The sequence below is a fragment of the Mycolicibacterium sp. TUM20985 genome (assembly GCF_030295745.1).
Lineage (GTDB): Bacteria > Actinomycetota > Actinomycetes > Mycobacteriales > Mycobacteriaceae > Mycobacterium.
Map to the genome: position 1 here is coordinate 4432009 of NZ_AP027291.1, position 56005 is coordinate 4488013.

Annotated in this window: 59 protein-coding genes (1 of these 59 cut by a window edge); 19 read left to right on the top strand and 40 right to left on the bottom strand. The window is 67.8% G+C overall.

Translation table 11 applies throughout. The features are described from left to right. Positions 1-24, top strand: partial view of an isochorismate synthase gene (locus tag QUE68_RS21760; RefSeq protein WP_286274435.1) — the 3' portion only. Its footprint begins 1071 nt before the window's first position; only the last 24 of its 1095 coding nucleotides appear in the window; its start codon lies beyond the left edge, outside the window; it ends in the stop codon at positions 22-24. Continuing rightward, complete coding sequence (locus tag QUE68_RS21765) at positions 21-503, top strand: GNAT family N-acetyltransferase (protein WP_286274436.1); 483 nt, start codon at positions 21-23, stop codon at positions 501-503. The genes QUE68_RS21760 and QUE68_RS21765 overlap by 4 nt, the downstream gene beginning before the upstream one ends. Here QUE68_RS21765 and QUE68_RS21770 read toward each other — a convergent pair. After that, positions 455-919 (bottom strand): hypothetical protein, encoded by a 465-nt coding sequence (locus QUE68_RS21770; protein WP_455012382.1) that lies wholly within the window; start codon positions 917-919, stop codon positions 455-457. The genes QUE68_RS21765 and QUE68_RS21770 overlap by 49 nt on opposite strands. 19 nt (positions 920-938) lie before the next feature. On the opposite strand from QUE68_RS21770, the gene QUE68_RS21775 reads away from it, so the two are divergent. Continuing rightward, a complete protein-coding gene (locus tag QUE68_RS21775; RefSeq protein ID WP_284228359.1) occupies positions 939-1898 on the top strand; it encodes a diacylglycerol/lipid kinase family protein in 960 nt (319 codons plus the stop codon). A gap of 246 nt (positions 1899-2144) precedes the next feature. Next, entirely contained in the window at positions 2145-2399 is a 255-nt protein-coding gene (whiB1, locus tag QUE68_RS21780; RefSeq protein WP_079923542.1) for a transcriptional regulator WhiB1, read from the top strand. A 101-nt stretch (positions 2400-2500) separates the two neighbouring features. Here whiB1 and QUE68_RS21785 read toward each other — a convergent pair whose 3' ends face one another. Together QUE68_RS21785 and QUE68_RS21790 are read right to left on the bottom strand one after the other, a co-directional pair. Next, on the bottom strand, positions 2501-4000 hold the full coding sequence (locus QUE68_RS21785; RefSeq protein ID WP_284228360.1) for a sensor histidine kinase: 1500 nt from the start codon (positions 3998-4000) through the stop codon (positions 2501-2503). A 23-nt stretch (positions 4001-4023) separates the two neighbouring features. Further along, positions 4024-4239, bottom strand: coding sequence for a biotin/lipoyl-binding carrier protein (locus QUE68_RS21790; protein WP_284228361.1), 216 nt, complete (start codon positions 4237-4239; stop codon positions 4024-4026). A 148-nt stretch (positions 4240-4387) separates the two neighbouring features. Here QUE68_RS21790 and QUE68_RS29680 point away from each other — a divergent pair, with 148 nt between their 5' ends. Next, positions 4388-4480: a 50S ribosomal protein bL37 gene (locus QUE68_RS29680; protein WP_372510120.1), complete on the top strand. Its 93-nt coding sequence runs from the start codon at positions 4388-4390 to the stop codon at positions 4478-4480. On the opposite strand, the gene rsrA is transcribed toward QUE68_RS29680, so the two are convergent. Both rsrA and QUE68_RS21800 read right to left on the bottom strand, forming a co-directional pair. Further along, a complete protein-coding gene (gene rsrA / locus QUE68_RS21795) occupies positions 4477-4788 on the bottom strand; it encodes a mycothiol system anti-sigma-R factor (RefSeq protein ID WP_284228362.1) in 312 nt (103 codons plus the stop codon). The genes QUE68_RS29680 and rsrA overlap by 4 nt on opposite strands. Next, positions 4785-5414, bottom strand: coding sequence for a sigma-70 family RNA polymerase sigma factor (locus QUE68_RS21800; protein WP_284228363.1), 630 nt, complete (start codon positions 5412-5414; stop codon positions 4785-4787). The genes rsrA and QUE68_RS21800 overlap by 4 nt, the downstream gene beginning before the upstream one ends. 210 nt (positions 5415-5624) lie before the next feature. Between QUE68_RS21800 and QUE68_RS21805 the strand changes: the two genes are divergently transcribed. Genes QUE68_RS21805 through QUE68_RS21815 form a run of 3 tightly spaced genes read left to right on the top strand, consistent with a single transcriptional unit; the run spans position 5625 to position 7769 of the window. Next, entirely contained in the window at positions 5625-6116 is a 492-nt protein-coding gene (locus tag QUE68_RS21805; protein ID WP_284228364.1) for an aminoacyl-tRNA deacylase, read from the top strand. A gap of 19 nt (positions 6117-6135) precedes the next feature. Further along, positions 6136-6984, top strand: a complete 849-nt coding sequence (locus QUE68_RS21810; RefSeq protein WP_284228365.1) for an SDR family oxidoreductase — start codon at positions 6136-6138, stop codon at positions 6982-6984. A gap of 8 nt (positions 6985-6992) precedes the next feature. Next, the gene (locus QUE68_RS21815) at positions 6993-7769 is read left to right on the top strand and encodes a class I SAM-dependent methyltransferase (protein WP_284235267.1); all 777 of its coding nucleotides are present in this window, start codon (positions 6993-6995) and stop codon (positions 7767-7769) included. Here the strand turns inward: QUE68_RS21815 and QUE68_RS21820 are convergent. After that, positions 7766-8554, bottom strand: a complete 789-nt coding sequence (locus QUE68_RS21820) for an SOS response-associated peptidase (RefSeq protein WP_284228367.1) — start codon at positions 8552-8554, stop codon at positions 7766-7768. The two genes, QUE68_RS21815 and QUE68_RS21820, sit on opposite strands and share 4 nt — an antisense overlap. A gap of 45 nt (positions 8555-8599) precedes the next feature. Here QUE68_RS21820 and aroA point away from each other — a divergent pair, with 45 nt between their 5' ends. Then, entirely contained in the window at positions 8600-9901 is a 1302-nt protein-coding gene (gene aroA, locus QUE68_RS21825) for a 3-phosphoshikimate 1-carboxyvinyltransferase (protein ID WP_284228368.1), read from the top strand. After that, on the top strand, positions 9898-10878 hold the full coding sequence (gene rsgA, locus QUE68_RS21830; protein WP_284228369.1) for a ribosome small subunit-dependent GTPase A: 981 nt from the start codon (positions 9898-9900) through the stop codon (positions 10876-10878). The genes aroA and rsgA overlap by 4 nt, the downstream gene beginning before the upstream one ends. A gap of 28 nt (positions 10879-10906) precedes the next feature. On the opposite strand, the gene QUE68_RS21835 is transcribed toward rsgA, so the two are convergent. Continuing rightward, positions 10907-12124 carry a cytochrome P450 gene (locus QUE68_RS21835; protein WP_286274437.1) on the bottom strand — a complete coding sequence of 406 codons (1218 nt, stop codon included), beginning with the start codon at positions 12122-12124 and terminating at the stop codon, positions 10907-10909. Continuing rightward, positions 12125-12580, bottom strand: coding sequence for a 2,4'-dihydroxyacetophenone dioxygenase family protein (locus QUE68_RS21840; protein ID WP_284235263.1), 456 nt, complete (start codon positions 12578-12580; stop codon positions 12125-12127). Between the two features lie 199 nt (positions 12581-12779). On the opposite strand from QUE68_RS21840, the gene QUE68_RS21845 reads away from it, so the two are divergent. Beyond that, entirely contained in the window at positions 12780-13628 is an 849-nt protein-coding gene (locus QUE68_RS21845) for an aldo/keto reductase (protein WP_286274438.1), read from the top strand. A 69-nt stretch (positions 13629-13697) separates the two neighbouring features. Here the strand turns inward: QUE68_RS21845 and QUE68_RS21850 are convergent, their stop codons facing one another. The 5 genes from QUE68_RS21850 to QUE68_RS21870 all read right to left on the bottom strand — a co-directional run bounded on the left by QUE68_RS21850 (position 13698) and on the right by QUE68_RS21870 (position 19039). Then, positions 13698-14930, bottom strand: a complete 1233-nt coding sequence (locus tag QUE68_RS21850; protein WP_286274439.1) for a fatty acid desaturase family protein — start codon at positions 14928-14930, stop codon at positions 13698-13700. 66 nt (positions 14931-14996) lie between these two features. Beyond that, positions 14997-16142, bottom strand: a complete 1146-nt coding sequence (locus tag QUE68_RS21855) for a ferredoxin reductase (RefSeq protein ID WP_284235260.1) — start codon at positions 16140-16142, stop codon at positions 14997-14999. Between the two features lie 89 nt (positions 16143-16231). Then, positions 16232-16744, bottom strand: a complete 513-nt coding sequence (locus QUE68_RS21860) for a DUF6912 family protein (protein WP_284231210.1) — start codon at positions 16742-16744, stop codon at positions 16232-16234. A 6-nt stretch (positions 16745-16750) separates the two neighbouring features. Next, positions 16751-17605, bottom strand: a complete 855-nt coding sequence (gene ppk2 / locus QUE68_RS21865; protein ID WP_284228375.1) for a polyphosphate kinase 2 — start codon at positions 17603-17605, stop codon at positions 16751-16753. 24 nt (positions 17606-17629) lie between these two features. Continuing rightward, the gene (locus tag QUE68_RS21870) at positions 17630-19039 is read right to left on the bottom strand and encodes a WS/DGAT/MGAT family O-acyltransferase (protein WP_284235259.1); all 1410 of its coding nucleotides are present in this window, start codon (positions 19037-19039) and stop codon (positions 17630-17632) included. 134 nt (positions 19040-19173) lie between these two features. Between QUE68_RS21870 and QUE68_RS21875 the strand changes: the two genes are divergently transcribed. Beyond that, positions 19174-19710 carry an Rv3235 family protein gene (locus QUE68_RS21875; RefSeq protein WP_454786380.1) on the top strand — a complete coding sequence of 179 codons (537 nt, stop codon included), beginning with the start codon at positions 19174-19176 and terminating at the stop codon, positions 19708-19710. An 87-nt stretch (positions 19711-19797) separates the two neighbouring features. Here QUE68_RS21875 and secA read toward each other — a convergent pair whose 3' ends face one another. The 16 genes from secA to QUE68_RS21955 form a co-directional block, all read right to left on the bottom strand. Further along, on the bottom strand, positions 19798-22668 hold the full coding sequence (secA, locus tag QUE68_RS21880) for a preprotein translocase subunit SecA (RefSeq protein WP_284228378.1): 2871 nt from the start codon (positions 22666-22668) through the stop codon (positions 19798-19800). 126 nt (positions 22669-22794) lie between these two features. Continuing rightward, on the bottom strand, positions 22795-23463 hold the full coding sequence (hpf, locus tag QUE68_RS21885; RefSeq protein WP_284228379.1) for a ribosome hibernation-promoting factor, HPF/YfiA family: 669 nt from the start codon (positions 23461-23463) through the stop codon (positions 22795-22797). A gap of 310 nt (positions 23464-23773) precedes the next feature. Beyond that, a complete protein-coding gene (locus QUE68_RS21890; RefSeq protein WP_286275904.1) occupies positions 23774-24397 on the bottom strand; it encodes a ComF family protein in 624 nt (207 codons plus the stop codon). 170 nt (positions 24398-24567) lie between these two features. Further along, positions 24568-25872, bottom strand: a complete 1305-nt coding sequence (locus QUE68_RS21895) for an HNH endonuclease signature motif containing protein (protein WP_286274440.1) — start codon at positions 25870-25872, stop codon at positions 24568-24570. A gap of 51 nt (positions 25873-25923) precedes the next feature. Beyond that, on the bottom strand, positions 25924-27693 hold the full coding sequence (lpqB, locus tag QUE68_RS21900) for an MtrAB system accessory lipoprotein LpqB (RefSeq protein ID WP_284228381.1): 1770 nt from the start codon (positions 27691-27693) through the stop codon (positions 25924-25926). Continuing rightward, positions 27690-29339, bottom strand: a complete 1650-nt coding sequence (gene mtrB / locus QUE68_RS21905; RefSeq protein WP_286274441.1) for an MtrAB system histidine kinase MtrB — start codon at positions 29337-29339, stop codon at positions 27690-27692. Before mtrB ends, lpqB begins: the two co-directional genes overlap by 4 nt. A gap of 7 nt (positions 29340-29346) precedes the next feature. Then, complete coding sequence (gene mtrA / locus QUE68_RS21910) at positions 29347-30033, bottom strand: two-component system response regulator MtrA (RefSeq protein ID WP_284228383.1); 687 nt, start codon at positions 30031-30033, stop codon at positions 29347-29349. Between the two features lie 56 nt (positions 30034-30089). Then, positions 30090-30719, bottom strand: coding sequence for a dTMP kinase (locus QUE68_RS21915; protein WP_286274442.1), 630 nt, complete (start codon positions 30717-30719; stop codon positions 30090-30092). Between the two features lie 56 nt (positions 30720-30775). After that, positions 30776-32092 (bottom strand): lipase family protein, encoded by a 1317-nt coding sequence (locus QUE68_RS21920; protein WP_286274443.1) that lies wholly within the window; start codon positions 32090-32092, stop codon positions 30776-30778. A gap of 133 nt (positions 32093-32225) precedes the next feature. Beyond that, positions 32226-32705, bottom strand: a complete 480-nt coding sequence (locus QUE68_RS21925; protein WP_284228386.1) for a hypothetical protein — start codon at positions 32703-32705, stop codon at positions 32226-32228. Between the two features lie 45 nt (positions 32706-32750). Then, positions 32751-34220, bottom strand: a complete 1470-nt coding sequence (ahcY, locus tag QUE68_RS21930; RefSeq protein WP_284228387.1) for an adenosylhomocysteinase — start codon at positions 34218-34220, stop codon at positions 32751-32753. A 144-nt stretch (positions 34221-34364) separates the two neighbouring features. Further along, complete coding sequence (gene alkX / locus QUE68_RS21935) at positions 34365-34997, bottom strand: TetR family transcriptional regulator AlkX (RefSeq protein WP_284228388.1); 633 nt, start codon at positions 34995-34997, stop codon at positions 34365-34367. Positions 34998-35014: 17 nt separating this feature from the next. Further along, entirely contained in the window at positions 35015-35197 is a 183-nt protein-coding gene (locus QUE68_RS21940; RefSeq protein WP_284228389.1) for a rubredoxin, read from the bottom strand. Further along, complete coding sequence (locus QUE68_RS21945) at positions 35194-35367, bottom strand: rubredoxin (RefSeq protein ID WP_284228390.1); 174 nt, start codon at positions 35365-35367, stop codon at positions 35194-35196. Before QUE68_RS21945 ends, QUE68_RS21940 begins: the two co-directional genes overlap by 4 nt. Continuing rightward, on the bottom strand, positions 35364-36578 hold the full coding sequence (locus tag QUE68_RS21950) for an alkane 1-monooxygenase (protein WP_286275905.1): 1215 nt from the start codon (positions 36576-36578) through the stop codon (positions 35364-35366). The genes QUE68_RS21945 and QUE68_RS21950 overlap by 4 nt, the downstream gene beginning before the upstream one ends. 188 nt (positions 36579-36766) lie before the next feature. Further along, positions 36767-37471: a class I SAM-dependent methyltransferase gene (locus tag QUE68_RS21955; protein ID WP_286274444.1), complete on the bottom strand. Its 705-nt coding sequence runs from the start codon at positions 37469-37471 to the stop codon at positions 36767-36769. Positions 37472-37758: 287 nt separating this feature from the next. Here QUE68_RS21955 and QUE68_RS21960 point away from each other — a divergent pair, with 287 nt between their 5' ends. Further along, positions 37759-39156, top strand: coding sequence for an FAD-dependent oxidoreductase (locus QUE68_RS21960; protein ID WP_286274445.1), 1398 nt, complete (start codon positions 37759-37761; stop codon positions 39154-39156). On the opposite strand, the gene QUE68_RS21965 is transcribed toward QUE68_RS21960, so the two are convergent. The 5 genes from QUE68_RS21965 to QUE68_RS21985 form a co-directional block, all read right to left on the bottom strand. Then, positions 39113-40033, bottom strand: coding sequence for a cation diffusion facilitator family transporter (locus tag QUE68_RS21965; protein ID WP_284228393.1), 921 nt, complete (start codon positions 40031-40033; stop codon positions 39113-39115). The two genes, QUE68_RS21960 and QUE68_RS21965, sit on opposite strands and share 44 nt — an antisense overlap. A 14-nt stretch (positions 40034-40047) precedes the next feature. Beyond that, positions 40048-41274, bottom strand: a complete 1227-nt coding sequence (gene manA / locus QUE68_RS21970; RefSeq protein ID WP_284228394.1) for a mannose-6-phosphate isomerase, class I — start codon at positions 41272-41274, stop codon at positions 40048-40050. A 4-nt stretch (positions 41275-41278) separates the two neighbouring features. Next, positions 41279-42352, bottom strand: a complete 1074-nt coding sequence (locus QUE68_RS21975; RefSeq protein ID WP_284228395.1) for a TobH protein — start codon at positions 42350-42352, stop codon at positions 41279-41281. Then, positions 42349-43749 (bottom strand): phosphomannomutase/phosphoglucomutase, encoded by a 1401-nt coding sequence (locus QUE68_RS21980; protein WP_284228396.1) that lies wholly within the window; start codon positions 43747-43749, stop codon positions 42349-42351. The genes QUE68_RS21975 and QUE68_RS21980 overlap by 4 nt, the downstream gene beginning before the upstream one ends. An 89-nt stretch (positions 43750-43838) precedes the next feature. Then, positions 43839-44252: a DUF3499 domain-containing protein gene (locus QUE68_RS21985; protein WP_284228397.1), complete on the bottom strand. Its 414-nt coding sequence runs from the start codon at positions 44250-44252 to the stop codon at positions 43839-43841. Between the two features lie 132 nt (positions 44253-44384). Here QUE68_RS21985 and QUE68_RS21990 point away from each other — a divergent pair, with 132 nt between their 5' ends. Further along, the gene (locus QUE68_RS21990; RefSeq protein WP_284231217.1) at positions 44385-44807 is read left to right on the top strand and encodes a metallopeptidase family protein; all 423 of its coding nucleotides are present in this window, start codon (positions 44385-44387) and stop codon (positions 44805-44807) included. A 22-nt stretch (positions 44808-44829) separates the two neighbouring features. On the opposite strand, the gene QUE68_RS21995 is transcribed toward QUE68_RS21990, so the two are convergent. Next, entirely contained in the window at positions 44830-45093 is a 264-nt protein-coding gene (locus QUE68_RS21995; RefSeq protein WP_284231220.1) for a WhiB family transcriptional regulator, read from the bottom strand. Between the two features lie 428 nt (positions 45094-45521). Between QUE68_RS21995 and cofD the strand changes: the two genes are divergently transcribed. From cofD to QUE68_RS22010, 3 genes are read left to right on the top strand one after another with little or no spacing between them, the layout of a single operon-like run. Beyond that, positions 45522-46538, top strand: a complete 1017-nt coding sequence (cofD, locus tag QUE68_RS22000) for a 2-phospho-L-lactate transferase (protein WP_284235250.1) — start codon at positions 45522-45524, stop codon at positions 46536-46538. A gap of 50 nt (positions 46539-46588) precedes the next feature. Continuing rightward, positions 46589-47893 carry a coenzyme F420-0:L-glutamate ligase gene (locus QUE68_RS22005; protein WP_286274447.1) on the top strand — a complete coding sequence of 435 codons (1305 nt, stop codon included), beginning with the start codon at positions 46589-46591 and terminating at the stop codon, positions 47891-47893. Then, positions 47890-48432, top strand: a complete 543-nt coding sequence (locus tag QUE68_RS22010; protein ID WP_284228400.1) for an NUDIX hydrolase — start codon at positions 47890-47892, stop codon at positions 48430-48432. The genes QUE68_RS22005 and QUE68_RS22010 overlap by 4 nt, the downstream gene beginning before the upstream one ends. Here the strand turns inward: QUE68_RS22010 and manB are convergent. Genes manB through rfbD form a run of 3 tightly spaced genes read right to left on the bottom strand, consistent with a single transcriptional unit; the run spans position 48414 to position 51288 of the window. Continuing rightward, entirely contained in the window at positions 48414-49502 is a 1089-nt protein-coding gene (manB, locus tag QUE68_RS22015) for a mannose-1-phosphate guanylyltransferase (protein ID WP_284228401.1), read from the bottom strand. The two genes, QUE68_RS22010 and manB, sit on opposite strands and share 19 nt — an antisense overlap. A gap of 2 nt (positions 49503-49504) precedes the next feature. Further along, complete coding sequence (locus tag QUE68_RS22020; protein ID WP_454786381.1) at positions 49505-50398, bottom strand: glycosyltransferase family 2 protein; 894 nt, start codon at positions 50396-50398, stop codon at positions 49505-49507. 11 nt (positions 50399-50409) lie between these two features. Next, positions 50410-51288, bottom strand: a complete 879-nt coding sequence (gene rfbD / locus QUE68_RS22025; protein WP_284228403.1) for a dTDP-4-dehydrorhamnose reductase — start codon at positions 51286-51288, stop codon at positions 50410-50412. A 66-nt stretch (positions 51289-51354) separates the two neighbouring features. Here rfbD and QUE68_RS22030 point away from each other — a divergent pair, with 66 nt between their 5' ends. Together QUE68_RS22030 and QUE68_RS22035 are read left to right on the top strand one after the other, a co-directional pair. Continuing rightward, positions 51355-52842 carry an LCP family protein gene (locus QUE68_RS22030; RefSeq protein ID WP_284235245.1) on the top strand — a complete coding sequence of 496 codons (1488 nt, stop codon included), beginning with the start codon at positions 51355-51357 and terminating at the stop codon, positions 52840-52842. Beyond that, complete coding sequence (locus QUE68_RS22035; RefSeq protein ID WP_455013515.1) at positions 52839-53552, top strand: TIGR03089 family protein; 714 nt, start codon at positions 52839-52841, stop codon at positions 53550-53552. Before QUE68_RS22030 ends, QUE68_RS22035 begins: the two co-directional genes overlap by 4 nt. On the opposite strand, the gene QUE68_RS22040 is transcribed toward QUE68_RS22035, so the two are convergent. Both QUE68_RS22040 and QUE68_RS22045 read right to left on the bottom strand, forming a co-directional pair. Then, a complete protein-coding gene (locus tag QUE68_RS22040) occupies positions 53533-54681 on the bottom strand; it encodes a cellulase family glycosylhydrolase (RefSeq protein WP_284228406.1) in 1149 nt (382 codons plus the stop codon). The two genes, QUE68_RS22035 and QUE68_RS22040, sit on opposite strands and share 20 nt — an antisense overlap. A gap of 84 nt (positions 54682-54765) precedes the next feature. After that, the gene (locus QUE68_RS22045; RefSeq protein ID WP_284228407.1) at positions 54766-55929 is read right to left on the bottom strand and encodes an acyl-CoA dehydrogenase; all 1164 of its coding nucleotides are present in this window, start codon (positions 55927-55929) and stop codon (positions 54766-54768) included. Positions 55930-56005: the final 76 nt, after the last annotated feature.

Here is a 56005-nt window from a genome sequence, read left to right on the forward strand (position 1 = left end):
ACCGCGCTGGGAGTGAGCCCATGACCATGAACATCCGACGGGCCCGGCCCGGTGACGAGACCGAGCTGGTCGCCATGGTGCGCGAACTGGCCGAATTCGAGCATGCGGCGCAAGAGTGCACGGTCACCGCAGACCAGATGCGCCAGGCGCTGTTCGGCGAGCCGGCCACGGTCCACGCGTATCTCGCCGAGATCGACGGTGAGCCGGCAGCGATTGCGCTGTGGTTCTACAACTTCTCCACCTGGGACGGCGTGGCGGGCATCTACCTGGAGGACCTCTTCGTCAGACCGGCCTTCCGCCGGCACGGTCTGGCTCGCGCACTGCTGTCGACGCTGGCCCGCGAATGCGTCACCAAGAACTACACCCGGCTCACGTGGGCCGTGCTGGACTGGAACTCGAACGCGATCGCGCTGTACGACTCCGTCGGCGGGCGACCGCAGACGGAGTGGATCACCTACCGCGTGTCCGGCGACGAGTTGTCGGCGCTCGCCGAAGAATCCTGACCGAGCCATTCCACGGCCGACGGACTGAACAGCAGCACCAGGGCGGCGGCCGCGACGATGGCGACGGGCACGCCGTAGGACCACTGCCCCGAGCCCACCGCGATGTACCAGGCCACCGGCAGAAGTAGCAGTTGCGCGAACACCGCGATGCCGCGCCCCCAGCGCCTGCCCGTCCACAGGGCCCACCCGGCCGTGAGCAGGACGGCGCCCATGATGACGAACCAGCCTGCGGTGCCGTACCCGCTGATCGCCTTCTCGTGCGCGCCGCCGAGCGCCCGGACGACCAGGACCACCGCGACGACGACCAGCGCGATGCCCTCCAGTCCCACGACGGCGGCCGCCTGGCGGACGGTGGATGGCGAGGGCACGATCACACCGTCGAGCGTAGAGCGCCGCCGCTGGGAGGTGCACGGCATGCCGATAGGCTCAAGACCCGTGCGTGCCGTCCTCATCGTGAATCCCAACGCCACGTCGACCACGCCCTCGGGGCGCGACCTGCTCGCGCACGCACTGGAGAGCCGCGTGAAGCTGACCGTCGCGCACACCGACCACCGCGGCCACGCGATCGAGATCGCCAGGACCGCGGCCCGCGACGGCGTGGACGTGGTGATCGTGCACGGTGGCGACGGGACGGTGAACGAGGTCGTCAACGGAATCCTCGGCGACTGCGGCCATCCCCCGCCCAAGCGTGCGCCGGCGATCTCGGTGGTGCCTGGCGGATCGGCCAACGTCTTCGCCCGCGCGCTAGGCATCAGCCCCGACCCCACCGACGCCACCAATCAGCTCGTCGACCTGCTCGGCGCCTATCGCCGCGGGATGAAGTGGCGTCGCATCGGGCTGATGGACTGCGGCGACCGCTGGGGCGTCTTCACCGCGGGGATGGGTGTCGACGGTGACGTCGTGGCCGCCGTCGAGGCTCAGCGTGCGAAGGGGCGCAAGGTCACCGCGTCCCGGTACATGCGGGTGGCGACGCAGACCATGCTCGCCAGCACCCGCAAGGCACCGACCCTGACCTTGGAACTTCCCGACCGCGAACCGGTGGCGGGCGTGCACTTCGCGTTCGTGTCGAACTCCAGTCCGTGGACCTACGCGAACACCCGGCCGGTCTGGACCAACCCGGGGACGACCTTCGAGACCGGCCTCGGGGTGTTCGCCACGACGAGCATGAACGTGTGGGCCAATCTGGGCCTGGTGCGCCAGATGTTGTCGAAGAATCCGCGTCTCGAGGCCAAGCATCTGGTGCGCGAGGACGACGTTCCGTGGGTGCGGGTGACCGCCGACACACCCGTGGGCTGTCAGATCGACGGAGATTACGTCGGGCAGCGCGAAAGGATGACGTTCACGTCGGTGCGGGACGCACTCGCCGTGGTGGCACCTCCGAGGAAATCGCCCTGACCTGGCATTTGGCTGTGAAGTGCCGGAATTTAGGGCGCGAGTGATCCAAGTGTAGTACAAACAGATGAGGGGATCGCCAACGCGGTCCGGCAGTGACATTGCCCACGTGTTAACGCGCCTCTATTGACATCTGTTCAGCCTGTGGAAGCATCGATTGCAACAGTGCAGAAACATTTGACGTGCACGCGTTAACAGCCGAAGAAAAGCTCGTGCGCCTTGCTGCGCACACGAAGAGGAGTTGTAGCTATGGATTGGCGGCACAAGGCGGTCTGTCGTGACGAAGACCCGGAACTGTTCTTCCCGGTGGGAAACAGCGGTCCGGCGCTCGCGCAAATCGCTGACGCAAAGATCGTGTGCAACCGTTGCCCCGTCACCACGGAGTGCCTGAGCTGGGCGTTGGAGTCCGGCCAGGACGCTGGCGTCTGGGGCGGCATGAGCGAGGACGAGCGTCGCGCGCTGAAGCGTCGCAACGCCCGGACGAAGGCGCGCACGGGCGTCTGACTCCCTTTCACAGCAGAATTCACGGCCTCGGCAATTTGCCGGGGCCGTGATTCTTTGTGTGCGCCGACGGCGGCGGCGTTTCCTTCGGATTTATGGACGCATTACTGCGGGGAACGGCCACGCCGCCCGATCGGGACCCGCAATACGACGTCGGTGCCGCCGGTCGGCACGGCGTGCATGCCCAGCGACCCGTCCAACTCCGCGGACACCAGGGTCCGAACGATCTGCAGGCCCAGGCTGTCCGACTTCTCCAGGCTGAACCCCTCGGGCAGTCCACGGCCGTCGTCGTGCACCACGACGTCCAGCCAACGGGCGGAACGCTCCGCTCGAATGGTGACGCTCCCGTTCTCGGATGCCGAGTCGTAGGCGTGCTCGATCGCGTTCTGCACGAGTTCTGTGATGACCATCACCAGCGCGGTAGCCCGATCCGCGTCGAGCACGCCGAGGTCGCCGACCCGATGGATCCGTACCGGTCTGCCCACGGACGCAACGTCATTCATGATGGGGACGATCCGGTCGACGACCTCGTCGAGGTTGACCACCTCGTCGACCGACATCGACAGCGCATCGTGCACGAGCGCGATCGACGACACCCGTCGCACCGACTCGATCAGCGCGTCCCGCCCCTCGGCGTTGTTCGTTCGTCTGGCTTGGAGCCGCAGCAGCGCCGCGACGGTCTGGAGATTGTTCTTCACGCGGTGGTGGATCTCGCGGATGGTCGCGTCCTTGGACAACAGCGCACGGTCACGGCGCTTGACCTCGGTGACGTCGCGGATGAGCACTGCCGCACCCGCGGGCTCACCGTCGACCACCATGGGCAGGGTTCGGAGCAGCACCGCCGCCCCGCCGGCGTCGACCTCCATGCGCATGCTCGACCCCCCCGCGAGCGAGTCACGCACGTGGTTGGCCAGTTCCTGCGCCTCGAAGGGGTCAGAGATCAGCGGCCGCGTCACGGTGACCAGATTGTGGCCTTCGAGCTCGGCGTTGAGTCCCATCCGGTGGTACGCCGAGATCGCGTTCGGGCTGGCGAAGCTCACGTGGCCGCCCACGTCGAGGCGGATGAAGCCGTCGCCCACCCGGGGGCTCGACCGGGACATCGCGAGGTCGCCGACGTTCGGGAAGGTGCCCTCCGAGAGCATGTGCAGCAGGTCGGCGGCACAGTCGAGGTAGGCCCGCTCCAACGGACTGGCCTTGCGCCGTTCGGCCAGGGCGTTCTGATGAGTCAGGACCGCGACGACGTGATTGCCGTGGCGGACGGGGACGGCTTCGACGTCGAGCCATCGACCCTCTGACGAGTTCGCTTGTCCCGCATCGTTTCCGCGGCCGATGTGGCCGGACTCGAAGGCCTCTACGACCAACGGTAGGTCGGCTGCGGCGTCGACCGTCCCGACCGCGTCGGCCAGCACCACGGTGGGCGCGGTGTTGGGCCGGATCTGCGCGACGCACACCAGCAAGCCGTCGTCGCGGCGTACCCACATCAGGTAGTCGGCGAAGGACAGATCGGCCAGGAGCTGCCATTCCCCCACCACGGCGTGCAGGTGGTCGACGGCAGTGCCGGGCAACATGGTGTGCTCGGCGAGCAGGTCACCGAGAGTCGACATGGTGGTGGCTGGAGGGCCGAACCCTAGCTGATCACGGCGATGAGGTCGCCGGCCTGGATGACGTCACCGACGGACACGTTGACCGTGGTGACCGTCCCTGCGACCTCGGCGAGGACGGGGATCTCCATCTTCATGGACTCCAGGAGCACGAGGGTCTCCCCCTCGCCGATCTGATCGCCTTCGCTCACCACGACCTCGAGCACACTGGCCACGATCTCAGCGCGAACGTCCTCGGCCATCTTCACCCCACTCGTCTCTGAGCGCCGCTCATCGAGACGGCACAACGCGGTGTCTGCGGTGTCTATCGAACCACACGGGCGGGATTGGAATGCAGTGGCGCGATCGTGAGAGGATGACGGGCAAGCAATTGACTCTTGGAGGACCATCATGGCCAAGCGTGGCCGTAAGAAGCGTGACCGCAAGCATACGAAGGCCAACCACGGCAAGCGCCCCAACTGCGGTTCGAAGGCAGTGCGCTAACGGCGGATGATGGTCGTGCGGCTGATCTCGACGAGCAGCCGCGCCCGCAGTGATTCAGGCGCCTTGTCGCCACTGCACTTGGTGGCGATGAGGCGCTTCACGCGTTCCTCGACCCCGTACTGGCGCAGGCACGTCGGGCATACCTCGAGGTGATGGCGTAGCTTGTCACGTGTTTCCGTGGTGCACTCGCCATCGAGCAGCGTCCATACCTCGGCGATCACCGATGCGCATTCGGGATGCGCGGGGTCGACCGGGCCGACCGGCGGACGGAACGTGTGTTCTTCGGGATGTGAGTAGTCGTCGGTCATGACGACACCTCCTCGGGCTCGTCGATCTGACCTCTGAGAAAACCGCGGTCCCGCGCGACGTCGGCCAACAGTTCACGGAGCTGCTTGCGGCCGCGGTGCAACCGGGACATCACCGTCCCGATCGGGGTGTCCATGATCTGCGCGATCTCCTTGTACGGGAAGCCTTCGACGTCGGCGTAGTACACCGCCATCCGAAATTCCTCCGGCAGCGCCTGAAGCGCGGCCTTGATCTCCGTATCGGGTAGCGCCTCCATCGCCTCCACCTCGGCGGAGCGTAGCCCCCTCGAGGTGTGCTGCGCGTTGGCCGCCAACTGCCAGTCGGTGATCTCGTCCGTCGGGTACTCGGCGGGCTGGCGCTGCTTCTTGCGGTAGCTGTTGATGTAGGTGTTCGTCAGGATCCGGTACAGCCATGCCTTGAGGTTGGTGCCCGCCCGGAACGAACGGAAGCCTGCGTACGCCTTGACCATCGTCTCCTGCAGGAGGTCTTCGGCGTCGGGAGGATTGCGGGTCATGCGCAGCGCGCCGCCGTACAGCTGGTCCAGCAGCGGTATCGCGTCGCGCTCGAACCGCGCCGTGAGCTCCGCGTCGGTTTCCACCGCGGGCGTCGCTCCGTCGAGATCAGTCATGTGAAGCGACACCGTCCCTTCTCTCGCGGCACCGGCGAACGAACCCGGCAAATTGGCCGGCCGTTCCAGGCATGGCGTTGGCACCGAGGTGTCTCCTTCCGTTGATCCTATCGGCTGGCACGACACGGTCGCCCTTCGACGCCCATTGCAGCAGAACAACAGCGCACGCATGCACGCTTGTTCCCCGGCGATCGCCACTATCGTGAGCCGATGGCCCGTGCCGCCACCCCCGCGATCGCCGCGCTCATCGCCGCGGGCGTGCCGCACGAGGTGCTCAGCTACCACCACGATCCACGCAACGAGTCGTTCGGCGCCGAGGCGGTCGCCCAGTTGGCGGCCAGCGCGGAGGTGACCGCCGACCAGGTCTTCAAGACACTGGTCATCGCCCTACCGCGGGGGCTGGCCGTCGCGGTGCTACCGGTCCCCCACCAGCTGTCGCTCAAGTCGGCGGCCGCCGCGCTCGGCGTGCCCAGGGCCGAGATGGCCGACCGCGCGGTGGCGCAGAAGTCGACCGGTTACGTCGTCGGCGGCATCTCGCCGCTGGGGCAACGCAAGCCCCTGCCGACCGTCCTCGACGACTCGGCGCTGACGTGGGACCGCGTGTTGTGCAGTGCGGGTAAGCGGGGTCTGCAGGTGGCGCTGGCCCCCGCCGATCTAATCCGTCTCACCGACGCGGTGACCGCCGACATCCTGGCGGTGTGACGGTCCTATGGTGATTGGCATGTCGCTCTCGGGAAAGACCATGTTCATCTCCGGCGCCAGCCGCGGAATCGGCTTGGCGATCGCCAAGCGGGTCGCCGCCGACGGAGCCAACGTCGCGCTGGTCGCGAAGACCGCCGAGCCGCACCCCAAACTCGAGGGCACGATCTACACGGCGGCCAAGGAGATCGAGGACGCCGGCGGCCACGCCCTGCCGATCCTGGGCGACGTCCGCGACGGTGAATCGGTGGAGTCCGCGGTCGCGGAGGCGGTGGCGCAGTTCGGCGGCATCGACATCTGCGTGAACAACGCCTCGGCGATCAACCTGGGCTCCATCACCGAGGTGCCGCTGAAGCGTTTCGACCTGATGAACGGCATCAACGTCCGCGGCACCTACGCCGTGTCGCAGGCCTGCATCCCACACATGCTGGGCCGGGAGAACCCGCACATCCTCACGCTGTCCCCGCCGATCCGGCTCGAGTCGGAATGGCTCAAGCCGACCGCCTACATGATGGCCAAGTACGGGATGACGCTCTGCGGGCTCGGCATCGCCGAGGAGCTGCGGGCCGAGGGGATCGCGTCGAACACGTTGTGGCCGCGGACGCTGGTGGCCACCGCCGCCGTGCAGAACTTGCTCGGGGGCGAGGAGGCGATGGGTCGCGCCCGCAAGCCCGACGTATATGCCGACGCCGCGTACGTCATCTTCAACAAGCCGGCCCGTGAGTACACGGGCAACTCGGCGCTCTGCGAGGACGTGCTCGTCGACTCCGGCGTCACCGACCTCTCGGTCTACGACTGCGTGCCCGGCTCCGAACTGGGCGTCGACCTGTGGGTCGATAGCCCCAACCCGCCCGGCTACACGGGCCCATAGGACAACGGATGGGCTCCTCGCCTTGGGCGGGCGGACGCTACGAATCGGTGGGTGAACGCATCGCCGTCATCGCCGAGCAGACGGTCGCCGCCGCGGACCGCCGCCAGCCCCTCCGCGGCGCCACCGTCGTCGACCTGGCCTGCGGTACCGGCAGTGCGGCGCTGGCGGCCGCCGTCCGCGGCGCCGAGGTGACGGGCGTCGACCTGACGTCGGAGCTGATCGCCATCGCCGAACAGAAGGCCGCAGCCGCGGGCCATGCGGTGAGCTGGGTGACTGCCGACGCCGCGGACACCGGCCTGCCGTCGGGCGCATTCGACGCTGCGGTGTCGAACATGGGCATCATCTTCGTCGAGCCGAACCGGCAGGTCGCCGAGATCAGCCGGTTGCTCAAACCGCTTGCGACGCTTGCCATCTCCTCCTGGGTGCGGGCCGACGGCAATCCGTTCTTCGACCCGATCGTGGCCGTGCTCGGCGCGCCGCCGAAGGCGGAGTTCACTCCCGACCAATGGGGTGACCCGGCCCTCGTGAAGAGCCGCCTGGCCGCCGACTTCACCGACGTCGACATCCGCCCCGGCACCTTCACGTGGCGGTTCCCGTCGCTCGACGACGCACTGCACTTCATGGAGCACGAGTCACCGATCCACGTCGATGTCTTCCGCCGCGCCGACCACGTTCAGCGCGACCGCCTGGTCGCCGCCTTCCGCGCCGCGCTCGCCGCACACGACGATGGCACCGGGGTCGGCTTCGACTCCCCGTACGTGGTGGTGACCGCGACCCGTCGCTAGAGCAGCGTCGCCTGCTGGGGCTGCGGCTCGGCGGGTTCGATCAGCTCGGGTCCGTTGTTGCGGACGCTGTTCACCAGCCGGGACACCTCGCGTACCGCGATGCGATCGAGGTCGCCGTGGCCGCGCAGCAGACCCTCGTCGATGGGCGCGTCGGGATCCAACCATCGGTCCCAGTCCCGCTCGCCGATGCTCAGGGGCATGCGGTCGTGGATCTCGGCCAGGGGACCCGCCGAGTCGGTGGTGATGATGGTGCAGCTGAGCAGCGGCGGGTCGTCGGACGGCGCGCCCGCGTCCTTCGGGGGCCGCCACGTCGCCCATAGCCCGGCCATGAACAGCGGTTCACCGTCGGCGCCGTACATGTAGAACGGCGTCTTGGGGGCCTTCTTGCCCGCCGAGGCGGCACCGTCGGGCCGCCACTCGTACCAGCCGTCCATCGGGATCAGGCACCGTTTGCCCTTGGCGGAGGCCCGGAACGCCGCCGACGTGGTGACCGTCTCGGCGCGGGCGTTGATCAGTAAGGGCCCCTTGGTATCCGGGCTCCCGTCCGCCCCGGCCTTCACCCACGGCGGGATCAGTCCCCACCGCATCAGGCGGAGTCGTCGGATCGACTCGTCGTCCGGTTCGGCGTGCCTCTTGACCACCGAGGTGATGGTGGTCGTCGGGGCCACGTTGAAGTTCGGCTGCGGCGTTCGCTCCCCGTCGGCGGACGCCGCGGTCTCGTCGAGCGCCTTGATCTTCTCGGCGAGGAGTGCCGGATCGGTCGTCACCGCGAATCGCCCACACATGTCTCCCATGGTGGCAGAAGACGCCGACAGGGCAGGATGAACACCATGACCGAGTACGGAGGTGGGTGGCAGGCACCGTCGGCGACGACGGCCGTCCACGCCGCGGTGGACGTCCCGGGCTCCAAGTCGCAGACCAACCGCGCGCTCGTACTCGCCGCGTTGGCCACGCGGGAGGGCACCTCGACGGTCGGCGGGGCGCTGCGCAGTCGCGACACCGACTTGATGATCGGCGCTCTGCGCACCCTTGGCGTGATGATCGACGGGCAGGGAACCGAACTGTCGGTTTCTGGGGCAATCTCCCCCGCGGCCGACGCGCGCATCGACTGTGGCCTGGCCGGCACGGTGCTGCGGTTCGTCCCCCCGGTCGCCGCACTCGGTGGCGAGGTGGTCACGTTCGACGGGGATCACCAGGCGCGGTCGCGTCCGATCGCGCCACTGCTCGACGCGCTGCGCGGTCTCGGCGTACGGCTCGACGGTGACGCGATGCCCTTCCAGGTGCACGGCGAAGGCGCCGTCAAGGGTGGCACCGTTCACGTCGACGCGTCGGCGTCGTCGCAGTTCGTGTCGGGACTGTTGTTGTCCGGTGCCACGTTCGACGACGGACTGACCGTGGTGCACACCAGCGGTTCGGTGCCCTCGGCGCCGCACGTCGCCATGACGGTGTCGATGCTGCGCGACGCGGGAGTGCCGGTGGACGACTCGACCCCGAACCGCTGGGAGATCCGGCCGGGACCGGTCGCCGCGCGACACTGGGCGATCGAGCCCGACCTGTCCAATGCGGTGCCCTTCCTCGCCGCCGCCGTCGTGAGCGCAGGCACCGTCCGCATCAACCGGTGGCCACGGGTCAGCGTGCAACCGGCGTCGACCATCCTCGAGCTGCTCACTCAGACGGGATCGGTCGTGGTGCAACATGATTCGTATCTCGAGATCACGGGTCCGGACGGGTACGACGGCATCGACGCCGATCTGCACGACGTCGGCGAGCTGGCACCGTCGGTGGCGGCGCTGGCGGCCCTGGCCACGCCGGGGTCCGTCTCACACCTCTCCGGGATCGCCCACCTGCGGGGACACGAGACCGACCGACTGGCGGCGCTGACCGCGGAGATCAACGGTCTCGGCGGGCGCTGCGAGGAGACGGCCGACGGGCTGACGATCACCGCCGGACCATTGCACGGCGGCGTGTGGAAGTCCTACGCCGACCACCGCATGGCGACGGCGGGCGCGATCATCGGACTGCGGACGCCCGGCGTCGAGGTCGAGGACATCGGTACCACCGCCAAGACGCTCCCCGACTTTCCCGGGATGTGGGCGGACATGCTGGTCGGACAGGCGCCCCAAATCCGTTGAGGGAGAGCGATTGGGATGAGTCCGATGTCCGGGTGCGCCCGGGCCGGGGTTCCCGACCGCGGACCAAGACCCGCCCCAGGCACGACGACGCACTAGCCGCAATGGTCGTGACCGTGGACCGCGGACGGTGGGGCTGTGCGCTCGGCGGCGATCCGCAGCACATCGTCACCGCGATGCGCGCGAGGGAACTCGGCCGCACCCCCATCGTGGTGGGTGACGACGTCGACATCGTCGGCGACCTGTCGGGGCAGCCCGACACGCTCGCCCGCATCGTGAGGCGGGGCGAACGGCGAACCGTGTTGCGGCGCACCGCCGATGACACCGATCCGACCGAACGCGTCCTGGTCGCCAACGCCGATCAGCTGTTGATCGTCGTTGCGCTGGCGGATCCTCCCCCGCGGACCGGCTTCGTCGAACGCTCACTGATCGCCGCATACGCCGGCGGGCTCGAGCCGATCCTGTGCCTGACGAAGACCGACCTGGTACCACCCGACGCCTTCGCGGCGCAGTTCGCCGGGCTCGACCTGACCGTGGTGACCGCGGGCCGCGACGACGACCTCACCGTGGTCGACGAGCTTCTGGACGGCAAGCTGACGGTGCTGGTCGGGCATTCCGGGGTTGGGAAGTCGACGATGGTCAATCGCCTCGTCCCGCAAGCTCATCGCGCCGTCGGCGTGGTGTCGGGCGTCGGCAAGGGCAGGCACACCTCGACCCAGTCGGTGGCGCTGCCGCTGCACGGGTCCGGGTGGGCGGTCGATACCCCGGGCATCCGATCGTTCGGGCTCGCGCACATCGCCCCCGCCGACGTCATGATGGCGTTCTCCGATCTCGCCGAGGCCATCGAAAACTGTCCACGTGGCTGCACCCACATGGGTCCCCCGGCCGATCCCGAATGCGCCCTCGATGCCCTGACGGGTCACGCCGCCGACCGGGTGGCCGCCGCACGGCGCCTACTGACCGCGATGACCACGGACTGATTCGTCCAACGGGGCCACAGAGACACCGTCAGCCGGCAACCCGCACCGGCAGCGCCTTCAACGAGTTGTTGAGGTTGGACCGGACCCGCACCGGGTCGCCGGCCAGTTCGATGGTCGCGAACGCGTCGAGCAGTTCGTCGAAGAACACCCTGCCCTCGAGCCGGGCCAGGTGCGCACCGAGGCAGAAGTGCCCGCCCATGCCGAACGACAGGTGCGGGTTCGGCCGGCGACGGATGTCGAACGCCTGGGGATCGGCGAAGACGGTCTCGTCGCGGTTGGCCGCGGTGTAGTACATCGCCACCTTGTCCCCCGCGCAGATCCGCACTCCGCCGAGTTCGGTGTCGAGCACCGCGGTGCGCCGGAAGTAGTGCAGTGGGTTGTCGTAGCGGATGATCTCCTCGACCGCCGGTGGCAACAGCGTGCGGTCGGCCCGCAGGTCGGCCAACTGGTCGGGATGGCGCAACAACGTGAGCAGTCCGGAGGACAGCATTCCCTTCGTCGTGTCGTTGCCGGCGGTGACGAGTTGGACGAAGAAGCCGCCGAACTCGACGTCGGTCATCGGCTGGCCGCCGAAGTCTGCTTGCAGGATCTCGTTGGTTAGGTCGTCGACGCGATCACCGCGTCGCCGTTGTCGAGCGAATTCCATTGCGTACAAGGCCATCTCGGCACCGGCCGGGCCATCGGCGTGGTCGGGATCGTAGAGGTCGGGATCCTGGCTGGAGGTGGTGATCTCGGCCAGCCGCTGCAGGTAGGCCCAGTCCTGCCGGGGGATGCCGAACAACTCACCGATCACCTGGGTGGGCAGCCGGGCGGCGACGTCGTGGACGAACTCGACTTCACCGCATTCGGCCGCCTCGGCCACGATCTGACGGCAGATATCGCGCACGTGAGGTCCCAGTTCGGCGATCGCCCTCGGCCGGAAGTGCCCGGCCAGCGGAGCCCGGTAGATCTGGTGGCGGGGCGGATCCATGGCCAGCAGCATGTTGCGCATCCTGGCCAGCGCGTCGGGGGGAAGGTCCTCGACCACCACGCCACCTTCGGCAGAGGAGAAGATCTCCGGGTTGCGCGCGACGTGAACGACGTCGGCGTGGCGCAACACCGCCCAAAATCCTGCCTGGCCGTTCATGGGCTGCCAGTGCACGGGGTCGGTGCGCCGCAGCTCGGCCAGCGCCTCGTGCGGCACGTCGTCGACGAAGGTGTCCGGATCGGCCAGGTCGACGGACCCGGCCGCGGTGGCGGTGGTCATCTAACCGAGCAGGACGTTGGGCCGCGGGAGATTGGCCACCTCGCACAGGGCGAGGTAGGTGTTCAGCGCGGTGGATCCGTCGACGACGCTTTCGACCTCACCGTCCTCGTCGATGTTGAGGTTGGCCCCGTAGATCTGGAACCACACGTGCGTGTCCTCTTCCAGTACCTGCAGGGTGTGCACCGAACCTGCAGGCTCGTAGAGGAACGAGCCGGGGCGGTTGACGTAGTCGTATTCCTTGTACTTCCAGGCTCCCGACGTCGTATAGGCGTACACCGGCCCGGTGTGCTTGTGGCGGTGTACCTCGTAGCCCGCGCGGAAGACGTTCTCCACGATCCACAGGCCCTCAGTCGCCTTCACCTGCAGGACCTTGAGCTTCGAACCGTCGGGAAGGTCGACGAACGGCAGCTCGTCGGCGCCGATGTGCACGGCCGTGGGGACGTCGAACGTCGTCATGTGATGGCTCCTTTGGGCGAAGGATGAGGTGTGATGACCATCATAGGACATTCTTATCATGTTTTCTAATACGTGAATTTGGCCGCGACGCTCAGGCTCCTGAGCGCGATGACATCGGCCTGACGGACCCGGCGACCCGGTTTGCATCGCCACAGTGTTGGGCACGATGACAAGGGCAAAACGCACTAGGAGGCCAACCATGACCAACGTCCCAAACATCGAACTGAGCACGGGTTCGAGCATTCCGCAGCTCGGATTCGGCGTGTACCAGATCGATCCCGACGAGACCGCCGGCGCGGTGAAGACCGCGCTGGACCTCGGCTACCGGCACATCGACACCGCCGAGATGTACCAGAACGAGGCCGGTGTCGGCCAGGGCATCCGGGATTCCGGTCTCGACCGCGCCGACGTCTTCGTCACCAGCAAGCTCAACAACGGCTTCCACGAACCCGACGCCGCGCGGAAGGCATTCGACGAGACCCTGAGCAAGCTCGGCTTCGACTACGTCGACCTGTTCCTCATCCACTGGCCACTGCCGACGCTATACACCAACGACTTCATCTCGACGTGGCAGACGCTGGAGGAGTTCCGGCGTGACGGCCGCGCCCGCAGCATCGGAGTCTCGAACTTCCAGGTCGCCCATCTCGAGCGCCTGGCGAACGAGACGGACACCGTGCCCGCCGTCAACCAGATCGAGGTGCATCCGTACTTCGTCAACGACGAGGTTCGCGCGTACTGCGGCGAGCATGACATCGCCGTCGAGGCGTGGTCGCCCATCGCCCAGGGCGCGGTGCTCGACGACCCGGTCGTGACCAAGATTGCCGAGGCGTCGGGCAAGTCCCCGGCTCAGGTCGTTCTGCGCTGGCACATTCAGCGCGGTGACATCATCTTCCCGAAGTCGGTGACGCCCAAGCGGATCGAGGAGAACATCGCGCTGTTCGACTTCGAGTTGAGCGAGCACGACGTCGAGGCGCTCACGGCCCTCGACAAGGGTGAGGACGGCCGGACCGGACCCAACCCGGACACGTTCGACTACATCCCCGACTGACCAGTCCAGAACGAAACTGCGGGGAGATCGCCATTGCGATCTCCCCGCAGTTTCGTCGAGAGGGTGGGGCTACGCCGCCCGCGCCCGCTTCCCGCGCCGGCGTTCCCGCACCGCCGCGATCGCCGACTTCAAGCCACGGCGTTGCTCCGGGTCGAGCCCGTCGAACATCCGCTCGCTACGAGTCTCCGGAGCGTCGTCGCGGGTGTCCCGCAGGAACTTGTCCGGCAGCGACAGCTTGGCGATCGTCCGCCAGGTCTTGCCGTATTGGACCGCGAAGTTGCCCGTCGTGTAAGGCAAGTCGTACTTCTCGCAGATCTCCCTGACGCGGATGCTGATCTCGTGCAGCCGATTGCTGGGCAGATCCGGATACAGATGGTGCTCGATCTGGTTGCTGAGGTTGCCGCTCATGAACCGCAGTGCGGGCCCGCCCTCGAAGTTGGCGCTGCCCAGCATCTGCCGGAGATACCACTGGCCCTTGGACTCGCCCACCATGTCGGTCTTGGTGAACTTCTCGGCGCCGTCGGGGAAGTGCCCGCAGAAGATCACGGCGTTCGCCCACACGTTGCGGATGACGTTGGCCACCGCGTTGGCCGTGAGCGTGGATTTGTAGGTGGCCGCGGGTGACAGTGACGTCAGCGCCGGGTAGGCCACATAGTCCTTCAGCACCTGATGGCCGGCCTTGATGCCGAACTCGCGTACCCGCTCGAGCGTCTCCTTGCGGTCGTCGCGACCCATGAAGATCTTGCCGAGTTCGAGATGCTGGAGGCCGACGCCCCACTCGAAGCCGATCGCCAGCAGGGTGTTGAAGAGCAGGTTGCCGTACAGGTTGAACGGCTTCCACTTGGCATCACGCGTCACACGGATGACGCCGTAGCCGACGTCGTCGTCCATCCCGAGGATGTTGGTGTACTTGTGATGCATGAAGTTGTGGGTGAACCGCCAGTGCTTGGACGCCCCGCTCATGTCCCACTCCCACGTCGAGGAGTGAATCTCGGGATCGTTCATCCAGTCCCACTGGCCGTGCATGACGTTGTGGCCGATCTCCATGTTCTCGATGATCTTGGCCACGCCGAGTGTTGCGGTGCCCGCCCACCAAGCCGACCGTCGAGAACCGGCAGCCAGAATCAACCGGCCGGCGACCTCGAGGGCGCGCTGGGCGGCGATGGTGCGGCGGATGTAACGGGAGTCGCGTTCACCGCGGGAGTCTTCGATGTCCAGGCGGATCGCGTCCAGTTCGTGGCCCAGGTTTTCGATGTCCGCATCGGTCAGATGCGTGAATGCGGGTACGTCTGTGATTGCCATCGGTTGCCTCCTTCTGTGACTACGCTACCGTAACCTACGGTTGCGTAGGTTACTAGCCAGTAAACCCTAGACGTCGAGCACACAATCGCCGGAAGCTGCCGAAATGCAGGTCTGCACCCGACTCCCCGGCTCGTGTTCGGTACCCGTCCGTAGATCCCTTACATGCCCGTCAATGAGCCCGACCACACATGACTGGCAGATCCCCATCCGGCAGCCGAAGGGCATCTGGATGCCCACCTGCTCGCCTGCGTCCATCAGGGACGTCGCTGCGTCGGCCTCGACCGTCTTACCGCTGCGTTCGAACGTCACCGTTCCCCCGGTGCCGTGCGCCTGGGCGCGTGCCGCCGCGAACCTCTCCAGGTGCAGGTGATCGCCGATCCCCTGCGCCGACCACAGGCGGTGCGCGTCATCGAGCATGCTGCCCGGCCCGCATGCCCACGTCTGACGATCCCCCCAGTCGGGCACGGTGTCGCCGAGCGTCGCCAGGTCGAGACGGCCCTCGGTCCGCGTCGCGCGGACGATCAGCCGGTAGCCGTCGTGTGCATCGTGAAGGCGCGCCAACTCCTCGGCGAACATGACGTCGGACGCCGTCGGCGCCGAGTGCACGTGGACCACGTCACCAACCTGATCGCGGCGCGCCAGAGTGCGGAGCATCGACATCACGGGGGTGATGCCCGAACCCGCGGTGAGGAACAGCACCGAGGCGGGTGCCGGGTCGGGCATGACGAAGTTGCCCTGCGGTGCAGCCAGCCGCACGATCGTTCCCGGCGTCACGCCGCCGACCAGGTGGCTCGACAGGAACCCTTCGGGCATTGCCTTCACGGTGATGCTGATGACCTGTGCGCGTTTCGGCGGACTCGAGGGCGCGGAGGTCAGTGAGTAGGACCGCCAACGCCAGCGACCGTCGACCAACACCCCGATGCCGACGTACTGCCCGGGCTCGTAGTCGAAGTGGAAACCCCAGCCGGGCTTGATCACCAGCGTCGCGGAGTCGACGGTCTCGCGGCGCACTTCGATCACGCGCCCGCGCAATTCCCGCGCCGACCACAACGGGTTGGCGAGCTTCAGGTAGTCGTCGGGCAGCAGTGGCGTGGTGATCCGCTGCGCCACCGAGCGCAGCGCCTGCCAACCCGGATGTTGCCTTGCCCCTGCAAGTGTCGGGCGGATGGTGTCGGCCACGTTGGCAGCGACCTTGATTTCATGCTTGGCCATGACGGCTCCTGCTCACCTTGCGCCGGTATCGTGAAACGCCTTGCGGACGGCAACCTACGGTACCGTAACTTACGCTCGGGCCTCCAGCCTCAGAGCAGCTCCAGGAGGAACGGCAGCTCCTGGGTGGCGTACCAGGCGAGGTCGTGGTCCTGGGCATCGCCGACGGTGAGCTCTGCGTCCTCGTCGCCGAAATCGGCCAGATCCACGACCTCGATCGCGGCCTCGACGGCAGGCTCGGCTCCGGCGTTGTCGAGATAGGCGGCGATGACGTCGGCCATGCCAATGGGGCCCGCCAACCGCACCACCGCGTCGTCCAGATCGGGCCGGATGGTGACACCCTCGACGTCGGCCACCAGCACCGCGCGCCGCAGCGGCAGCTCACTGCCGGCCGAGTCGCCACGCTCGCCCGACAGCAACCGCAGCGACGCCAGGGCCGCCTCGCGCAGTGCCACCTCGGCGAGCTCGTCGTCGTCACCCTCGGCGTAGGACTCGCGCAGCGCGGGAGTGACGGCGAACGCCGTCCCGCTCAGTGCGTGCATCGACTGGTCGGCCACCAGCCGTTGCAGCATGGCAACGGTCGCAGGGATGTAGACGCGCACCAGCCGAGACTAGCCGTCCCGGTCCCCCATCAACGTCGCGACGTGATCGTCGACATAGGTCGACAAGGCGCGCGACGGCCGCTCGTAGGCGTGGCTCAACACGTGCCGCTCCGGCAACTCCACCTTGGGCAGCTGGACGTGGTGGTAGTCGATGGTGCTCAGCAGGTGGTTCATCATGTTCAGCCGGGCATGCTTCTTGATGTCGGACTCCACGACGTACCAGGGACTCTCCGGGGTGTCGGTGTGGACCATCATCTCGTCCTTGGCCCGCGAGTAATCCTCCCAGCGGTACACCGATTCCATGTCCATCGGACTCAGCTTCCATTGCCGGACGGGATCATTCATCCGGGACTTGAAGCGGCGCAGCTGCTCGTCGTCGGACACCGAGAACCAGTACTTACGCAGCAGGATGCCGTCGTCCAGCAACATCTGCTCGAACAGCGGGGTCTGCCGGAGGAACAACGAATGTTCCTCCGGTGTGCAGAATCCCATGACCTTCTCCACCCCGGCCCGGTTGTACCAGGACCGGTCGAACAGCACCATCTCAGACTTGGCGGGGAGCTCCGCGACGTAGCGTTGGTAGTACCACTGCCCACGCTCGCGGTCGCTGGGCGCGGGTAGCGCGGCGATCCGCGCCACTCGGGGGCTGAGATACTCGGTGATGCGCTTGATGGTGCCACCCTTGCCCGCGGCGTCTCGGCCCTCGAAGACGATTGCGACGCGGGCGCCGGTGTGCCGTACCCATTCCTGCATCTTGACGAATTCCGTTTGGAGACGGAACAATTCGGCCTCGTAGACGTCGTTGTCGATCTTGTCCCGCTTGGACTTCTTCGCCGAGCCTTTCGAACCCTTGCTCTTGCTCATCGCCGCATGATAGTGCGATCCGACCTACTGCGCGGCCTCTAGCAGTTCGTCGAGCGACTCGCGCAGCAGGGCCGGCACCATGTCGACGTCACTCATCGCGTCCCGGTCGGCGTTGATGCCGAAGTACAGCATGCCGTTGTAGGACGTCACGCCGATCGCCAGCACCTGTTTGTTGAGCAACGGCGGCACGGAGTACGTCTCCAACAGCTTGGTGCCGGCCACGTACATCTGCTTCTGCGCGCCGGGCACGTTGGTGATGAGAAGGTTGAACTGCCGCGCCGAGAAGCTGGTGGCGACCCGTGTTCCCATGGCGTGCAACGTCGGTGGCGCAAAACCGGACAGCGTGACGATGGTTCGTGCGTCGACCAGACTGGCGGCCGTCGAATGCGATTCACCGGCGTGGGCGATCTGCGACAGTCGTACGACGGCGTTGCCCTCACCGGTCGGCAGATCGATCAGGAATGGCCACACCTCACTGATCGCCTGGCCGGGGCCCGCCGCGTCCAGCTCGGCGTCCGGGTAGACCGACATGGGCACCATCGCCCGGATCGTCGACGTCGAGGTCACCGGCTCACCGCGGGACAGCAGCCAGTTGCGCAGCGCCCCGGCGATGACAGCGAGGATGACGTCGTTGACGTCGCAGTCGTACCGCGCCCGCAGCCGGCGGTACTCCTCGAGCTGGTGGACGGCGACGGTGAAACGTCGGTTGCGGGACACCGTGGTGTTGAGCGGACTGCTCGGAGCGGTGCCGCGGGCCAGCGTCCTGGCGACGTCAGCGAACCGGCGGCCCGCCTGCACCAGCTGTCCGGAATTGGTGACGGCCTCACCGATCGCGGACCGGACCGACGCGAGCTGGCTGCCGGGTCGGGCGATGACCTCCCCGACGGCGCCGAGGGCCAACCTGGCGTCGCTCGGCTCGCGCGCGGGAATCCAGATGTCCTCCCCGAACTCCGGGGCCTTGTGCGTGCGGTCGGCGATGACGTGCCCGATCTCCAACGCCGACATGCCGTTGACGAGGGCCTGGTGCGACTTCGTATAGATCGCGAGGCGGTTCTTGGTGAGGCCTTCGACGAGGTACATCTCCCACAGCGGCCGGGACTTGTCGAGCGGGCGGGACCCGAGCCGCGCGACGAGGTCGTGCAGCTGCGCATCGCAGCCCGGCGACGGCAGCGCCGAGCGCCGGATGTGGTAGGTGATATCGAACTCGCGGTCGTCGATCCATACCGGCCGGGCCAGGCCGAAGGCCACCTCGCGCACCTTCTGCCGGTACCTCGGGATCTGCGGCAACCGTTGTTCGACTGTGTTGAGGAGAGTCTCGTAGCTCAGCCCGTTGCGCGGCTTGCGCAGGATCGACAGCGAACCGACGTACATCGGCGTCGACGTGTTCTCGAGGTGGTAGAACGACGCGTCGGGTGCCGACAATCTCGTCACCATGACCGCGCCACCTCCCCTTGGCTCGACGTCCGGACACCGCAACGGTATCCGGCGGAACCGGGCAGCCGCATCATGGGTGCACGGGAGTGTCCTGGCAGCGTGCGATCATGAATGCATCTGCGACTCTCCAGCAGATGTCGTCCATCCGCCTCGACCGCTGGAGAGCAGCCGTGACCGCATCGCGCATTCCGACCCGTCGCACCTCGTTCACCTCCCCGGTCGTGGACTGCGAACCTCCGCCCCGTGTGCCGCCGACGCCCAGCCTGTGGCCCCGGCGCGACTACCGGCCGCTCCGGTCCGTGCCCGCCACCGCGACCGTCCGACCGCACGCCACCGAACCGCCTCCGCCACGCGCCGCAGCCGTCTTCGCCGACGTCGCTCTGCGAAGAGTCCTCGAGGTCACCGACCGGCGTCGACCCGTAGTCCAGCTGAGGGCCGTGCTCGCACCGGCCCTGTTCGACGCCGTGGCGGCATCGACCAGAACGGGGCCCCGCGAAGGTGCCGCGGTGCTGCGGCGGGTCCGCCTGCGCTCGGTCGAGGTCCAGGACGGTGAGGCGTCGGCCGTCGAGGTGTTCGCCTCGTACTCGCGTGGCCGACGCGTTCGCGCCATCGCGGGCCGCATCGAGATCGTCGACGGCCGCTGGGTGGTGACCGCCCTACAGATCGGCTGAATTCGCGGCTCAGCCGCTCCGGCCGGATTCGCGGCTCAGCCGCTCCGGCCGGATTCGCGGCTCAGCCGCTCCGGCCGGATTCGCGGCTCAGCCGCGGCGCGCCTTCGGGCCGCCCCGGTTCTGCCGACGAGCGGCTTCCCGCCGCTCGCGCCGGGACCCACCGCCGGGGGCCGCGTGCCTGCCGCCGCCACCCTCGTGCTGCACCTCGGCCGAGCCGTCCTCGGCCGGCCCGGTGTAGGTCATCGGCCGCGACTGCTCTTCGTCGATTCCCTTGACGCGCAACGCCGCAGGCGCGGGACGAGGCCGCTCTTCGGTGACCACGTTGCCCTCGTCGACCGACTCGGCGGCGGCCGCGTCGACCTGGCGGGCCTTGGCGGCAGTGGCGGCGTCGGCGGCGAACTGAGCCAGGTTCGGCGGCGCCGCGGTAGCACCCACCTGGGTCGCGGGGGCGGGCGCCGCCTGCACCTGAGCGTTGAACAGCAGGCCGACCGACTCCTCCTTGAGACCGTCGAGCATGCCCATGAACATGTCGTAACCCTCGCGCTGGTACTCGACGAGCGGGTCGCGCTGCGCCATGGCGCGCAGGCCGATCCCCTCCTTGAGATAGTCCATCTCGTAGAGGTGTTCACGCCACTTGCGGTCGATCGTCGTCAGCAGCACGCTGCGCTCGAGTTGACGCATCGCGCCCTCGCCGCCGATCTCGGTCAGTTCCGCCTCGCGCACCGCGTAAGCACGCCGGGCGTCCTCGAGGAGGGCATCGCGCAACTCCTCGCGGGTGAGCTCGCCCTCTTCACCCACGGCGGTCGCGTCGAGCAGGTCGACGTGGTCGATGCCGACCGGGTAGAGCAGCTTGAGTGCGTCCCACAGGGCGCCGAGATCCCAATCCTCGGCGTACCCCTCAGCCGTGGCGCCGTCCACGTAGGCGTTGACGACGTCCTCGACCATCTGCCGGGCCTGCTCCTGCACGCTCTCGCCCTCGAGGATGAGCCGGCGCTCGGCGTAGACCACCTTGCGCTGCTGGTTCATCACCTCGTCGTACTTCAGCACGTTCTTGCGGACCTCGAAGTTCTGCTGCTCCACCTGGGTCTGCGCGCTCTTGATCGCCCTGGTGACCATCTTGGCCTCGATGGGGACGTCCTCGGGGAGGTTGAGGCGGGTCAGCAGCGACTCCAGCGTGGCGCCGTTGAACCGTCGCATCAGCTCGTCGCCGAGCGACAGGTAGAACCGCGATTCGCCGGGGTCGCCCTGACGACCGGAGCGGCCACGCAGCTGGTTGTCGATGCGACGGGATTCGTGGCGCTCGGTGCCCAGCACGTAGAGCCCGCCGACCTCGATGACCTCCTTGGCCTCGGCCTCGGCCTCGGCCTTGACCTGAGCCAGGACCTCATCCCATGCGGCCTCGTACTCCTCGGCCGTTTCGACCGGATCGAGCCCGCGATCGCGCAGGCGCTTGTCGGCGAGGAAGTCGACGTTGCCGCCGAGCACGATGTCGGTACCACGGCCCGCCATGTTGGTGGCGACGGTGATGGCGTTGCGCCTACCCGCCTCGGCGATGATGTTCGCTTCCTGCTCGTGGAACTTCGCGTTCAACACGTTGTGCGGGATCCGGCGCTTGGTGAACTGCTTGGACAGATACTCAGAACGCTCGACGCTGGTGGTGCCGATCAGGACCGGCTGGCCCTTCTCGAAGCGCTCGCCGACGTCGTCGACGACGGCGATGTACTTGGCCTCTTCGGTCTTGTAGATGAGGTCGGACTGGTCGGTGCGGACCATGTCCCGGTTGGTCGGGATGGATACCACGCCGAGACCGTAGATCTCGTGCAACTCAGCCGCTTCGGTCTGGGCGGTGCCCGTCATGCCGGCGAGCTTGTCGTAGAGCCGAAAGTAGTTCTGCAGCGTGATGGTCGCCAGCGTCTGGTTCTCGGCCTTGATCTCGACGTGCTCCTTGGCCTCGATGGCCTGGTGCATGCCCTCGTTGTAGCGGCGTCCGACCAGCACGCGGCCGGTGAACTCGTCGACGATGATCACTTCGCCGTCGCGGACGATGTAGTCCTTGTCGCGGGAGAACAGCTCCTTGGCCTTCAGGCAGTTGTTCAGGTAGCTCACCAGCGGCGAGTTGGCGGCCTCGTACAGGTTCTCGATGCCGAGCTGATCCTCGACGAACTCGACGCCGATCTCGTGCACGCCGACGGTGCGCTTGCGGATGTCGACTTCGTAGTGGACGTCCTTCTCCATCAGCGGCGCCAGGCGGGCGAACTCGACGTACCAGTTCGACGCGCCGTCGGCGGGCCCGGAGATGATCAGCGGGGTCCGGGCCTCGTCGATCAGGATGGAGTCGACCTCGTCGACGACGGCGAAGTTGTGGCCGCGTTGGACCATGTCCTGGACCGTGTGCGCCATGTTGTCGCGCAGGTAGTCGAACCCGAACTCGTTGTTGGTGCCATAGGTGATGTCGGCGGCGTAGGCCACCCGGCGCTCGTCGGGCGTCATCTGCCCGAGGATGACGCCGACCTCCAGGCCGAGGAAGCGGTGTACCCGGCCCATCCACTCGCTGTCGCGCTTGGCCAGGTAGTCGTTGACCGTGACGACGTGCACGCCGTTGTCCGACAACGCGTTGAGATAGGCAGGCAAGACGCAGGTCAGGGTCTTGCCCTCACCCGTCTTCATCTCCGCGACGTTGCCGAAGTGCAGCGCGGCGCCACCCATGACCTGGACGTCGAACGGACGCTGGTTCAGCACCCGCCACGCCGCCTCGCGGGCGACCGCGAAGGCCTCCGGCATGATGTCGTCGAGCGACTCCCCACCGGCGACGCGCGTCTTGAACTCGTCGGTCTTGGCGCGCAGTTCCGCGTCGGACAGCTTCTCCACGTCGTCGGACAGGGAGTTGACATAGTCAGCGACCCTCGTGAGGCGCTTGACCATGCGGCCTTCACCGAGGCGGAGCAACTTCGACAGCACGCTAATTTCCCCTAAGCCTGGTTTAGGCCTCGATGGGCCTCGCTCAACTTCAAACGAGGTCCATCGTAGGTGACTCGCCGAGCCATCCCGCCGATCTCGCAGTCCAGCCGGTCGAACCGGCCGTCTCTACGCGAGCCGGATCAGCCCGTAGTCGTAGGCGTGGCGCCGGTAGACGACGGTCGGCTTGTCGCTTTCCTTGTCGTGGAAGAGGAAGAAGTCGTGGCCGACCAGTTCCATCTCGTAGAGCGCGTCGTCGACGTCCATCGGCGTCGCGGTGTGTTCCTTGGTTCGCACGATGCGGCCCGGTTCGTGGTCCTCGACAGCCGGGACGTCGTCTTCGACGGGGGCCGGCGCGGGTTCGAGCAGCTGGGTGATCGCGGTGGCTTCGGCCAGTGAGACCGGCGTCTTCTCGCCGTAGTGGATCTTGCGGCGGTCCTTGCTGCGCCTGAGGCGGTTCTCGAGTTTGCTGATCGCGGACTCGAACGCGGCGTAGAAACTGTCCGCGCAGGCCTCGCCGCGGGCCACCGGACCGCGGCCCCTTGCGGTGATCTCGACGTGCTGGCAGTTCTTGCGTTGGCGGCGGTTGCGTTCGTGGTCGAGTTCGACGTCGAACAAGTAGATGGAGCGATCGAAGCGTTCGAGGCGCGCGAGTTTCTCGGCGACGTAGGTACGGAAGTGTTCGGGGATTTCGACGTTGCGGCCCTTGACGACGATCTCGGCGTTCGGGCCCTCCTGCGGCTCGGCCTCGTCGTCGACCATCGTCGGGCCGTTGGTGTCCATGGATTGTATTGACATACTTGGCAACTCGTTCCTCTTGGGCTTGACCGTCCAAGCACGCACCACGCGCACCCGGTTGGAAACGGAGAACGCACCGAAGGATCTCGAAATGTCGTCGACCCGCGGCGCTAGGTGTCGAGTACTCACCTCCTGCCGCTTCTTGGGCGACGTAGCGCGGGTTCTCGGCGCTGCCGCACGTCGTTCACGGATGGTTGGCTTCGACGGTAGTCGCTGTTCACCCGCATGTGCCACCTATTCGACAGACCTGTTTTGACTTCTTCACCTCGGTTTGATCTCTACGTAATCAGCGCTCCGGCGGACGGCCCGGTCACGCGTGCGCGACGGCGAGAATTCCGGCCACGTCGACACCAGCGGTTTGCAGGACGCGGACCGACTCCGCGGCGGTGGTTCCGGTCGTGACGACGTCGTCGACGAGCAGGACCGTCCCGGCCACGGGCCGCCGGAGCTTCACTCGACCCGCGACGTTGCGCTGTCGCTGGGCCGGCGACAAGCCCACCGAATCGCGGGTGAGCGCCCTCGTCCGCAGGGCGACCACGACGGTGGCGCCGGGGACCGCGGCGGCCCTGGCCATGGCGGTGACGGGATCCCCGCCGCGCCGGCGCGCCGCCGACCACCGAGTGGGGGCGGGCACCAGCGTCAGCGGGACCCCGACGATGCCCCAGGCCGCCAATCGGGACACCCCGGCCCCGAGCGCGGCGGACAACGGCGCGATGAGATCGGTGCGGCCGTGCTCCTTCATCGCGATGATGGCCGCGCGCCTGGGCCCCGCGTAGCGGCCGAGCGAGAAGACGGGCACGCCGGGGTCGACGCGGGGCGCGATGACGAGCGGTTCGTCGGGCGGCACCGCCAACGCCCGCGAGCACGTCGGGCACCAACGGGTGCCCGGCAGACCGCAGCCGCCGCACTCCACCGGCAGCACCAGATCCAGCAGCATGCGTGCAGTGTGGCGGGTGCGTCCGACATGGCGCCGCGGTTCACGCTCATGGCGCACTGAGGCGCGCCATTGACGACATGTGACAACCGCTCGTCGAGTCAAGCGAATTGGACTCCCGCAGAGCGGGTTTCACGCCACCGGCACCCAAGTACCCCACCGGGGTGCGGCTAGTTGCTCACTGGTGGCGGTTGGGGCTGGAAGGGTTCATACCACCACCAGTCGGCGCGTTCGCCGGTCGGTCCGCGACACGGTGCGACCCGTGGTGGGGGTCGGGTTGGTGGGCGGGCCAGCGATCCCGCGGTCAGCGTTCGGCCCTGGGCGTCGGTGACGACGAGGTGGTGGGCGGGTCCGGTGAGGGTGATGATCCCCCGGTGATGCAGGCGGTGGTGGTGCGGGCACACCAACGCGAGGTTGGCCAGCTCGGTGAGCCCGCCGTCCTCCCAGTGCCGAAGGTGGTGGGCGTGCAGACCGCGGGTGGCCCCGCAGCCGGGGACCACGCAGCAGCGGTCACGGTGCTCCAACGCCCGACGCAGCCGGCGACTGATCAGCCGGGTCTCCCGGCCCGCCCCGATCACCTGGCCGTGGCGTTGGAACCACACCTCGCAGGTGGCGTCACAGGTCAGGTAGCGGCGGTCGGCGTCAGACAGCAGCGGACCCAGATGCAGCGCCGCGATGCGCTGCTCGACGTCCAGATGCACCACCACGGTGGTGCGCTGTCCGTGCGGGCGCCGCGCCACGTCGGCGTCCCACCCCGCCTCGACTAGACTCAGGAACCCGTCGACGGTGCTCGGCACCGGCGGGCACTGCCCACCGGCGCCGTCGGGGTGGTCGCGTTTCCACTGCGCGATCAGGGCGTCGGTGTGGGAGTTCACCGCCGCGTCGAACGTCGCCGCCTCGGCGTGGGGCAGGGTGATCCGAAACGTGGTGGATTCCTCGTCCTCGGTCTTGCTGAACGACCGCGGCGGTTCGGGGCGAGGCTCGGGCTCGGCATCCGGGTCGGGGTCGGGGTCGGGGTCGGGTTCGGGTTCGGGTGAGGGTTCGGGGTCGGGGCGGGGTTCCCACTTGACCGCGGTGCGGAGCTGGCTGACCGTGGCACTGGCCGCCAACCCGGCGTAGTGCTCATCGGAACCCGCGGCTGCGCGGCCGGCGATGACGCCGACCTGATCCAGCGACAGCCGTCCTTCTCTCATGTCGGCCGCGCAGCGAGGGAACTCCTCGAGCCGGTGCGCGACGGTGGCGATGGTCTCCGCGTTGGCCGGTGACACGCCGGTCTTCCACGCCACCAACGCCGGAACCGACCGGCACCCGGTGGCACCCCACAACTCGTCGTGGTCGATTTCGGCCACGACCTCCACGATGCGGCCATCGATCGCATTGCGCTGACCGGTCAACTCCGCCAACTCCTCGAACAACACCTCCAACCGCTCACAGGGGCTCACCCCGGGAGCGAAAGAAACTGCCGTCGACGACATGACCCCATCATCACAGGAGGGTCCGACATCGATGATGAATCGTCGTAGAGCTCAGCCGGGCAGGACCGGGATCGCACCCGCCACCATGAGTGGCCGCACCTCTACCCACATCAGGTCGTTCTCGGCGGCCGACCCCGAGAGTTGCAGCACCCCACGCTGATCCGCGACGTACAGGGTCGAGGGGTTGGCCGCGACCGTCGAGACCGGCGCGAGCAGGTTCTGACTGGGACCGTCGGAGTTGACACCGTCGAGGTTGACGTAGGACACCGGATGCTGCCGGTCGGTCCGGCTGACGACGATGTCGTCGCCGGTGCGCCACGACAGCGACACGGCGGTGTCACCGAGCCCGAAGCCCAGCCGCCGGGGATAGGCCAGCGCATAGAGCCCGCCCTGGGTCTGCTCGACACCGGCGAGGATGACCTGACCGTCGATGACCATCGCCGCGCGGGTGCCGTCGCGCGACAGCTGCAGCTCGGACAGCGGGCCGGGGAACTTGGTGAGCACCGCGGTGGCGTCGACGGGGATCCGGGCGGGCTGGCCCGAGGCCGCCTCCTGGATCACGCGCACGACGTTGATACCGTCCACCACCACCCAGATCGCATCGTCTAGTGACCAACTGGGACGTGACAGCGTGCGCCCGTCGATGACCTGGGAGGCGTTCCCACCGACCGGACCGATCCACAGCGACGACGCCATGTCCGGCGCGCCGGGACGCAGCGCCACCACCGAGGCCACCTCCTGACCGCTGCGTGACAGGGTCGCCGCCGCCTGGTCCGGCAGGTCGCCGAAGGAGCCCGCCACCCGCGGTGCCCGCTGACCGTCGAGTGACACCAGTGAGCCACCGAGTAGGGCGTGCAGACCGGCGGCGGCGCCGGGGTCGGCGCCGGGGTCGGTCGCCGCGACGTCGGAGGTGTTCCAGCCGTCGGCGAACCGGTCGTCGAGCGCCGCGCCATCGGAGTCGATCACGTACGGCCCGTTGATCCCCGACCGGTTCAGGGTCCATATGATCTGGGCGGCAAGCAATTGCCGGGAATGCGGATCAGTGGTCGACAGGTTCTCCAGGTCGATCTGCGCACCGCCGTAGCCCCGGCCGACGCCGGTCTTGCCGCCGTCGGCGCGCGTGACGGGCCCGCGCAACCGCAGCGGCGGACCGAGCAGATTGCGCACGGTGTTCGCCATCTCGGGCCGAGGGCCGGCCACCAGCTTGCTCACCAGCTCGGTGGCCAGTTGATCGGGATCCGATACCGCCACATAACGCGGGTCGGGAACGACGGTCTTGCCGGTCGGGTCGACGAAGTACAGCGTGTTGCGCTTGTAGGTCGACAGGAACTGCTGCCAGTCGAGGAAGACGCCATTCGGCAGCTTGTCTATACGCCAACCGCCCGAGGTCTTCACCAATTCGATCGGGCCGGGGTCGGGTAGTGCGCCCTCGCCGGTCTCGAACACGCCCATGTCGGACAGCGATCCCAGGATGTCGGCCTTCATGGTCACCGAAACGCTGTCGGGGCCCCGGGTTTCGACGAAGACGACACGGTCGATCAGGAGGGCGCTGCCGGCGTCGTCCCACCCGTCGGACGCTGACTCGGTAAGGAATTGCCTGGCGGCGAGATGCCGATTCGCCGGATCGGCGGTGGCCTTGAGGAATTCCCGCAGCAGGACGTCGGGGTCCATGTCGGGAGTCGGGGTGGGCAGGCTGGGCGGGGCGGGGCGGTCCATGGTCCCCAACGCCTGGGGCGCCGAGGAACTCGGCACACCGGCACACCCCGCGATGGCCAGGACGAGGGCCAGCAGCAGCGAGACCACCGCCGGCGCCCGTGTCACGTGCGGTCCCCGGCGGGCTCGCGCTCGCGAACCGTGCGGCGCGGCGGGTTGTCGGGCCCAACGGGCTTGAGCGGCAACGGACTTGCCGTTACCTTGTGGCCGCGCACCAGCGGTAGCGTCAGCCGGAAGCAGGCTCCCTTGCCCGGCTCTCCCCACGCCTCGAGCCTGCCCTGGTGCAGCCGCGCGTCCTCGATCGAGATGGCCAGCCCCAGCCCCGTGCCGCCGGATTGCCGGACCCGCGACGGATCGGACCGCCAGAATCGGCTGAACACCAACTTCTCCTCGCCGGGACGGAGCCCGACCCCGTAGTCGCGCACCGTGACCGCGACCGTGTCCTCGTCGGCGGCCATCCGGATCCGCACCGGCTTGCCCTCGGCGTGGTCGATCGCGTTGGCGATCAGGTTGCGCAGGATGCGCTCCACCCGCCGGGCGTCGACCTCCGCGATGACGACGTCCGCCGGCATGTCCACGATCAGCTCGACCGAGGCGTCCTTGGCTAGGTGCCCGACGTTCTCCAGCGCACTCTCGACCGTCAGCCGTAGGTCTTCGGACTCCACCGACAGCTCGGCGACGCCCGCATCGTGGCGCGAGATCTCGAGCAGGTCGCTGAGCAGCGTCTCGAACCGGTCGAGTTCGTTGACCATCAACTCGGTCGCCCGCCGCAGCGCGGGCTCGAGGTCGTCACTGTGGTCGTAGATCAGATCGGCGGCCATCCGAACCGTCGTCAGTGGGGTGCGCAGCTCGTGACTGACGTCAGAGGTGAAGCGGCGCTGGAGGTTTCCGAACTCCTCCAGTTGGGTGATCTGTCGCGACAGGCTCTCGGCCATGTCGTTGAACGACACGGCGAGCCGGGCCATGTCGTCCTCGCCCCGCACCGGCATGCGCTCGGTCAGGTGACCCTCGGCGAACCGCTCGGCGATGCGCGACGCCGACCGCACCGGCAGCACGATTTGGCGCGCCACCAGGAGCGCGATCGCGGCGAGGAGCCCGAGCAATACGATGCCGCCGGTGACCATCGTGCCGCGCACCAATGCGATGGTGCTCTCCTCGTTGTTCAGCGGGAAGATCAGATACAGCTCGAGATTGGTGACCGGCGAAGACGTCGGGCTGCCGACGATCAGGGCCGGCCCGGAGAAGCCGTCGGTGTTCACCGCGGCGTACTGATAGCTGACCTGACCGGCCTTGACGAAGTCCCTCAGCGCCGTGGGGATCTGCTGGATCGGGCCCGCGGCGGTCGCCGCCCGCGGTCCGTCCCCGGGCACGACGAGCACCGCGTCGAACGCACCTGCCAGTCCGGCACCCGCGTCGACCTTGCGATCGATGAGGGTGTTGCGCGCCAATTGGAGGCTGCTGTCCAGCGAGCGCGTCTCCTCGCCCCCCACGATGCCGCTGACCGTGGTGCGCGCGCGCTCGATCTCCTCGGTCGCCCCGCGCACCTTGGCCTCGAGGATGCGATCGGTGATCTGACTTGTCAGGACGAAACCGAGCACGAGGATCACGGCAAGCGACAACCCGATGGTCAGCGTGACCACCCGCAGCTGCAACGACCGACGCCACGCGAAGCTCAGCGCGCGGCCCAGGGTCCCCAGACCCCGCAGCATCGGGGCCGAGCGGCTTCGAATGCGCCGCCTCGAGCCCCAGATCACTGCATCCTCACGGTGGCCCGGCCTTGTACCCCACTCCTCGAACGGTGAGCACCACCTGCGGGTTCTCCGGATCAGTCTCGACCTTGGCGCGCAACCGCTGGACGTGCACGTTCACCAGGCGGGTATCAGCCGGGTGGCGATACCCCCAAACCTGTTCGAGCAGCACATCCCGAGTAAACACCTGCCGCGGTTTGCGTGCCAGCGCCACCAACAGGTCGAACTCCAGCGGCGTGAGGGAGATCTGCTCGCCGCCGCGGGTGACCTTGTGCGCGGGCACATCGATTTCGACGTCGGCGATGGACAACATCTCGGCGGGACCGTCGTCGTTGCGGCGCAGCCGCGCCCGGACCCGGGCGACGAGTTCCTTCTGCTTGAAGGGCTTCATTACGTAGTCGTCGGCGCCGGACTCCAGCCCCAGCACCACGTCCACGGTGTCGGTCTTGGCCGTCAGCATGACGATCGGCACGCCCGAGTCGGCGCGCAGCACGCGGCACACGTCGATGCCGTTCATCCCGGGCAACATGAGGTCGAGCAGTACCAAATCGGGCCGTAGTTCTCGGACCGCGCTCAGCGCCTGAGTGCCGTCACCGATCACCGCGGTGTCGAAACCCTCGCCTCTCAGGACGATGGTGAGCATCTCGGCGAGCGACGGATCGTCGTCGACGACCAGAATCCTTTGCCTCATGGTGCCCATCGTGACACCGAAACGCGATAAATCCCGGTTACCACACCGGGCGTTTCGACTGCAGATCAGCCCGCCAGCACCTGCGCGAGGTCGTGGGCGACCACGTCGGGACCGGCGACCGCCCAGCGTCCTGCCCACCGCGCCGCGGCGAGGGCGGCGTAGGCGGCACCGGTCCGGCGTTGCAGACCGTCATCGCGCTCGTAGGCGTCACGGGCGCGGTCGGCCTCCGACTCCTCGCGGCGCCGGGCCCGCTCGGCCGCCAACTCGGTCGGCACCGCGAGCAGCACCTGCCAGTCGGGGGCGGGCATGGCGAACCGGCCGAACTCCAATCCCGCCACCCAGTCGACGACCTCGCCGTCGATCCCCTGATGCAATCGCGCCGCGCTGTAGGCGGCGTTCGACGCGACGTAGCGATCGAGGATGACGACATCGTGTGACGCGCGCAGCCGCTCGATCTCGACCTTGGCGTCGGCCCGGTCGAGCGCGAAGAGCGTCGCCATCGCGTACACCGAGGACGCCAGGTCACCGTGTTCGCCGTGCAGGGCCTCCGCGGCGAGATCGGCGTGCACCGACTGGTGGTAGCGCGGGAACGCCAGCCGGGCGACGGTCTTACCGGCCGCCTCCAACGAACTGCGCAGCCCATCGGTCAGTGTCCGCTTGCCTGCGCCGTCGACGCCCTCGATCGCGATGAGCAATGTGCACACCTCTCGAAATCGCGTCGCTCCTGCCCTCCGGCGGAGAGCGTAGCCCGCTAGAACCGTCCGCAGTTCGGCGTGGTCGGGACGCCGTTGAATCGATCGGCGATCCACTGCATCGCCGCCTCGCCGTCGACGAGCATCGGCAACGCGTGATTGATTACGAGCTTGTTCAGGAACGGCGGCTGTTCGTTGGTGCGGAACTCGACGTCGGCGCCCTTGGCGCACCAGTCACGGCCCAGCTGGTTGGCACCGGTCCACGGCACCAGCGGGTCGAAGCGGTTGCTGTTGATCAGCACGGGCGCAGCGGGTTTCAGCGTGCCGATGCGCTGCAGGTCGAACAGCGACCTGAACGGTTCGCGCTCGACGAGCGAGATGAGGTCCTCGGTGAAGTACGGCTGCAGGTGGCGAAACATGAACTTGGAGACCGTCTCGGCGATGCACTGATCCTGCACCTCTTGCAGGAGGTCGACGCCCCGCGGCGTCATCGCCGCTCGGATCGCGTCCCCAAACTCGGGATAGGTGGTGATCACCGAGTTCAGCGCGTAGCCGACCACGCCGACCAGTGCGCTGCCGTCGGCATAGGGGAAGAGTTCTCTCAGGTCAGCGGGTGGCGCCCCCGCGTAGGTACCCACGACCTTGACTTCCGGAGCATAGGACGGTGCCAGTTCCGCAGCGGCTGCGGCCGCGCCGCCACCCTGCGAATAACCCCAAAAGGCGAGCGGGCCTTCGGGATCGAGTGAGGTGTCGGGGATTCTCATCGCGGCCCGGCCGGCGTCGAGCATGGCGTTGCCCTCCGCGACCCGGTTGACGTAGGTGTGGAGACCAGGCGTGCCAAGCCCCTGATAGTCGGTCATGACGATGGCGAACCCTCGCGCCACCATGGTCGCGACGAACAACTCCTCGTAGTTGAACGTCAAGTCGAGGTACGGGGAGAAGTGGATGCCCTGGTTGAACTGCCGCGATGGCGCACACTGATCGCCTTGGCCCTGGGTGCCAGGCCCGTAGACGATCAGTGGGCGCGGCCCATGCCCCGGCCAATCGTTGAACGGCTCGAAGTACGTGCCGGTCACGGCGATCGGATTGCCGCGAGCGTCGTTGCTGCGGTACATGATTCGGGTGCCCGTCGCCATGATCGCACCGAGCTGCCCGGACGGTTCGAGGACCAAGCGGGACGGCTCGGTCCGGATGAGGTCACCGGGACGGCCGAGTGGCAGCGGTTCCGGTGGAGTGTAGAACGCCAGGTATTGGTCTTCGTTGTACTTCGGATCGCGTACGTCGTTCGTCGGATCGGGCTCCGCGCGCGACGGCGGGACCGTCGTAAGAGTTCCGCACAGCAACAGAACGAGAAGAACCCCCACGACCCGACTCATGATGTCCGCAACCGTAACAGTCGGCGACACATTTGTAACGCGCACAACGAGACGCTCACATGAAAGTGGTTGTCTCACAGGGACTGATCACCAACGGGCCCGTCACGCACTCGATTGCTAGTTCTGCGCGCCATCAGTCGTCGAACGCAGAGATGACCAGTTGGCTGCCGGTGCGGGTCAGGTACGCCGCGCTTCGCCAGCCCGACGAACTCAGGGTTTCGTCGAGGGCAGCGGACGTCAGGAAGGGACCCTCCGGAAGCTCAGACTCGAGGACCCCTTGGACGGTGGGCCGCTTGCCTTCCTCGATCGGTTGGTAAGCGGTGAGCAGTGCCGCCGTCGCCGGCTCAAGCGTCACCACCGCGTCGATCCAGTACGTCGTGGGAGCCGCGAGGCCGTCGGTCGCGCTGTTCCAGGTCACCCACGACGCCGACAGCGGGCTGCCGAGGGCGGGGAACCTCGTGGTCAACGGGCCGAGGTCGTGCCGAATCTCCGTGGGCGCGGGAACGGCAGCCTCGTCGGCCCCCTGGCAGCCCGTCAGCAGCGAGCAGGCGACCACACCGACGAGGAGCAGGCGTCTTACCGCCGCGCCGAGTGGCCAGTCATCGCACATCATTCGCGAATTCGCGTGCAACAACTGGCCACTCGGCGCAGGAAGAACTCAGTAGCGGTAGTGCTCGGGCTTGTACGGGCCGTCGACGTCGACGTTGATGTACTCAGCCTGTTCCTTGGTGAGGCGAGTGAGAGAGCCGCCTAGTGCTTCCACGTGAATCTTGGCGACCTTCTCGTCGAGGTGCTTGGCCAGCCGGTAGACCTCGTTGTCGTACTCGTCGTTCTTGGTCCACAGCTCGATCTGCGCGATGACCTGGTTCGAGAAGCTGTTGCTCATCACAAACGAGGGGTGCCCGGTGGCGTTGCCCAGATTCAGCAGCCGACCCTCGGACAGCACGATGATCGAGTGGCCGTCCTTGAACGTGAACTCGTCGACCTGCGGCTTGATGTTGATGCGGATCACGTCGGGGTCGCGCTCGAGGCGGGCCATCTCGATCTCGTCGTCGAAGTGGCCGATGTTGCCCAGGATTGCCTGGTGCTTCATCGACCGCATGTGATCGAGGGTGATGATGCCCTGGTTGCCCGTGGCGGTGATGACGATGTCGGCCCAGCCAATGGCCTCTTCGACCGTCTTGACCTCGAAGCCGTCCATCAGCGCCTGCAGCGCGTTGATCGGGTCGATCTCGGTGACCGCCACGCGTGCACCCTGGGCCTTGAGCGCCTCGGCGCAGCCCTTGCCGACGTCGCCGTAGCCGCACACCAGCGCGGCCTTGCCGCCGATGAGAACGTCGGTGCCGCGGTTGATGCCGTCGATCAGCGAGTGCCGGGTGCCGTACTTGTTGTCGAACTTGGACTTGGTCACCGAGTCGTTGACGTTGATGGCCGGGAACGAGAGTTCACCGGCGGCGGCGAACTGGTACAGGCGCAGCACGCCGGTGGTGGTCTCCTCGGTCACGCCCTTCACGGATTCGGCGATCTTGGTCCACTTGGTCTTGTCGGTCTCGAAGCGCTCGCGGATCAGCGCAAGGAACACCTTGTACTCGTCGGAGGCGTCGTCCTCCGTGGGGGGCACCACGCCGGCCTTCTCGAACTGTGCGCCGCGCAGCACCAGCATGGTGGCGTCGCCGCCGTCGTCGAGGATCATGTTGGCCGGCTCGTTCGGCCAGGTCAGCATCTGCTCGGCGCACCACCAGTAGTCCTCGAGGCTCTCGCCCTTCCACGCGAACACCGGGACGCCCTTGGGCTCCTCGACGGTCCCGTGCGGGCCGACCACGGTGGCGGCGGCGGCATGGTCCTGGGTGGAGAAGATGTTGCAGCTTGCCCATCGAACTTCAGCCCCGAGGCTCACCAACGTCTCGATGAGGACGGCGGTCTGCACGGTCATGTGCAGCGATCCGGACACACGGGCGCCCTTGAGCGGCAGCACGTCGGCGTACTCGCGGCGCAGCGTCATCAAGCCGGGCATCTCGTGCTCGGCGAGGCGGATCTCCTTGCGGCCGAATTCGGCCAGCTCCAGGTCGACCACCTTGAAGTCGATGCCGTTGCGGACTTCGGCGGTGAGTGTGGTTGATGCAGTCATGTAGAGCCCTTACTTCGTTGGTCTTCGTGCGTCGTTGGTCTTCGGTGCTGCCTCTGCGCACGCAGGTGCGCCGGCGACATCCAAAGCCTGCGGGCTCGCGGGACAGGCGCTCGTGCATTTTGAACAGTGATGGCGCTCTGCCGGCTAAGAGATGTCAGTGACACCGTATCGCTCGGCGAACGGTGTCATCAAACGGGCCAGGTCATGGGCAACGTCATGATCAGCCTCAGGTGGCATCGATACGTAGCTCATCGCCAGCCGGACGATCGCCCTGGCCAGCACTCCGGCGTCTTCCTCGCTGGCGTGGACCCAGCTGTCCATGAACGTCGACGTGAGTCGCTGCGAACACCGCGTGATGATGGGCGCGCTGTCGGTGGTGATGATCTCGAGGAGGTCGGGCTTGGCCGCGCCGGTCAGCAGCGAGATCACCAGCGGGTCGGACGCCGACTCGGCGAAGAATGCCCGGAAGCCCTCGTGGAACGCGGCGTGGATGTCGCCGACATTGCCGTCGATTGCCTCGGCGACCGCGTCGACCAGCCGGTCGGCCAGCCGCAAGGCATACCCCTCGGCCAGCCCCTGGCGTGAGCCGAACTCGTTGTAGATGGTCTGGCGGCTGATCCCGGCCGCCTTGGCGACGTCGGACAGCGTGATCGACGACCAGTCGCGGACCAACAGCATGTCCCGCATGCCGTCGAGGATCGAGCCGCGCAACAGCACTCGCGACGCCTCGGCGTACGGCACGCGAGGTGCCGTACGCCGATCCGACGGAGTACTCATATGCGCGAGGGTAGCCGTCACGGCCGGGCGACCTCGACCATCTCGAAGTCCGACTTCGCCGCGCCGCAGTCCGGGCAACTCCAGTCCTCGGGGATGTCATCCCAGCGGGTGCCGGGGGCGATACCGTCCTCGGGCCAGCCCTTCTCCTCGTCGTACTCGAAGCCGCACTGCACGCAGACGAACAACTTGTAATCGTTCACGGGGACACTCCGATCTCTTGAAAATCAATCTTCTCGCGGACTGCGCAGTCCGGGCAGCACCAGTCGTCGGGCACTTGGTCCCACGATGTCCCGGCCGAAAAGCCTTCGCGTGGAGCACCTTTCGCCTCGTCATAGACATAGTCGCAGCCCGGGCACCTGAAGGAACTCATACCGCACCACCGTCGGCTCCGTACTTGGCAAGCACCTTGTCGCGCATCCGCGGATGGATGTTCACCCGACTGAGGTCGCCGCCGTAGTGGGCGAGCACCCGGTGGTCCATCACCCTGCGCCACAGCGGCGGGAAGTACGTCAGGCCGATCATCGACGCGTACCCGCTGGGCAGGTTCGGCGCGCCCTCCATGCTGCGCAGCGTCTGGTAGCGGCGGGTCGGGTTGGCATGGTGGTCACTGTGCCGCTGCAGGTGGTAGAGGAACAGGTTGGTCACCAAATGATCTGAGTTCCAACTGTGCTCGGGGGCGCAGCGCTCGTAGCGGCCGCTGGAGGTCTTCTTCCGGAGCAGCCCGTAGTGCTCGAGGTAGTTGACGGTCTCGAGCAGCGTGAACCCGAAGACGGCCGAGATGACCACGTACGGGATGAGCGCTAGGCCGAAGACCGCGATCAGCGCGCCGTAGAGCACCAGCGACATCGCCCACGCATTCAACACGTCGTTGGAGAGGTGCCAGGGACTCTTGTCCAGCTGACGCAGCCGCTGCGCCTCGAGTTCCCACGACGACTTCAGGCTGCCCCACACGCTGCGCGGCAAGAACTCCCAGAACGTCTCACCGAAGCGCGCCGACGCCGGATCCTCCGGTGTGGCGACGCGGACGTGGTGACCGCGGTTGTGCTCGATGAAGAAGTGGCCGTAGCAGGTCTGCGCCAGGGTGATCTTGCTCAGCCAGCGTTCCAGGCTGTCCTTCTTGTGGCCGAGCTCGTGCGCGGTATTGATGCCGACGCCGCCCATCATGCCGACCGATAGCGCCAGGCCGATCTTGGCCGGCCAGCCCAGCGACCCGTCGAAGCCAAGCCAACCGAGGTCACCGGCGGTGAACAGGTACGCACCCAGGACGACGGTGACGTACTGGAACGGGATGAAGCTGTAGGTGCAGTACCGGTAGTACTTGTCCTTCTCCAGTCGCTCGACGACCTCGTCGGGCGGGTTCTCTCCGTCCGGGCCGAACCACCGATCCAGCAGCGGGAGGACCAGATACACCAGGATCGGGCCGATCCAGAACGGCGCCTGCGCGGCCGCGTGCCAGCCCAGCTGGTTGAGCGCCCATACGACGGGCAGCATCACCAGCACCGCGGTGGGCACGATCAGGCCCATCAGCCACAGGTAGCGCTTCTTGTCGCGCCACTGGTCGACGGGGGTCGTGGCGTCCATCTGCGTCGTCACGGTCGATTCACCTCCATGTGAGAGCCATCACTGCGTGCCCTTGACTATAGGGCAGCAGATGTCGGCTGTCTAGACACTGGAGGTTGTTTTGTAAAGCGCTGCTTCGCTACGACGTCCCGACGTTCTCGTCGACACCGGAGAGCGCGGCCCCTCGGAGCTGCCGCGACAGGAGCACCTCAGCGAAGAACCTTGTGGTAGAGCTTGCGGGCGAGCGGACTGGTCCGGGCCAGGTGGGCCGGCGTCTTCGGGATGGCGACGAGAATGACCACTTCGTGCCCGTCGAAGGACCTCTCGGGGAACGTCGCGGTCAGCCGGCTCTTGGCAAAACCCTTGACCAGCGCAGCCCGATAGCGAGCGGCGAACTCAGGCTGGGTGAACAACGTCTTGTTGTAACCGATGCCGAAGGGCACGAGCGTGCCTCCGCCGCGAAGGTAATCCAGCGTGCCCACACAGACATCGGGCCACTGCTGGTTGAAGACGTCGTCGGCGATGACGATCCCGCCCGGGCAGAGACAACCGGCGGCCAAGGTCATGTCGGATCGCACGATCCCGGAAGTGTGTCCTCCGTCGACACTGAACAATCGCGTGCCGGTCATCTCCGCAACGTCACCGGGATGCAGCTGCGTCGAGTCGCCCTGGTGGACGACGACCGGCCGCTTCGACCACTTCTGAAGGTTCTGCTGGAACTTGTCGAAATCGCCGAGACCCGACTGATCGACGTTGAGTTCCTGATCGTCGAACAGGTCGATGGCCACTGAATTCTCCGACGGCCGTTGCAGCAAGTGCATGCCGATCAGTAGGCGACCGTGGTGCACACCGATCTCGACGACCGAGCCACCGATTCCGTCCGAGCGCTGAGCGGCGTCGAGGACTTTCACCATGTCAAACACCGGACCCTCGGTGTATCCGCCGACGCGGCGTTGACCCAAGTATCGGTATCGGGCGTATCCCATGCATCCTCAGCTAACTCGATCAGTCGCCCGAACGGTACGGTCGATGGATCTCAAGCATGCCGGATCCCGACGCGCGCCGGGATCTACCCGCGCCGAATGACCCCATCGAGTCGTGTGGGGCCGCCGATCGACCGACGCGATCCGCCATCGATTCGTCACCGTTGGCAGCGCCACCTCGTTCGTGTCGGGGCACCGTAGCTAGTACCGTCGCGATCATGCGGAACCACGCGATCGTCATCGGCGCGAGCATTGCGGGCATGTGTGCCGCCCGGGTGCTGTCCGATCACTACGACAGGGTCACGGTCTACGAGCGCGACGAGCTGCCCGTACAACCCGGCAACCGACACGCGGTGCCGCAGGGCAAGCACGTCCACCTGTTGATGGCGCGGGGCGCCCAGGAATTCGAGAGCCTCTTTCCCGGTCTGCTCGACGGCATGGTGGCCGACGGCGTGCCGAAGCTCGCCAACCGACCCGACTGCATTCACTTCGCCGCAGCAGGTCACGTGCTGGGAACGACGACGACGTTGCGCAAGGAGTTCACCGCCTACGTCCCGAGCCGTCCCCACCTCGAGTGGCAGATCCGCAAGCGCGCGCTAGCCATTCCGAACGTCGAATTGGTGTCCGCCAGCGTGGCCGAGCCACGGTTCGACGCCTCGCAGCAACGCGTGACGGGGGTCTTCCTCGACGCCGGTGACGAGTCGAGCGCGGTGCCCGCCGACCTCGTGGTCGATGCGACCGGACGCGGCACGCGGTTGCCTGTGTGGCTCGAGAAGTGGGGTTTCGGGCGCCCGCGGGAGGACACCGTCGACGTCGGCATCACGTACGCGACGCACCAGGTCCGCATCCCCGACGGGTTGATCGTGGAGAAGGTCGTCGTCGCCGGGGCGTCCCGCGAGCACCCCGTCGGTCTCGGCATGCTGCTCTACGAGGATGGCAACTGGGGGCTGACCACCTTCGGCACGGGAAGGGCCGAGCCACCGCGAAGCTTCGCCGAGATCTGCGACCTCGCCGACGTGCTGCTGCCGACCCACGTAAGTACGGCCGTGCGCGCGGGCGAGCCACTTGGCGAGATGGCGTTCCACAACTACCCGATGAGCCGCTGGCGTCGTTACGACCAGATGGAGCGCTTCCCCGCGGGCATCATCCCGTTCGGGGACGCCGTCGTCAGCTTCAATCCGACGTACGGCCAGGGCATGACGATGACGTCGATCCAGGCGGGCAACCTCCGGTCGGTGCTCCGGTCGGGCGATCAGGACGTCGCCCGTCGGCTGGCACTGGCGACCAAGAAGACGACGTGGCCGGTGTGGACGATGAACGCCATCGGGGACCTGGCCCTACACAACGCCGCGGCCGACGACGTGCCGTGGTGGTACCTCCGGGTCGGGCACCTCTTCGATCAGTTCCTCAGCGCCGCGGAGACGGAAGCCGAACTGGCGGAATGGTTCCTGCGTCGGTTCAGCCTGCTGGACAGCCTGTACATGGTCCCGGACGCCAGGACGCTGGGGCGGACCATCCGACACAACATGGGTCTACTGCTGGCCGAGAAGTTCGGCAGGTCCACGCGGCGGACTACGTCGTCGTCGCGCGATCGAGATCGGGTTCCAAGTAGATGACCGTCGCCGCGGGAACCGCGGCACGCACCGCCGCCTCGGCAGCATCGATGGCCGTCGCCACCGTCGCCAGATCGGTCCCCGCTGCCAACGCGAGCTTGGCGCCGACCAGCATGTCGTCGGGGCCCATGTACTGCGTGCGGAGGTGAATCACGCGGTCGACGTGCGACGTCTGCTCCAACGCGGTGCGGATCGCGCCATCCTCCCGAGGCGTCGCACCCTCGCCGATGAGGGCGCTGTGCATCTCGATCATCAGGATCACCGCGATGACCGCCAGCAGCGCGCCGATGCAGAGGGTGCCGACGCCGTCCCAGACCGGGTTGCCGGTGGCCACCGTCAACCCGACGCCCGCGAGCGCGAACGCCAGCCCGACCAACGCACCGGTGTCCTCGAGCAGTACCACCGGCAGTTCGGGGTTGCGTGAGCTGCGGATGAACCGCCACCAGCTGCCAGTGCCCTTCAGCGGCCGAGACTCCTTCATCGCGGTCCGAAAGCTGTAGGACTCCAAGCAGATCGCCACCACCAGGATGACGAGCGCCACCAACGGCGACGTCAGCTCGTGCGGGTGGATGACCTTCTCGTAACCCTCGTACAGCGCGAAGGCCGCGCCGAGGGAGAACAGCACCAACGCCACCACGAACGAGTAGAAGTAACGGCTGCGGCCGTACCCGAACTGATGCAGCGCGTCGGGCTCCTTGCTCGCCTCGCGCTGACCCCACAGCAGCAGACCCTGATTCGAGGTGTCGGCGACCGAGTGCACACCCTCCGCCAGCATCGACGAACTGCCGGTGATCACGAAACCGACGAACTTGGCCACCGCGATACCGGCATTCGCCAGCAGCGCGGCGATGATGGCGCGCTTACTCCCCGACGCCGACATGGTCGATCCCTCCCTCAGATGCCGACCGTGGCGCGGAACAGCGTGGCCGGCTGCGTGGCGAGCAGACGGATGGGTCCGTCGTCGGCGGCCACCCACGCGGCCGCCCCCCGGTCGAGTGTCAGCGTGCTCGACTTCGCGTGCACCTGCACCGTTCCCTCGGTGCACAACAGCACCTGCGGACCGTCGTGGCGCGCGGCTACGTCGGTCTCGTGCCCGAGCTCACCGCCATCGAGCCGCACGACGGACATCGCGAATTCCGGGGCGGGCGTGTCGTAGGACAGCTCGATCCCCTCCTCCACGGTCTGCGGTTTGAGCGCCTTCTCGTCGGTCGGCGTGAAGTCGAGTACCCGCAAGAGTTCGGGAACGTCGACGTGCTTGGGCGTCAACCCACCGCGTAACACGTTGTCGGAGTTGGCCATGATCTCGAACCCCATACCGTGCAAGTAGGCGTGCAGGTTCCCCGCGGGCAGGTAGATGCCCTCCCCCGGTGCCAAGGTGATCCGGTTCAGCAGCATGGCCGCCAGTACCCCCGCATCACCGGGGTACAGCTCCCCCAGCTGCAACGTCGTCTTGGCTTCCTGAGTGAATTCCGTTGCACCGGAACGCAGGTAGTTGATGGCGCCGTCGAGCACCGCGGGCACCAGGGCATCGAGGTTGGCCTGCGGCGCCGTGATCCACGTGGTGAACAACGCCCGCAGCCCGTCGGCGTCGTCCTGGCCGGCCAGCAGGTTGATGAAGGGGTCGAGCTCGGTCACCTGCAGTGCCTGCAGCAGGTCGACGCTGCGGGCGACGGGTCGAAAGCCCGCCAACGCCTCGAAGCTCGTGAGCGCCACCAACAGCTCCGGCTTGTGGCTGCGGTCGCGATAGTTGCGGGTCGGTGCCGACACGGGAATGCCAAGGCGGTCCTCGCGTGCGAAACCCTCTACGGCCTGCTCGGCGCTGGGATGCGCCTGCAGCGACAGGGGTTCCTCCGCGGCGAGCACCTTCGCCAGGAAGGGCAGGGCATCCCCGAACCGCTCGCGCGTCACCGCGCCCAGCTGGCCCTCCGGATCCGCGGCGATGGTGTCGAGCAACGACCTATCCCCGCCGTCACCCTCGAGCCACGCGGGGTCCCCCGGATGCGCGCCCAGCCAGAGTTCCGCTTCGGGATGCGGTGTGGGACTTGGCCTTCCGACGAACTCCGCGATGGCGGTGTGCGACCCCCACGCATAGGTCCGCAACGCGCCCCGTAATAGGTCCACTTGGCTAACCTCGAACCAATTTCAGATACGCGGCCGTCATCTCCAGTCGCACCGCCAACATCGCCAACTGCTGCTCGGGACGACCGTTCGGGCGCGGCGTCACGATGTCGGGCACGTCGTCGGCACTCACCACGTCCACGTCGTCGTAGCCACTGAGCGTCGAGACCATCGCGGGCCGCTCCTCGTCGGTGGCGAACACGACCGTTCGCACCCGCGTGGGGAGTGGCCCATCGAGCTCCTCGTCATGGAAGATCGACGACTCGTTTCCGTTCTTACCACTGGTCAATCCGCGGCGAAGCGCCACCAGCACATCGGCCAGTTCGACTGCAGCCGTTGGCTGTTGGGCGACCCGAAGCATGGTCGCGCCGACGTGTCGCGCGAGCGCCACGCTGGCCGCATTGCCACCGGCCAGCACGACGTCTCGGCCGGACATGCGCTCGGCGAGCGACTTGGCGGGATTGGTGAACGACTCGCGGCCCGCACTGTTGCGCAGCGCCTCGGCGTCCAGCGCGTCGGCCAGCCCGGCGAGGTCGACGCTCATTCCCGGCAGGACGACCTGCAGGGCGGCCAGCCCGGCGCCAAGATAACGGATCAGGGCGAACTCGTCGGACACGAGCAGTCGCGGGGGGAGGACAACGGCCCGGCCAGCAGCGACCTCGCGGAGCGGCCCCTCGTCGGGAGCCACCACGACTACCCTTGCGCCACGCCGGATTCCGCTCGCGGCGGCCGAGACCAGGACCCGGTCGGCGGCATCGTCGCCCGCCACCACCATGACGTCGAGTGCGCCGATCCAGGGCGGTACCTCAGAAGCCACCACGATCGGAGCCGCGGCCGAACCACCGAGGGCAGCCGCCAGCATGGCGCCGGCAGCCTCGGCAGCACCACGGCTGGCCACCCAGATCACGGTGCGCGGCAGCTGGTCTCCGCGGAGGGGTTCCAAGACGCCCTCCTCGAGGGCGGCGGCCGTCGCCCGCATCTGCGCACCAGCCATCGAGGCCGCTCGGAGCAAACCCTCGCGGTCGGCGGCGAGCAGACCCTCGACGTCGTCGAGGTCGATGGTCGCGTGGGCGGCACTCACGTGGCGGTCTCGCTGACGGAGGCGATCTCGGCGGCCACGCAGTCGACGATCTCGGCGACCCCGTCGACCGTCCTGGCCTCGACGTTGAGCCTCAGCAACGGCTCGGTATTCGACGTGCGCAGGTTGAACCAGCTGCCCTCGCCGAGGTCGACGGTGACGCCGTCGAGGTGGTCGATCGACTGGATGCGGCTGCCGAGGGCCTTCAGCACCGCGTCGACGCACGCCGGAGCGTCGGCCACGGTGAAGTTGATCTCCCCCGACGCTTCGTAGCGTTGGTAGTCGGCCATCACCTCGGACAGGGGTCGGTCCTGCTCGCCGAGGGCGGCGAGCACGTGCAGCGCGGCCAGCATCCCGGAGTCCGCTCCCCAGAAGTCCCTGAAGTAGTAGTGCGCCGAGTGCTCCCCGCCGAAGATGGCCCCCGACTCGGCCATCAGTGCCTTGATGTAGGAGTGCCCGACGCGGGAACGCACCGCGGTGCCGCCCCGTTCGGCGATCAACTCGGGTACGGCCCGCGAGGTGATGAGGTTGTGGATCACCGTGGCGCCGATCTCGCGACCGAGTTCACGTCCGGCCACCAACCCCGTCACCGCGGATGGCGACACGGGCTGACCGAGTTCGTCGACGACGAAGCAACGGTCGGCGTCACCGTCGAAGGCCAGGCCGATGTCGGCACCGGTCTCTAAGACGTGCCGTTGCAGGTCGACGAGGTTGGCGGGGTCCAACGGATTGGCCTCGTGGTTCGGGAACGACCCGTCTAGCTCGAAGTACAGCGGCAGCAGCGTAATTGACGCCAATGGCCCGAGCACCGCGGGCGTGGTGTGCCCACCCATTCCGTTGCCCGCATCGACCGCCACGCGGAGTGGACGAAGCCCGGCGATGTCGACGAGCGACCGAAGGAAGTCGCCGTAGTCGGCTAGCACGTCGCGGTCGGAGATCGTTCCCGGTGTCCCGTCGAAGCCGGGAACACCGTTGATGACCTCGTCGCTGATGGTGCTCAGCCCGCTCTCCTTGCCGACGGGTTTGGCGCCGGCGCGGCACAGCTTGATGCCGTTGTAGGAGGCGGGGTTGTGGCTGGCGGTGAACATGGCTCCCGGGCAGTCGAGCCGACCGGACGCGAAGTACAGCTGATCGGTGGACGCCAGACCGATCCTGACGACGTCCAGCCCCTGGGCCACGACCCCTTCAGCGAACGCCGCCGCCAAGGACGGGGAGCTGGCGCGCATGTCGTAGCCGATGACGACCGTGGACACCTCGCCGCCGGCGCCCTCGTCGCGGACCAACCGGGCGAAGGCACCCCCGACGTCGGCGACGAAACGCTCGTCGAGCTCGTCGCCAACCAGGCCACGAACGTCGTACGCCTTGATGACGCGGTTGACAGCCTCAGCGGGCCGAGACATAGATCTCCTTGCGAAGGGAACTCGTGCGGCCAGCCTATCGGCTGGCCTTCCGCGCTGCCGACGGGTCACGTCGATGAAGGCGGCTCTGGCTACTCCGTGGGGTCCGGCAACACGCGTAGATGTCCGCGCTTGCGCCCATTGTGCTCCGAGCGAGTCACCGGCGGGGCCATCAATGCGCCGCCGTGTACGCCCGTGACGGGATCCGAGAATCCGGCCGGAGGTCGCATCACCGCGGCGTCGCGGCCCTCGCGCACCGCATCGGCGAGGGCGACCAGGTCGTCTTCGTCGGAGTGCGAGGGCAACGGCCCCGCATGCCGTACCAGTTCCCAGCCGCGCGGCGCGGTGATCCGTCCGGCGTGCAACACGCACAGGTCCCAGGAGTGGGGTTCGGAGACGGTGGCGAGCGGGCCGACGACGGCAGTCGAGTCCTTGTAGACGAAGGTCAGCGTCGCCACGGCATAGTGCGGGCACCCGGGCCTGCAGCAGCGACGGGGAACGTTCACGGACACGAGGCTATCGCGCAGGCACGCGGTGGGTCGGCGACACGCGCAGCCCGCAACCCGCCGATCTCCAACCGTTACGATCGCCGAATGGTCGAGCGGCAGGCTGGGCGAACGAACCGCGGACGTCGGGAGATGCGCGGTCCGCTGCTACCTCCCACCGTGCCGGGGTGGCGCAGTCGGGCCGAACGCTTCGACATGGCCGTGCTCGAGGCGTACGAGCCCATCGAGCGGCAGTGGCACGAGCGGGTGTCCGGTCTGGACGTCGCGGTCGACGAGATCCCGCGCATCGCGCCGAAGGATCCGGAGAACGTCCAGTGGCCGCCCGAGGTGATCGCCGATGGTCCGATCGCCCTCGCCAAGCTGATACCTGCGGGTGTCGACGTCAGGGGAAACGCCACTCGGGCGCGAGTCGTGTTGTTCCGCAAGCCAATCGAGCGACGGGCCAAGGACACCATCGATCTGTCGGACCTGCTTCACGACGTGCTGGTGGCCCAGGTGGCCACGTACCTAGGGGTCGAACCGTCGGTCATCGACCCGACGATCGACGACGACTGACCCGCCCGGGGTCACGCCTGGATCAGATGATGCCGCGCTTGAGCCGGCGCCGCTCCCGCTCCGACAGACCGCCCCAGATGCCGAACCGCTCGTCGTGAGCGAGGGCGTAGTCGAGGCACGCGTCCTTCACTTCGCAGCCGAGGCAGATGCGCTTCGCCTCGCGGGTCGAGCCGCCCTTCTCGGGGAAGAACGCCTCGGGGTCGGTCTGCGCGCACAGCGCGTTCTCTTGCCAAAGTTCGTCGTCGGGCGTCAGGCCCACCTCGACGCGGTCGGGGACGACGCTCAGCTGTGGCCGCGCATTTACGCCACCCTGCGACGGCCCGGGATTGGTATGCGGTTCGTTGCCTACTGAGCCGAGCATCCGACTGTCGAATCGGATGACACGATCGAAATCTACGTGCTCATAAGACATCTTCCGCCTCCTTACCTGGTTTACGAGTTCCCTGTTGTCAACCCCACCGCGAACCGTCGCGGTCACTCAATTCGAACAAGTGATCGAATCTCGGTCTGCGGCACTGGAACCGGAAGCGAACCGGGAAATGACACTGATGTGATTAGACACGCGTTAGCTGCGGGGGTCAAGCGTTAGAACGGGTTTTCATACCATCCCGTGACCTAATGTCGGCGCGTCGGTTATCTGGCGTGTCGCGAAAGTGACCAAATCGGCCCCCGCCGTGGACCACCGTCGCGCTGGTGCGCCTAGTCTCGATCGGTGTGAAGGTCACTGTTCTGGTGGGCGGCGTCGGCGGCGCGCGATTCCTCCTCGGCGTCGAGCAGTACCTCGGGCTCGGCCAATTCGCGGGAATGGCAACGGGGCCGGCGGGTGACCACGAGCTCACCGCGGTCGTGAACGTCGGCGACGATGCCTGGATGCACGGCGTCCGCATCTGTCCCGACCTCGATACGTGCATGTACACCTTAGGTGGAGGTATAGATCCGAGCCGGGGCTGGGGCCATGCGAACGAAACCTGGCACGCGAAGGAGGAACTCGCCGCCTACGGCGTGCAACCCGACTGGTTCGGTCTGGGCGACCGCGATCTGGCCACCCACCTCGTCCGCAGCCAGATGCTCAGAGCCGGCTACCCCCTCTCCGAGGTGACCGAGGCGCTGTGCGCGCGGTGGCAACCGGGCGCCCGACTGCTGCCCGTCACCGACGACCGTAGCGAAACCCACGTCGTCGTCACCGATCCCGAGAGCGAGGCCGCCGACGCGGGTGCCAGGAAGGCCATCCACTTCCAGGAGTGGTGGGTCCGCTACCGCGCCCAAATCCCCACGCATGCCTTCGCGTTCGTGGGCGCCGACAAGGCCACCGCGACGCCGGACGCCCTCGCCGCCATCGCGGAGGCCGACGTCGTGTTCATGGCCCCGTCGAACCCGGTCGTCAGCATCGGCGCGATCCTCGCCGTGCCGGGAATCCGTGGGGCCCTTCGGTCGACGGCGGCGCCGGTGATCGGCTACTCCCCCATCATCGCCGGACGGGCGCTGCGCGGGATGGCCGACGAGTGCCTGTCGGTCATCGGGGTCGAGACCTCCTCGCAGGCCGTCGGAGCCCATTTCGGCGCCCGCTCGGGCACCGGCCTGTTGGACGGCTGGCTGGTCGACGAGGGTGACACCGCCGCCATCGACGGCATCGCGGTGCGCGCCATTCCGCTGATGATGACCGACCCGAAGGCCACGGCCGAGATGGTGCGCCACGGAATCGAACTCGGCGGCATCGGGACCGGCGCGTGACGGGTCCAGACCACACGCGCGATCACGGAGCGGCGGCTTCAGTCGAGATCATGCCCGTGCCGGGGCTGCCCGAGTTCAGGCCCGGTGACGACGTCGCGGCGGCGATCGCCGCAGCCGCGCCATGGTTGCGCGATGACGACGTCGTCGTGGTGACGAGCAAGGTGCTCTCCAAGAGCGAGGGCCGGATCGTCGATGCCCCGACTGATCCCGAGGCACGGGATACATTGCGCCGCAAACTCATCGACACCGAGGCCGTTCGGGTCGTGGCCCGCAAGGGTCGGACGCTGATCACGGAGAACGCGATCGGCCTCATCCAGGCCGCGGCCGGGGTCGACGGTTCGAACGTCGATTCCGCCGAGTTAGCCTTGCTCCCAGTCGATCCCGATGGCAGCGCCGCGACCCTCCGCAGCCGGTTGCGGTCGCTGCTGGGTGTCGAGGTCGGCATCGTCGTCACCGACACCATGGGACGCGCCTGGCGCAACGGCCAGACCGACACCGCCATCGGCGCCTCGGGGCTCGCCGTCCTGCACGGGTACGGCGGAGCCCACGACGCCCACGGCAACGAGCTCGTGGTCACCGAGGTCGCCGTCGCCGACGAGATCGCCGCCGCCGCCGACCTGGTGAAGGGGAAGTTGACCGGGATCCCGGTGGCCGTCGTCCGTGGTCTGACTTTGCGAGACGACGGCTCCAACGGACGCGCCCTCGTCAGGGCGGGCCAGGACGACCTGTTCTGGCTGGGCACCGCAGAGGCCCTCGACATGGGACGCCTGCAGGCGCAGCTGCTGCGTCGCTCCGTCCGCACGTTCACCGGCGATCCGGTGGACCCGGCCCTCGTCGAGGCCTCGGTCGCCGAGGCACTGACCGCCCCGGCGCCGCACCACACCCGCCCGGTGCGCTTCGTGTGGATCCGCGACCACGCGGTGCGCGTGCGCCTGCTGGACGCCATGCAGGACACGTGGCGCGCCGATCTGCTGGGTGACGGCCACCCCGCCGACGCCGTCGAGCGGCGCATCGCCCGTGGCCAGCTCCTCTACGACGCGGCCGAGCTGGTGATCCCGTTCATGGTGCCCGACGGCGCGCACACCTACCCCGACGCGACCAGGACGGCCGCCGAGACCACCATGTTCACCGTCGCGGCCGGGGCCGCGGTGCAGGCCCTCCTGGTGGCGTTGGCCGTCCGTGGCGTGGGCAGCTGCTGGATCGGCTCCACGATCTTCGCCCCCGATCTGGTGCGGCGGGAGCTGGATCTGCCGTCCGACTGGAACCCGTTGGGTGCCATCGCGATCGGACACCCGGAGGAGACGACGGGGCCCCGCGACCCCGTCCCCACCGAGGGACTCTTGACGATTCGATGACCGTGCACGCATCGGTCGTCGACACGCTGTGCCGTTGGCAGCCAACCGATCCGGACCAGGACTCCCTGCGGCTTGCGGTGCTGGCGTTCGTCCTGGCCAGGCCCGACGCCTGCGAGCGGGCGTGCGTCCCGGGCCACGTCACCGCCTCGGCCCTGGTCCTCGACCACACCGCCTCACACACGTTGCTCACCCTGCACCCGCGACTCGGTCGCTGGGTACAACTCGGCGGTCACTGCGAGGAACCCGACGCCGACATCGCGTCGGCCGCCCTGCGGGAGGCCGAGGAGGAGTCCGGCATCAGCGGGTTGACCATCGGTGACATGCCCGTCGCCCTGCACGTGCACGCGCTCACCTGCTCGCTCGGGCTGCCGACCCATCACCTCGACATCCAGTTCGCCGTCCGCGCTCCCAAGCACGCCAGGATTGCGATCAGCGACGAATCGCTGGACCTGCGCTGGTGGCCGTTGAACGCCCTGCCCGAGGATTCGGACTACGGGTTGAGGCAACTGGCGCGGGCGGCTCAGACGTCGGTCGAGTAGCGGATGCCCCCGTCGGGGATGCGCACCCCTGGCCAGACCCTCGCCCCGCGGAGCAACTCGCAGCGCGCCCCGATGTCCGCGCCGTCGCCGATCACGCCGTCGCGGATCAGCGCACGGGGACCGATGCGGGCGCCGAAGCCGATGATCGACCGCTCGATGACCGAGCCGGCTTCGATCCGCGCTCCGTCGAAGATCACCGCGCCGTCCAGTCGTGCACCGGGACCGATCTCTGCCCCGCGACCCACCACGGTCCCGCCGATCAGCAGAGCCCCGGGCGCGACCGCGGCACCGTCGTGGACGAGCTCCTCGCCGCGGTGACCCTTCAGCGCGGGTGACGGTGCGATGCCGCGGACGAGGTCCGCGGAACCGCGGACGAAGTCGTCGGGGGTGCCCATGTCCCGCCAGTAGGTGGCGTCCACGTAACCGCACACCTTGAGGCCGTCCGACAGCAGCGCCGGGAACACCTCACGCTCGACCGACACCGCCCGCCCCGTGGGGATCCGATCGATGACCGCGCGTTTGAAGACGTAGCACCCGGCGTTGATCTGATCGGTCGGCGGATCCTGCGTCTTCTCCAGGAATGCGGTCACGACGCCCCCGGAATCGGTGGGCACGCAACCGAATGCGCGGGGATCACCGACGCGCACCAGGTGCAGCGTCACGTCGGCGTCGCGGTCGTGGTGGCTGGCCAGCAGTGCGTTGATGTCGGCGCCGGACAGCACGTCGCCGTTGAACACCAGCGTGGTGTCATGGCGCAACTTCGACGCGACGTTGGCGATGCCACCGCCGGTGCCCCGTGGCTCGTCCTCGACGACGTACTCGATCTGCAGCCCGAGCTTGGACCCGTCGCCGAACTCGGCTTCGAACACCTCGGCCTTGTACGACGTCCCCAGTACGACGTGCTGGATGCCCGCCGCCGCGATCCGCGACAGCAGGTGGGTCAGGAACGGGAGGCCCGCCGTGGGCAGCATCGGCTTCGGCGCGGACAACGTCAGCGGGCGCAGGCGGGTGCCCTGCCCACCGACGAGCACGACCGCGTCGACTTTCGCCGGATCCACCGAACCACTCATCGTCAGCCCCGTTCCTTCGTCTTCGCGATCTTGCGGCGCGAGTTGCCCACCACCAGCCCCGCGCGAGCCGCGAGGGCCGACCTGATGGTCCACCGCAACGGAGCCTGCCACCAGTGCGGATGTCGGTCAGCCAGGAAAGTGTAGGTGCTGGTGTGATGAGCGGCCAAGTTGCGGACCGGGTCGCGACCGGTGGAGTGACCCTTGTCGTGCAGCACCTCCGCCGACGGCACGTAGACGTTCTGCCAACCTGCGCTCGCCAGCCGATCTCCCAGGTCAACGTCCTCCATGTACATGAAGTACCGCTCGTCGAACCCGGAGATCGCGTCGAACGCCGTCCGGCGCAACAGCAGACAGGAGCCCGAAAGCCAGCCGACCGGACGTTCGCTGGGCTCCAGTCGCTCCTGGCGGTAGGCGGCCGTCCACGGGTTGGACTTCCACAGCGGTCCGACGATCGCGTGCATGCCACCCCTGACGAGGCTCGGCTGGTGGCGGGCCGACGGATAGACCGAACCGTCGGGGTTGCGAATCAGCGGGCCCAGCGACCCGGCGTTCGGCCACCGCCTGGCCGCCTCGATCAGCACGTCGATGCTGCCGGGACCCCAGACGACGTCGGGGTTGGCCACGATGAAGAACTCCGGATCAGCGGCGGAGGAGGCGGCGTCTACGCCGTTCAGGTACTTGCGCACCGCCCGGTTGACCGCCGACCCGTATCCCAGGTTGGCGCCGGTGTGCAGCAGCCGCGCGTTCGGATACCGCTCCAGGGCCTCCTCGGGCACCCCGTCGGTGGAACCGTTGTCGGCCATGACGATGGTCACCGACCGCTCGGTGGCGTGGCTCAGCGAGGCGAGGAACCGGTCGAGATGGGGACCCGGTGAGTAGGTCACCGTCACCACCATCAAGTCCGGGTTCACGGCGTAGAGGGTAGCGGGCAGTCCGCGAGGGCGGCGGCGAGCGCGTCGCGCCACGGCCGCAGCGGGGTCAGCCCGGCGTCGGCGGACCGTCGGGCGGCCAGCGCCGAGTACGGCGGCCGCGGCGCGGGGCGCGGATGCTGGTCGGTGCCGACGGGCCGAACCCGTTCCGGATCGGCGCCGACGAGTTCGAACACCGCGCGAGCCTGCTCGAAACGGCTGGTCGCGCCCTGGTTCGCGGCGTGCAGGACGGACTCCTCGATGGATCCGCCCGCTACTTCCAGGAGCGCGCCGACCAGGTCGCCCACGTAGGTCGGAGACCCGAGCTGATCGGCGACGACGTCCACCGAGCCGTCGCCGGCCGCCAGCCTGCGCATGGTCGCGACGAAGTCGCCGCCGTCACCGCCGGAGAAGATCCAGGCGGTGCGGACGACGTGGGCGCTGGGCATCGCGCTGAGCACCGCGAACTCGCCCTCGAGCTTCGTGCGGCCGTACACGCTCGTCGGGCCGGTCTCGTCGTCGATCTCGTAGGGCCGCGGCTCCCCGCCGCCGAAGTCCCCGCTGAACACGTAGTCGGTCGAGACGTGGATGAGCTCGGCCCCCGCCCGCGCGCAGGCGTGCGCCACGTTCTCGGCTCCGCCGACGTTGACGGCGCGGGCGCCCGCTTCGTCGGACTCGGCCTGGTCGACCTTGGTGTAGGCGGCGCAGTTGAGCACCACGTCACCTGAGTTGAAGTGCCGTTCGGGCGCGGTGGGATCGGTGACGTCGCACTCGGCCGAGGTCAGCGCCAGCACGTCATGGCCACGACGGGCCGCCTCGGTCGCCAACCTCCGCCCGACGAGTCCCCCGGCACCGGTGATCACCAAGCGTTCAGACATGCCCCGAGTCTGGCACGCCGCACGGCGTTACCCGGTCTTCGGGCAACTCGCCAGTAGCCTGGGCTGATGCCAGGCCGCCTCGCCCGTATCGTCGCCGTGCTCGCGGCAGCGGTGATCGTCATCGGCACCGGCGTCGCGTGGGGCAAGATCCGTTCCTTCGAGAACGGCATCAATCACGTGTCGGCCGCCGCCCTCGGCGGCGGCGGCGAAGACGGGGCGATCGACATCCTGCTGGTCGGCATCGACAGCCGCACCGATGCGCACGGCAATCCGCTCTCGGCCGACGAGCTGGCGACGCTGCGCGCCGGTGACGACGTCTCCACCAACACCGACACCATCATCCTGGTGCGCATCCCCAACAATGGACAGTCCGCCACCGCCATCTCCATCCCGCGCGACTCCTACGTGGAAGCGCCCGGACTCGACAAGACCAAGATCAACGGTGTCTTCGGCCAGGTCAAGCTGGAGCGCATGAAGGAACTCGTCGAGGTGCAGGGTGAGGATCCCGCCGTCGCCGAGCCGAAGGCCACCGAGGCGGCCCGCGAAGCGTTGATCGAGACGGTCGCCACGCTGACCGGGGTCACCGTGGATCACTACGCCGAGATCGGATTGCTCGGCTTCTCTCTCATCACCGATGCGCTGGGCGGTGTCGACGTCTGCCTCAAGGACCCCGTGTACGAGCCGCTCTCCGGTGCGGACTTCCCCGCCGGACCCCAGAGGCTCAATGGCCCGCAGGCGTTGAGCTTCGTCCGGCAGCGCCACGACCTGCCACGGGGTGATCTCGACCGGGTGACCCGCCAGCAGGCGGTCATGGCGGCCCTGGCGCACGAGGTCATCTCGGGCAAGACCCTGTCCAGCCCGGCCACGCTCAACCGGCTGCAGGAATCCGTGCAGCGCTCGGTGGTGCTGTCCGACGGCTGGGACATCATGGACTTCGTCCAGCAGATGCAGAAGCTGGCGGGCGGCAACGTCGCGTTCGCCACGATTCCGGTCCTGCAGGAGGACGGGTGGAGCGACGACGGGATGCAGAGCGTCGTCCGGGTCGATCCCACCCAGGTGCAGGACTTCGTCTCGGGCCTGCTCAAGGAACAGGACGCCGGCAAGACCGAGCAGCTCGCCTATTCGCCGGCCAAGACCACCGCCGACGTCATGAACGACACCGACGTCAACGGGCTCGCCGCCTCGGTGTCCGAGGTGCTCAGCGGCAAGGGGTTCGTCGAGGGCTCCGTCGGCAACAACGAAACCGGTCGAGTGTCCAGCAGCCAGATCCGCGCGGCCAAGGCCGATGACCTTGGCGCGCAAGCGGTGTCGAAGGAACTGGGCAACCTCCCCATCGTGGAGGACCCGTCGGTGGCACCCGGTTCGGTCCAGGTGGTGATCGCCAATGACTACACCGGTCCGGGATCGGGCCTTGGCAACGAGGTCTCGGCCGGCGATACCACCGATGCGACGGGTGACGGCATCGACACGGCGGCCGTGGCCGCAACCGACACCCCACTTCCCGCGCCGCCCATCATCACCGCGGGCACGGACGGTCCGGAGTGCGTGAGCTGACGAATCTTGGTTCGGCGGTGATGGATCCGCTACTCGCCGTCGGATCGGCGCCCCGCATCACCTTCTACGACGACGCGACCGGCGAACGCATCGAACTGTCGACTGTGACCCTGGCCAACTGGGCGGCCAAGACCGGCAACCTGCTGCGCGACGAACTCGGCGCCGGGCCGGGCACCCGCGTCGCACTCCTGCTGCCCGCGCACTGGCAGACGCTGGGCGTGCTCCTCGGAATCTGGTACATCGGTGCAGAAGTCGTTCTGGGAGAGAACGGATGCGACATCGCCTGCGCCACGGTGGATCGCCTGGACGACGCCGACGCGGCCGTCGCACCCGCCGGCGAAGTGGTCGTCCTGTCGCTCGACGCCTTCGGCAGGCCGGTCGCCGACCTGCCGTTCGGCATCACCGACTACGCCACCTCGGTACGGGCGCACGGTGACCAGATCGTCGCCGAACGCCATCCGGGGGCCGCGTTGAACGGACGGTCGGTAGCCGAAATCCTTTCCGCGGCAACCGAAGCTGCGGGCTCCCATGACCTGGACGCGACGAGCCGCGTGCTGTCCTCGGCCCCGTGGGACACCGCCGATCAGGTCGTCGACCACGTGCTCGCGGTACTGGTCGCGGGCGGCTCCCTGGTCCAGGTCGCTCACCCCGACGCCGCGGCTCTGGCTCGACGGCGCGAGGCCGAGAAGGTCACCGCGGAGCTGAACTAGCCTTCTCGATGGGAAGTCCGTGCGGGCGAACGTGCGAGGAGACGATGCCTTCGGCCGGCTTGGCGGTGCCGTCGGATCGGTAGATCCCGAGCGTGTCCTCCGCAGCGGTGCTGCGGGAGTTTCGATCCCGCGCCGTGTAGACGTACACCGGACCCGCGTAGGGAAGGTTGCGCCACTTGTTCAGCATGTCGTCGAGAAACCCCGCCTGGGCCGCCTCGCCGACCACCGACGAGGGCTCGCCGTACTCGGTGGCCCACACCCGCTTGTCGACGTCACCGTTGAGCAGCATCACCTGCCGGATGCCGGCCAACTGGTTCAGTGGCGCGTCGGGATGCCAGCTCTCGGAGAACTTCATCGTGTACTGATACGGGTGATAGGCCAGCGCGTCGAAGAACTCCTTGGCGCCCGCGGCGTACATGCCGGTGACGAACTTGACCGGATCCATCGCAACGCCGCCATAGTCGACGACGGCGCCCAGCCCTCCGGTGACGACCACGGCCGTCGGGTCGACGGCCTTGATCTCCGGGTAGGCGGCCTTGAGCAGCGCGGTGTAGCCGGCCGGATCGGGCGCGGGTGCGTAGAACGCCACCCCGTTCGGCTCGTTCCAGATCTCGTAGGCCGAGACCTTGCCGCGGAAGTGTTCGGCCACCCTGCCCACGAACCGGCCGAACGCCGCCGGCGACGCGGGTCGTCCGGCAAGGGCGGGCTGTCCGGGCGCTACGGCCCACTGCGGCGGCGAGTTCAGCGTGGCCAGCACCGAAAACCCTTGCGAGTACGCGGCTTCGACGGTCTTGTCGACCATGCTCCAGTCGTACGCATCAGGCGTGTGCTCGATCGCGGCCCACGGGACGAGCAGGCGGACCGTCGTCACCCCCAGTGACCTCATCATCCCGAGCGACTTCTCGACGCCGTCGCCCGGCAGGCCGAGGAGGTCGGAGTCGGCGACGCCGACCGTGGTGGGGCGCTGATCGATCGGAGGCGCGGGTTCGGTCAGATCGTAGGCCCGCAGATTCGCCGCCGGGTGCATTGCGTTCGAGCCGCCGCCACACCCCGACACCAGACAGCCCGCCAGCGCTGCCGCGATCACGGTCAGGGTCCGCAGTGGACCCGGCCGTCGTGCTCGGGTCATGGGGTCTCCAGGGCGGGGCGGAGCAGGGGAGTTCGGCCTCACAGTACTCGACCGTGACGCCGAGCTCTCCCCGTGCAGACGGCGCTAGCGGAGCAGCGCGCGGGACATCACGACCCGCTGAATCTGATTGGTGCCCTCATAGATCTGGGTGATCTTGGCGTCCCGCATGAAGCGCTCGACGGGGAAGTCGACGGTGTACCCGTACCCACCGAACAACTGCACCGCGTCGGTGGTCACCTGCATCGCCACGTCCGAGGCGTAGCACTTGGCGGCCGAGGAGATGAAGCCGAGGTTCGGCTCACCGCGTTCGGCCCGCGCTGCGGCCGTGTAGACCATCAGCCGCGCCGCCTCGATCTTCATCGCCATGTCGGCCAGCATGAACTGCACGGCCTGGAAGTCGCTGATCGACTTCTTGAATTGCTTGCGTTCCTTGGTATAGGCGATCGACGCCTCCAGCGCGCCCTGGGCGATGCCGACCGCCTGCGCCCCGATCGTCGGACGGGTGTGATCCAGCGTCGCGAGCGCTGTCTTGAAGCCGGTCCCCGGCTCACCGATCATCCGGTCACCCGGGATTCGGCAGTCCTCGAAGTACAGGTCGGTGGTCGGGGATCCCTTGATGCCCATCTTGCGTTCCTTGGCCCCGACGGTGAAGCCGGGATCGTCGGCATGCACCACGAACGCCGAGATGCCGTTGGCGCCCTTGTCCGGATCGGTCACCGCCATCACGGTGTACCAGGTCGACTTGCCGCCGTTGGAGATCCAGCACTTCGAGCCGTTGAGCACCCAGCCGTCACCGTCCTGCTTGGCCCTGGTCCGCATCGCGGCGGCGTCGCTGCCCGCCTCCCGCTCGGACAAGGCGTACGAGGCGGTCGCCTCCCCTGCCCCGATCGAGGGCAGCACCTGCTTCTTCAGTTCCTCGGAGCCCTGCAGCAGCATGCCCATCGTGCCCAGTTTGTTGCAGATCGGGATCAGTGACGACGAGGCACACACCCTGGCGACCTCTTCGATCACGATGCACGCCGCGACGGAGTCACCACCCTGCCCGCCGTACTCCTCGGGAATGTGGATCGCCGAGAAGCCCGACGAGTTCAGCGCCGCCAGCGCCTCATCCGTGTAGCGGGCCTTCTCGTCGACGTCGGCCGCGTACGGCGCGATCTCCTTGTCGCACAGATCACGCAGGACCTTGCGCATCTCGACGTGCTCGTCGGACAGCTGGAAGACGTCGAAGGACGGGTTACCGATGGACATGCAGGACTCCTCGCTACTCGCCGGTAACTTTACCTGCGGCGGTCGCGGACGCCGCTATCGGCCCGGCTTGCCGGAC

Bases quoted from the DNA above. Each gene is read 5' to 3' on its own strand.
- QUE68_RS21765 (WP_286274436.1), top strand. From the start codon at position 21: ATGACCATGAACATCCGACGGGCCCGGCCCGGTGACGAGACCGAGCTG.
- QUE68_RS21770 (WP_455012382.1), bottom strand. From the start codon at position 919: ATGCCGTGCACCTCCCAGCGGCGGCGCTCTACGCTCGACGGTGTGATC.
- whiB1 (WP_079923542.1), top strand. From the start codon at position 2,145: ATGGATTGGCGGCACAAGGCGGTCTGTCGTGACGAAGACCCGGAACTG.
- QUE68_RS21785 (WP_284228360.1), bottom strand. From the start codon at position 4,000: ATGTCGACTCTCGGTGACCTGCTCGCCGAGCACACCATGTTGCCCGGC.
- QUE68_RS21790 (WP_284228361.1), bottom strand. From the start codon at position 4,239: ATGGCCGAGGACGTTCGCGCTGAGATCGTGGCCAGTGTGCTCGAGGTC.
- QUE68_RS29680 (WP_372510120.1), top strand. From the start codon at position 4,388: ATGGCCAAGCGTGGCCGTAAGAAGCGTGACCGCAAGCATACGAAGGCC.
- rsrA (WP_284228362.1), bottom strand. From the start codon at position 4,788: ATGACCGACGACTACTCACATCCCGAAGAACACACGTTCCGTCCGCCG.
- QUE68_RS21800 (WP_284228363.1), bottom strand. From the start codon at position 5,414: ATGACTGATCTCGACGGAGCGACGCCCGCGGTGGAAACCGACGCGGAG.
- QUE68_RS21805 (WP_284228364.1), top strand. From the start codon at position 5,625: ATGGCCCGTGCCGCCACCCCCGCGATCGCCGCGCTCATCGCCGCGGGC.
- QUE68_RS21810 (WP_284228365.1), top strand. From the start codon at position 6,136: ATGTCGCTCTCGGGAAAGACCATGTTCATCTCCGGCGCCAGCCGCGGA.
- QUE68_RS21815 (WP_284235267.1), top strand. From the start codon at position 6,993: ATGGGCTCCTCGCCTTGGGCGGGCGGACGCTACGAATCGGTGGGTGAA.
- QUE68_RS21820 (WP_284228367.1), bottom strand. From the start codon at position 8,554: ATGTGTGGGCGATTCGCGGTGACGACCGATCCGGCACTCCTCGCCGAG.
- aroA (WP_284228368.1), top strand. From the start codon at position 8,600: ATGACCGAGTACGGAGGTGGGTGGCAGGCACCGTCGGCGACGACGGCC.
- QUE68_RS21835 (WP_286274437.1), bottom strand. From the start codon at position 12,124: ATGACCACCGCCACCGCGGCCGGGTCCGTCGACCTGGCCGATCCGGAC.
- QUE68_RS21840 (WP_284235263.1), bottom strand. From the start codon at position 12,580: ATGACGACGTTCGACGTCCCCACGGCCGTGCACATCGGCGCCGACGAG.
- QUE68_RS21845 (WP_286274438.1), top strand. From the start codon at position 12,780: ATGACCAACGTCCCAAACATCGAACTGAGCACGGGTTCGAGCATTCCG.
- QUE68_RS21850 (WP_286274439.1), bottom strand. From the start codon at position 14,930: ATGGCAATCACAGACGTACCCGCATTCACGCATCTGACCGATGCGGAC.
- QUE68_RS21855 (WP_284235260.1), bottom strand. From the start codon at position 16,142: ATGGCCAAGCATGAAATCAAGGTCGCTGCCAACGTGGCCGACACCATC.
- ppk2 (WP_284228375.1), bottom strand. From the start codon at position 17,605: ATGAGCAAGAGCAAGGGTTCGAAAGGCTCGGCGAAGAAGTCCAAGCGG.
- QUE68_RS21870 (WP_284235259.1), bottom strand. From the start codon at position 19,039: ATGGTGACGAGATTGTCGGCACCCGACGCGTCGTTCTACCACCTCGAG.
- QUE68_RS21875 (WP_454786380.1), top strand. From the start codon at position 19,174: ATGTCGTCCATCCGCCTCGACCGCTGGAGAGCAGCCGTGACCGCATCG.
- hpf (WP_284228379.1), bottom strand. From the start codon at position 23,463: ATGTCAATACAATCCATGGACACCAACGGCCCGACGATGGTCGACGAC.
- QUE68_RS21895 (WP_286274440.1), bottom strand. From the start codon at position 25,872: ATGTCGTCGACGGCAGTTTCTTTCGCTCCCGGGGTGAGCCCCTGTGAG.
- mtrA (WP_284228383.1), bottom strand. From the start codon at position 30,033: ATGGGCACCATGAGGCAAAGGATTCTGGTCGTCGACGACGATCCGTCG.
- QUE68_RS21920 (WP_286274443.1), bottom strand. From the start codon at position 32,092: ATGAGTCGGGTCGTGGGGGTTCTTCTCGTTCTGTTGCTGTGCGGAACT.
- QUE68_RS21925 (WP_284228386.1), bottom strand. From the start codon at position 32,705: ATGATGTGCGATGACTGGCCACTCGGCGCGGCGGTAAGACGCCTGCTC.
- ahcY (WP_284228387.1), bottom strand. From the start codon at position 34,220: ATGACTGCATCAACCACACTCACCGCCGAAGTCCGCAACGGCATCGAC.
- alkX (WP_284228388.1), bottom strand. From the start codon at position 34,997: ATGAGTACTCCGTCGGATCGGCGTACGGCACCTCGCGTGCCGTACGCC.
- QUE68_RS21945 (WP_284228390.1), bottom strand. From the start codon at position 35,367: ATGAGTTCCTTCAGGTGCCCGGGCTGCGACTATGTCTATGACGAGGCG.
- QUE68_RS21950 (WP_286275905.1), bottom strand. From the start codon at position 36,578: ATGGACGCCACGACCCCCGTCGACCAGTGGCGCGACAAGAAGCGCTAC.
- QUE68_RS21955 (WP_286274444.1), bottom strand. From the start codon at position 37,471: ATGGTGAAAGTCCTCGACGCCGCTCAGCGCTCGGACGGAATCGGTGGC.
- QUE68_RS21960 (WP_286274445.1), top strand. From the start codon at position 37,759: ATGCGGAACCACGCGATCGTCATCGGCGCGAGCATTGCGGGCATGTGT.
- QUE68_RS21965 (WP_284228393.1), bottom strand. From the start codon at position 40,033: ATGTCGGCGTCGGGGAGTAAGCGCGCCATCATCGCCGCGCTGCTGGCG.
- QUE68_RS21980 (WP_284228396.1), bottom strand. From the start codon at position 43,749: ATGTCTCGGCCCGCTGAGGCTGTCAACCGCGTCATCAAGGCGTACGAC.
- QUE68_RS21990 (WP_284231217.1), top strand. From the start codon at position 44,385: ATGCGCGGTCCGCTGCTACCTCCCACCGTGCCGGGGTGGCGCAGTCGG.
- QUE68_RS22005 (WP_286274447.1), top strand. From the start codon at position 46,589: ATGCCCGTGCCGGGGCTGCCCGAGTTCAGGCCCGGTGACGACGTCGCG.
- QUE68_RS22010 (WP_284228400.1), top strand. From the start codon at position 47,890: ATGACCGTGCACGCATCGGTCGTCGACACGCTGTGCCGTTGGCAGCCA.
- manB (WP_284228401.1), bottom strand. From the start codon at position 49,502: ATGAGTGGTTCGGTGGATCCGGCGAAAGTCGACGCGGTCGTGCTCGTC.
- QUE68_RS22020 (WP_454786381.1), bottom strand. From the start codon at position 50,398: ATGGTGGTGACGGTGACCTACTCACCGGGTCCCCATCTCGACCGGTTC.
- rfbD (WP_284228403.1), bottom strand. From the start codon at position 51,288: ATGTCTGAACGCTTGGTGATCACCGGTGCCGGGGGACTCGTCGGGCGG.
- QUE68_RS22030 (WP_284235245.1), top strand. From the start codon at position 51,355: ATGCCAGGCCGCCTCGCCCGTATCGTCGCCGTGCTCGCGGCAGCGGTG.
- QUE68_RS22040 (WP_284228406.1), bottom strand. From the start codon at position 54,681: ATGACCCGAGCACGACGGCCGGGTCCACTGCGGACCCTGACCGTGATC.
- QUE68_RS22045 (WP_284228407.1), bottom strand. From the start codon at position 55,929: ATGTCCATCGGTAACCCGTCCTTCGACGTCTTCCAGCTGTCCGACGAG.